Annotated in this window: 43 protein-coding genes and 1 tRNA gene (1 of these 44 running past the window's edge); 24 read left to right on the forward strand and 20 right to left on the reverse strand. The window is 68.6% G+C overall.

All coding sequences use genetic code 11. The features are described 5' to 3' along the window. The 8 genes from ACTWQN_RS34350 to ACTWQN_RS34385 all read left to right on the forward strand — a co-directional run. Positions 1 to 1,559, forward strand: a 1,559-nt coding sequence (locus ACTWQN_RS34350) for a SaeA-related protein (RefSeq protein ID WP_443207826.1), incomplete at its 5' end; no start/stop codon positions are given. Then, positions 1,559 to 2,749 carry a TRAFAC clade GTPase domain-containing protein gene (locus ACTWQN_RS34355; RefSeq protein ID WP_443207827.1) on the forward strand — a complete coding sequence of 397 codons (1,191 nt, stop codon included), beginning with the start codon at positions 1,559 to 1,561 and terminating at the stop codon, positions 2,747 to 2,749. The genes ACTWQN_RS34350 and ACTWQN_RS34355, both read left to right, overlap by 1 nt. Next, positions 2,746 to 5,151, forward strand: a complete 2,406-nt coding sequence (locus tag ACTWQN_RS34360) for a GTPase-associated protein 1-related protein (RefSeq protein WP_443207828.1) — start codon at positions 2,746 to 2,748, stop codon at positions 5,149 to 5,151. Before ACTWQN_RS34355 ends, ACTWQN_RS34360 begins: the two co-directional genes overlap by 4 nt. Then, positions 5,151 to 6,734, forward strand: coding sequence for a TRAFAC clade GTPase domain-containing protein (locus tag ACTWQN_RS34365; protein WP_443207829.1), 1,584 nt, complete (start codon positions 5,151 to 5,153; stop codon positions 6,732 to 6,734). Before ACTWQN_RS34360 ends, ACTWQN_RS34365 begins: the two co-directional genes overlap by 1 nt. Continuing rightward, entirely contained in the window at positions 6,731 to 6,871 is a 141-nt protein-coding gene (locus ACTWQN_RS34370; RefSeq protein WP_443207830.1) for a hypothetical protein, read from the forward strand. The genes ACTWQN_RS34365 and ACTWQN_RS34370 overlap by 4 nt, the downstream gene beginning before the upstream one ends. Then, entirely contained in the window at positions 6,864 to 8,426 is a 1,563-nt protein-coding gene (locus ACTWQN_RS34375; RefSeq protein WP_443207831.1) for an Hsp70 family protein, read from the forward strand. The genes ACTWQN_RS34370 and ACTWQN_RS34375 overlap by 8 nt, the downstream gene beginning before the upstream one ends. Positions 8,427 to 8,438: 12 nt before the next feature. Then, positions 8,439 to 9,059: a VWA domain-containing protein gene (locus ACTWQN_RS34380; protein WP_443207832.1), complete on the forward strand. Its 621-nt coding sequence runs from the start codon at positions 8,439 to 8,441 to the stop codon at positions 9,057 to 9,059. Positions 9,060 to 9,296: 237 nt separating this feature from the next. After that, positions 9,297 to 9,911: an Rv1733c family protein gene (locus tag ACTWQN_RS34385; RefSeq protein ID WP_443207833.1), complete on the forward strand. Its 615-nt coding sequence runs from the start codon at positions 9,297 to 9,299 to the stop codon at positions 9,909 to 9,911. A gap of 159 nt (positions 9,912 to 10,070) precedes the next feature. On the opposite strand, the gene ACTWQN_RS34390 is transcribed toward ACTWQN_RS34385, so the two are convergent. Continuing rightward, positions 10,071 to 10,739, reverse strand: coding sequence for an RES family NAD+ phosphorylase (locus ACTWQN_RS34390; RefSeq protein ID WP_443207834.1), 669 nt, complete (start codon positions 10,737 to 10,739; stop codon positions 10,071 to 10,073). A 2-nt stretch (positions 10,740 to 10,741) separates the two neighbouring features. Further along, positions 10,742 to 11,380: a hypothetical protein gene (locus ACTWQN_RS34395; RefSeq protein ID WP_443207835.1), complete on the reverse strand. Its 639-nt coding sequence runs from the start codon at positions 11,378 to 11,380 to the stop codon at positions 10,742 to 10,744. A gap of 140 nt (positions 11,381 to 11,520) precedes the next feature. Between ACTWQN_RS34395 and ACTWQN_RS34400 the strand changes: the two genes are divergently transcribed. Next, the gene (locus ACTWQN_RS34400) at positions 11,521 to 12,306 is read left to right on the forward strand and encodes a serine hydrolase (protein WP_443207836.1); all 786 of its coding nucleotides are present in this window, start codon (positions 11,521 to 11,523) and stop codon (positions 12,304 to 12,306) included. Between the two features lie 21 nt (positions 12,307 to 12,327). Here ACTWQN_RS34400 and ACTWQN_RS34405 read toward each other — a convergent pair whose 3' ends face one another. Both ACTWQN_RS34405 and ACTWQN_RS34410 read right to left on the reverse strand, forming a co-directional pair. Further along, positions 12,328 to 13,926: an Hsp70 family protein gene (locus ACTWQN_RS34405; protein ID WP_443207837.1), complete on the reverse strand. Its 1,599-nt coding sequence runs from the start codon at positions 13,924 to 13,926 to the stop codon at positions 12,328 to 12,330. Positions 13,927 to 14,153: 227 nt separating this feature from the next. After that, the gene (locus ACTWQN_RS34410) at positions 14,154 to 17,936 is read right to left on the reverse strand and encodes a CHAT domain-containing protein (protein ID WP_443207838.1); all 3,783 of its coding nucleotides are present in this window, start codon (positions 17,934 to 17,936) and stop codon (positions 14,154 to 14,156) included. A 242-nt stretch (positions 17,937 to 18,178) separates the two neighbouring features. Between ACTWQN_RS34410 and ACTWQN_RS34415 the strand changes: the two genes are divergently transcribed. Next, positions 18,179 to 19,477, forward strand: a complete 1,299-nt coding sequence (locus tag ACTWQN_RS34415) for a hypothetical protein (RefSeq protein WP_443207839.1) — start codon at positions 18,179 to 18,181, stop codon at positions 19,475 to 19,477. Between the two features lie 1,114 nt (positions 19,478 to 20,591). On the opposite strand, the gene ACTWQN_RS34420 is transcribed toward ACTWQN_RS34415, so the two are convergent. Beyond that, positions 20,592 to 20,921: a hypothetical protein gene (locus tag ACTWQN_RS34420; RefSeq protein ID WP_443207840.1), complete on the reverse strand. Its 330-nt coding sequence runs from the start codon at positions 20,919 to 20,921 to the stop codon at positions 20,592 to 20,594. 248 nt (positions 20,922 to 21,169) lie between these two features. Here ACTWQN_RS34420 and ACTWQN_RS34425 point away from each other — a divergent pair, with 248 nt between their 5' ends. Next, positions 21,170 to 22,033, forward strand: a complete 864-nt coding sequence (locus tag ACTWQN_RS34425) for a helix-turn-helix domain-containing protein (RefSeq protein ID WP_443207841.1) — start codon at positions 21,170 to 21,172, stop codon at positions 22,031 to 22,033. A 41-nt stretch (positions 22,034 to 22,074) separates the two neighbouring features. Further along, entirely contained in the window at positions 22,075 to 22,272 is a 198-nt protein-coding gene (locus ACTWQN_RS34430; RefSeq protein ID WP_443207842.1) for a DUF397 domain-containing protein, read from the forward strand. Positions 22,273 to 22,955: 683 nt separating this feature from the next. On the opposite strand, the gene ACTWQN_RS34435 is transcribed toward ACTWQN_RS34430, so the two are convergent. The 7 genes from ACTWQN_RS34435 to ACTWQN_RS34465 all read right to left on the reverse strand — a co-directional run bounded on the left by ACTWQN_RS34435 (position 22,956) and on the right by ACTWQN_RS34465 (position 31,658). After that, on the reverse strand, positions 22,956 to 24,320 hold the full coding sequence (locus ACTWQN_RS34435; RefSeq protein ID WP_443207843.1) for an HNH endonuclease signature motif containing protein: 1,365 nt from the start codon (positions 24,318 to 24,320) through the stop codon (positions 22,956 to 22,958). 677 nt (positions 24,321 to 24,997) lie between these two features. Beyond that, positions 24,998 to 25,429 carry a hypothetical protein gene (locus ACTWQN_RS34440; protein ID WP_443207844.1) on the reverse strand — a complete coding sequence of 144 codons (432 nt, stop codon included), beginning with the start codon at positions 25,427 to 25,429 and terminating at the stop codon, positions 24,998 to 25,000. Further along, entirely contained in the window at positions 25,426 to 26,625 is a 1,200-nt protein-coding gene (locus tag ACTWQN_RS34445) for an RAMP superfamily CRISPR-associated protein (protein WP_443207845.1), read from the reverse strand. Before ACTWQN_RS34445 ends, ACTWQN_RS34440 begins: the two co-directional genes overlap by 4 nt. Further along, positions 26,622 to 27,842, reverse strand: a complete 1,221-nt coding sequence (locus ACTWQN_RS34450) for a type III-B CRISPR module-associated Cmr3 family protein (RefSeq protein WP_443207846.1) — start codon at positions 27,840 to 27,842, stop codon at positions 26,622 to 26,624. Before ACTWQN_RS34450 ends, ACTWQN_RS34445 begins: the two co-directional genes overlap by 4 nt. After that, entirely contained in the window at positions 27,839 to 28,381 is a 543-nt protein-coding gene (locus ACTWQN_RS34455; RefSeq protein ID WP_443207847.1) for an RAMP superfamily CRISPR-associated protein, read from the reverse strand. Before ACTWQN_RS34455 ends, ACTWQN_RS34450 begins: the two co-directional genes overlap by 4 nt. Further along, positions 28,378 to 29,727 carry a Cas10/Cmr2 second palm domain-containing protein gene (locus ACTWQN_RS34460; RefSeq protein ID WP_443207848.1) on the reverse strand — a complete coding sequence of 450 codons (1,350 nt, stop codon included), beginning with the start codon at positions 29,725 to 29,727 and terminating at the stop codon, positions 28,378 to 28,380. The genes ACTWQN_RS34455 and ACTWQN_RS34460 overlap by 4 nt, the downstream gene beginning before the upstream one ends. Further along, on the reverse strand, positions 29,724 to 31,658 hold the full coding sequence (locus ACTWQN_RS34465) for a TIGR03986 family type III CRISPR-associated RAMP protein (protein WP_443207849.1): 1,935 nt from the start codon (positions 31,656 to 31,658) through the stop codon (positions 29,724 to 29,726). Before ACTWQN_RS34465 ends, ACTWQN_RS34460 begins: the two co-directional genes overlap by 4 nt. 105 nt (positions 31,659 to 31,763) lie before the next feature. Here ACTWQN_RS34465 and ACTWQN_RS34470 point away from each other — a divergent pair, with 105 nt between their 5' ends. The 3 genes from ACTWQN_RS34470 (at position 31,764) to ACTWQN_RS34480 (ending at position 34,486) form a co-directional block, all read left to right on the forward strand. Beyond that, positions 31,764 to 32,849 (forward strand): hypothetical protein, encoded by a 1,086-nt coding sequence (locus tag ACTWQN_RS34470; protein ID WP_443207850.1) that lies wholly within the window; start codon positions 31,764 to 31,766, stop codon positions 32,847 to 32,849. 5 nt (positions 32,850 to 32,854) lie between these two features. Beyond that, positions 32,855 to 33,550, forward strand: a complete 696-nt coding sequence (gene csb2 / locus ACTWQN_RS34475) for a type I-G CRISPR-associated protein Csb2 (RefSeq protein ID WP_443207885.1) — start codon at positions 32,855 to 32,857, stop codon at positions 33,548 to 33,550. A gap of 330 nt (positions 33,551 to 33,880) precedes the next feature. Continuing rightward, complete coding sequence (locus tag ACTWQN_RS34480) at positions 33,881 to 34,486, forward strand: hypothetical protein (protein ID WP_443207851.1); 606 nt, start codon at positions 33,881 to 33,883, stop codon at positions 34,484 to 34,486. 912 nt (positions 34,487 to 35,398) lie between these two features. Here ACTWQN_RS34480 and ACTWQN_RS34485 read toward each other — a convergent pair. The 5 genes from ACTWQN_RS34485 to ACTWQN_RS34505 all read right to left on the reverse strand — a co-directional run bounded on the left by ACTWQN_RS34485 (position 35,399) and on the right by ACTWQN_RS34505 (position 40,888). Next, entirely contained in the window at positions 35,399 to 36,325 is a 927-nt protein-coding gene (locus ACTWQN_RS34485; protein WP_443207852.1) for a LysR substrate-binding domain-containing protein, read from the reverse strand. 21 nt (positions 36,326 to 36,346) lie between these two features. Then, the gene (locus tag ACTWQN_RS34490; RefSeq protein ID WP_443207853.1) at positions 36,347 to 37,138 is read right to left on the reverse strand and encodes an HpcH/HpaI aldolase/citrate lyase family protein; all 792 of its coding nucleotides are present in this window, start codon (positions 37,136 to 37,138) and stop codon (positions 36,347 to 36,349) included. Then, positions 37,138 to 38,313, reverse strand: coding sequence for a CaiB/BaiF CoA transferase family protein (locus ACTWQN_RS34495; protein ID WP_443207854.1), 1,176 nt, complete (start codon positions 38,311 to 38,313; stop codon positions 37,138 to 37,140). Before ACTWQN_RS34495 ends, ACTWQN_RS34490 begins: the two co-directional genes overlap by 1 nt. Positions 38,314 to 38,327: 14 nt before the next feature. Further along, positions 38,328 to 39,656, reverse strand: a complete 1,329-nt coding sequence (locus tag ACTWQN_RS34500) for a 2-hydroxycarboxylate transporter family protein (protein WP_443207855.1) — start codon at positions 39,654 to 39,656, stop codon at positions 38,328 to 38,330. A gap of 227 nt (positions 39,657 to 39,883) precedes the next feature. Further along, positions 39,884 to 40,888 (reverse strand): iron-siderophore ABC transporter substrate-binding protein, encoded by a 1,005-nt coding sequence (locus ACTWQN_RS34505; protein WP_443207856.1) that lies wholly within the window; start codon positions 40,886 to 40,888, stop codon positions 39,884 to 39,886. Between the two features lie 524 nt (positions 40,889 to 41,412). Between ACTWQN_RS34505 and ACTWQN_RS34510 the strand changes: the two genes are divergently transcribed. Then, on the forward strand, positions 41,413 to 41,781 hold the full coding sequence (locus ACTWQN_RS34510) for a hypothetical protein (protein WP_443207857.1): 369 nt from the start codon (positions 41,413 to 41,415) through the stop codon (positions 41,779 to 41,781). Between the two features lie 155 nt (positions 41,782 to 41,936). Here ACTWQN_RS34510 and ACTWQN_RS34515 read toward each other — a convergent pair. Next, positions 41,937 to 42,010: transfer RNA gene (locus ACTWQN_RS34515), tRNA-Arg, on the reverse strand. A gap of 133 nt (positions 42,011 to 42,143) precedes the next feature. After that, a complete protein-coding gene (locus ACTWQN_RS34520) occupies positions 42,144 to 42,716 on the reverse strand; it encodes a DUF3558 family protein (RefSeq protein WP_443207858.1) in 573 nt (190 codons plus the stop codon). 204 nt (positions 42,717 to 42,920) lie between these two features. Between ACTWQN_RS34520 and ACTWQN_RS34525 the strand changes: the two genes are divergently transcribed. The 7 genes from ACTWQN_RS34525 to ACTWQN_RS34555 all read left to right on the forward strand — a co-directional run bounded on the left by ACTWQN_RS34525 (position 42,921) and on the right by ACTWQN_RS34555 (position 56,440). Further along, positions 42,921 to 44,951, forward strand: a complete 2,031-nt coding sequence (locus tag ACTWQN_RS34525; RefSeq protein WP_443207859.1) for a bifunctional copper resistance protein CopD/cytochrome c oxidase assembly protein — start codon at positions 42,921 to 42,923, stop codon at positions 44,949 to 44,951. Positions 44,952 to 45,120: 169 nt separating this feature from the next. Next, positions 45,121 to 45,531, forward strand: coding sequence for a single-stranded DNA-binding protein (gene ssb, locus ACTWQN_RS34530; RefSeq protein WP_443207860.1), 411 nt, complete (start codon positions 45,121 to 45,123; stop codon positions 45,529 to 45,531). Positions 45,532 to 45,672: 141 nt separating this feature from the next. Further along, positions 45,673 to 47,349: an energy-dependent translational throttle protein EttA gene (gene ettA / locus ACTWQN_RS34535; protein ID WP_443207861.1), complete on the forward strand. Its 1,677-nt coding sequence runs from the start codon at positions 45,673 to 45,675 to the stop codon at positions 47,347 to 47,349. An 11-nt stretch (positions 47,350 to 47,360) separates the two neighbouring features. Then, on the forward strand, positions 47,361 to 50,012 hold the full coding sequence (locus ACTWQN_RS34540; protein WP_443207862.1) for a hypothetical protein: 2,652 nt from the start codon (positions 47,361 to 47,363) through the stop codon (positions 50,010 to 50,012). 322 nt (positions 50,013 to 50,334) lie between these two features. Further along, positions 50,335 to 55,302 (forward strand): NAD-glutamate dehydrogenase, encoded by a 4,968-nt coding sequence (locus tag ACTWQN_RS34545; RefSeq protein ID WP_443207863.1) that lies wholly within the window; start codon positions 50,335 to 50,337, stop codon positions 55,300 to 55,302. A gap of 72 nt (positions 55,303 to 55,374) precedes the next feature. Beyond that, on the forward strand, positions 55,375 to 55,806 hold the full coding sequence (locus ACTWQN_RS34550; RefSeq protein ID WP_443207864.1) for an acyl-CoA thioesterase: 432 nt from the start codon (positions 55,375 to 55,377) through the stop codon (positions 55,804 to 55,806). Then, positions 55,799 to 56,440 carry a DUF8010 domain-containing protein gene (locus ACTWQN_RS34555; RefSeq protein ID WP_443207865.1) on the forward strand — a complete coding sequence of 214 codons (642 nt, stop codon included), beginning with the start codon at positions 55,799 to 55,801 and terminating at the stop codon, positions 56,438 to 56,440. The genes ACTWQN_RS34550 and ACTWQN_RS34555 overlap by 8 nt, the downstream gene beginning before the upstream one ends. A gap of 125 nt (positions 56,441 to 56,565) precedes the next feature. Here ACTWQN_RS34555 and ACTWQN_RS34560 read toward each other — a convergent pair whose 3' ends face one another. Then, positions 56,566 to 56,907, reverse strand: a complete 342-nt coding sequence (locus ACTWQN_RS34560; RefSeq protein WP_443207866.1) for an ArsR/SmtB family transcription factor — start codon at positions 56,905 to 56,907, stop codon at positions 56,566 to 56,568. 84 nt (positions 56,908 to 56,991) lie between these two features. Between ACTWQN_RS34560 and ACTWQN_RS34565 the strand changes: the two genes are divergently transcribed. Next, positions 56,992 to 57,671, forward strand: partial view of an SDR family NAD(P)-dependent oxidoreductase gene (locus ACTWQN_RS34565; protein WP_443207867.1) — the 5' portion only. Its footprint extends 181 nt past the window's final position; the window shows 680 of its 861 coding nt (coding positions 1-680); its start codon is at positions 56,992 to 56,994; its stop codon lies off the right edge, out of view.

Genomic DNA, 57,671 nt, shown 5'->3' on the forward strand with positions numbered 1-57,671 from the left:
TCCGCCGACTCCGCGAGAACGGGGCACCGGCCAGCGCGCTGCTGCGGGTGCTCGGCCGAACCGGGCTGGACGCGGCCGAAGCCCGGCTGGCCGTGGTGAGCGTGCTCAGCGAAGCCGGTGCCACCGCCCCGGCGGTCACCGGCCTGCCGAAGGTCACCGAACTGCTTGCCGCGGGGGAACTGATCGCGGCCCAACAGGCCCTGGCCGCGATCACCGACGCCGAGGAAGCGGCAGCCGGGAAAGCGGCCGTTGACCGGCATGCGGCGCGGGTGCGCGAACTGCGCGAGGCCGCGCACCGCGCGCTGCGCGGCGGGGCCGACGGCGAAGCCCGGCGGCAGCTGGGCGAAGCCGCCCGGCTGGCCGTCGACGACGAGGCGATAGCGGCGGAGCTGCGGCGGATCCCGCTCAGCCCGGTCGACGCCGTGACGGCGCAGCCGGCAGGCCTCGGCGTGCGGGTGTCGTGGCGGGCGCAGCCCGACCACGGCGACGGCACCCGGTACCGGGTGGTGCGCCGACCCGGGCGGACGCCCGCCGACGCCGACGACGGCGATGTGGTCGCCGAAGGCGGGGACACGGCGGTGCTGGACAGCGGCGCGGCTGCCGGAAGCGCCGTCGGGTACGCGGTTTTCGCCGCCGGGGCGGGCGGTGCCTGGTCGCGGCCGGTCGGTGCGACGACCGAGGTGCTGCCGCCGGTGCACGGCGTGCGGCTGGCGGTGCGCGGCGGCGCGATCGAGGGGAGCTGGGAGATCCACCGGGACGCCGTCGGGGTGGACGTCCTGCGGCGCCGCGACGGCGAATCCACCGAAGTCGCCGTGCCGACCACCGGTGGCACCTCGTTCCGGGACTCCGCGGTGGACGTCGACGGCGACTGCACCTATCTGCTGACCGCGCGCTACCGCCGCCCGGACGGCACCGAGGTCGCGGCCGAAGCCGTGCCGGTGCGGCACACCTCGCGGGTCGTGGCGACGCTGCCGCCGGTCACCTCGCTCGACGGGCGGCGCTTCGGCGGCGAGCTGGTGCTGTCCTGGGTGTGGCCCGATGAGGTCCGGATGGCCGAGGTGTCCTGGACGAACCCGTCGGCAGGTGCGGAAACCGGGCGGCTGCGGCTGACCCGCCAGCAGTACCAGGCCGACGGCGGCTGTCGGCTCGACGTCGGGCCGGGCGCGGTGCGCGTGCAGGTGGCGGCGATCGCGACCGCCGACGGCGGCGAAAGCCGGTCCCTGCCGGGCGAGCTGGAAGTCCCCGGTGCGCTGCCGCAGGTCAGCTACCAGGTCGAACGGCAGAACCGGCTGTTCGGCGCGAGCACCGCGCGCATCGTGCTCACCGCCGACCAGCCGGTGCCGGACTGCACGGTGCTGGTGGTCGTCGCGCCCGGCCGCGTCATGCCGCTCGAACCCGGCGACGGGCAGATCGTGCACCGCGATGTCCACGAACTGGGCGGGCCGCTGGAGCTCACCGTCGAGCTGCCCCGGCGAAAACCGTTCTGGCTGCGATGTTTCGTGCAGACCACCGGTGTCCAGTTGATCGACCCACCGATCTCGCAGCTGAAGGTGTCCTGATGCCCAAGGTCGCTTGCCCGTACTGCTACCACCGGTTCCCCACCAGCGGCCTGCGGTTCCAGTGCACCGGTCGGCCCGCGCCCGGCCGGGACAGGTGCCGCAAGGCCGTCGATCCGGAGCGGCAGCGGCTCACCGGGTTCGCCACCGCCTCCTGGCCGACGTTCGCGCCGCCGTCCTCGCGGCTGGGCCGCACCCCGCGCAAGGCACCCTGCCCGGACTGCGGCACGGTCAGCGGCATCCGCGCCTGCCCGGTCTGCCACACCCCGCTGCCGGCCAACTTCGCGGACAGCCACAGCCCGCTGATCGGCGTGGTGGGCGGCAAGAACGCCGGGAAAACCGTTTACACCACGGTGCTGGTGCACGAGCTGCGGCACAACATCCGGCGCCGCTTCGACGCCGACATCTCCTTCGCCGGGGAGCAGGCCGGGGTCGGCACCGCGCAGTGGCTGGAGCGCTACGAGCAGGCGCTGTTCGGCGACCGAGCGCTGTTCGAGTCCACCGCGAGCTCCGCGGACGGCATCCGGATTCCGCTGGTCATGCAGTGGCGCCAGCCGCGCATCCAGCTCGGCCGGGAGGTGCACAACACCACCACCCTGTCGTTCTACGACGCCGCCGGTGAGGACATGACGACCCAGGAGTTCGTCAACAGCCAGGCCTACCTGACCGCGGCCGACGGGTTGATCGTGCTGCTCGACCCGTTCCAGCTGCCCGGCGCGGCGGACCGGGTCGCGGTGCCGGACGCCAGCCGCCGCGACACCGAACCGCCGATCAACGTGCTCACCCGGGTCACCGAACTGCTGCGCGCCAGCGTCGGGCTCAGCGACCGCAAGAAGGTCGCCATCCCGATCGCCGTGGTGTTCTCCAAGATCGACGCGTTCTTCGCGATGCTCGGCGACAACCACCCGCTGCTGCGCCCACCGCCCACCGGCCCGCAGTACGACGAGGCCAGCGGGCAGGACACCGACGAACACCTGCGAGCGCTGCTGGCCGAACTCGGCGCCGACGACATCGACGGGCACCTGCGCGCGCACTACCAGACGTTCCGCTACTTCGCGGTGTCCTCGCTCGGGGCGGAGCCGGACTACGGGCGCAAGCAGATCGATCCGGCCGGGGTGCGGCCGTTCCGCGTTGACGAACCACTGCTGTGGCTGCTCAGCCACTTCAGGATCATCGAACGGAGCCGGGTATGAGCGCGCGGGAGTTCCATTCCCTGTACTACACCGATTGCCGTCCGGGGCAGGGGTTGCGGGGTGGCGCGGGGTTCCAGTTCCAGGCGGTCTCGCCGGGCACCACGGACGAGATGATGAGCGCGGTGCAGCGCTCGGCGCTCTACGAGGCCCCGGTGGACTGGATGCGCGAGAAGCGCCCGGTTTCGCAGTACCCGCCGTCGCTGGTCCACGTGCACGACGGGGTTTTTGCGACGGCGCGCGGGATCTACCTCGGGGCGGAGGCCGGTGGGGTCCGGGAGGGCAACCAGTTCACCCACGCGCTGGTCACCACCGATCCGCAGTTGTACGGCCCGATCCGGCCCGCGCAGCTGTGGGATGCGCCGTGGTGGGTCGAGCAGCCCGCGGCGAGCACCGAGTGCGCGGCGGTGTCGGCCGAGCCGGAAGCGGGCCCGTTCGGCGTCGCGGCCGTGCGGGAATGGGTGCTCGGCCAGCCGGATGGCGAATCCTGGCTGCTCGCGGTGCATTCCGCGGTCGACCGGGTGCACGACGAGGCCGCGCCGCGCGTGGTGTTCGTCAGCGAGGACGCGGCGATCGCGGTGCGCTGGATCGCGGCCGCGACGCTGTTGCTGCCGCAGGAACGGGCACTCCGGGTGGGTTTCCGGGTGTTCGCCACCAATCCGCAGTACAGCCGCCACGAGGTGCTGGCGGTGCATCCGGACTGGGCCGGGTCGCTGGCCGACCCGGACCGCAACCCCGACTCCGTGGTGTTCAACCTGGTCAGCGGCAAGCACCGGGAGGTCGAGCCGACCGACGCGGCACGGCACTGGGTCCCGCGCTTCCTCAGCGCCGACCCCTACGACGTGGTCGACGCGATCGAGCTGGTGCACCAGTTCGCCCGGAATCGGGATGCGCGGCGCCCGGTGCGGGCGGATCGGCTGGCCGCCGGGGTGCTGATGCTCGACGAGGCCGTGACCGGGCCGGATCATGCGATGGCGCTGGCCGAATGGCTCGCCGCCCCGCCCCCGGTGTCCACCACGGACGTGGTCGAACCGGTGCTGGCGGCGGTGCTGGCCAGCTCTCCCGGCCTGCCGGTGCTGGCGAAACTAGCCGAGGCGGACACCGAGCAAGCCGGTCGGATCCGGATCACGTTGCTGCGCGCGGAGATCGACGAGATCGTGCGCGGCACCCCGGCCGATGCGCGCGCCCCGCTGCCGCCACGGCAGTGGAGCCCGGACGAAGCAGAGGAAGCCTGCATCGTGGTCGAGGCGGCGGCCGGTGCCGTCGCCCCCGAACGGATGGATCTGCTGCTGCGCACCGCGACCAGGTTCGGCGTGCAGCCGAGGGTGGGCCGATTCGCCGAGGCAGCGGGGCGGTTCGTCGAATGGTGGGCGCAACACCCGCACGCCGGGGCCGATCCGGCGCGCTGGACGTGCGGTCCGGAAATGCTCGACCTGCTGCGCGACGTGCTGGCCCGCCGGTTGGCCGGACCGCACGCGGCCGAGGTCGTGGATGCGATCAACGCCCGCTGGTGGCGGCTGCTCAGCTCGACGATCAGCGATCCCTTCATGCCGCTGGACGCGGCGGTCGCCGCCGCGGCGGTGGCCGCCGGTGACCCGGCAGTCCGGCAGCGGACCATCGCCGCGTTCCGCGAACACCTGCGCGCACCCGACCAGCCCGGGGTCGGCGAAGCCGTGTGGGAGGCGCTGTTCCGGACCGCCGCGCCCACCATGCCGGAGCTGACGGATTTCGTCACGGTGCTGCCGTCCACCGCGCTGTCGGAATCGTTGGCGCAGCGCGCCTTCACCGCGCTGGAGAAGTCCAAGGTGTCCGCGCGATACCTGGACGTGCTGCGGGTGTTGGGGCACCACATCGGCGACCGGAAGAACCTGCACAAGCTGTGGGAGGACGACGGCCGACTGCGGTCCTGGCTGGGCGGTTTCACCCGCAGGGGAGCCGAAGCCGGTGCCGAGGTGTTGAAAGACGTCTCCGAATCGGTGTTCACCGCCCGCGCCGACGAGATCATCGCGGTGCTGCTGCGCACCGCCCCGCAAACCGCGCTGGCCGCGGCCGTGCAGGGCGGGAACCAGTTGCAGCAGATGCTGGTGCACGAGCTGCCCGCGGTGTGGAACGACGAGCAGGCCCCGCCCGAACGACAGGACCAGGCGGTGGTGCTGGCGTTCCTGACGGGCTGGCAGGACACCGCCTCGGAGCAGGTGCGCACGGCCTTCGACAAGGCGTTGGAACGCTGGGCGGGCAAGCACGACCAGTCCGACTTCCGGCGGATCAGCAAGCTGCTGCGCGGCGTCGACGCCGACTACGCCGCCGCCTGGCACGAGTGGTTGAAGGAGTACTCCCAGCAGAAGCCGAAACCGACCCGCGCCCGAGAAGTCGCGCGGCGGTTGTTCGGCAGACGGGAGAAGTGATGCCCTACCTCGTCGCGGGCGCCCTGCTGCTGTGCTTCGGCATCTGGTTGGCCATCGTGGTGATCACCATCGTCGCCTGGTTGTTCCCGTTCCTCATGATGTTCGGCAGCGGCTGGGCGTTCGTGGCGGCGTGCCTGGTGCTGGCCGGTCGCGGGTCCCCGGCGGCGGTGCTGGTGACGCCCAACGACGTGGCGGGCGGCACGGCGGGCCTGCGCGAGCAGCGCGGCCCGTTCGCGCGCGACTGGGCCTGGCCGAGCTACCTCGCCGCCCAGTGGCGCCGCGACCTGCTCGGGGCCTGGCGCACCGGCTTGGGCTTCATCGTGCGCGGCTGGCGGTGGGGCCTCAACTACGGCTACGCCAGCAGGTTCCGCTGGGTGAGCATCGGCCTGACCGTGCTGGTTTGGTCCGGTGTCTCGCTGGGCGCGATGTTGGGCGCCGTGCAGGTGGTGGTCCTCGGCGCGATCGCGCTGGGCCTCGGCTGGCTCGGCTGGGGCGTGTTGGTCGGGTGCCTGCGCGGGTACGACCACGTGGTGCGGCGGCTGCGGAAGGCCAGCGGGAGCTGCCCGGTCTGCTACCACGTGATGGCCGTCCCGGCCTACCGGTGCAGCGGGTGCCAGGTGGTGCACCACGACATCCGGCCCGGTGTGCTGGGTGCGATGTCGCGGATCTGCGGGTGCGGGGCGAAGTTGCCGACGACCGTGCTGCGGGCGTCGCGGCGGCTGGAGGCGCTGTGCCAGCGGTGCGACCTGCCGCTGCGCGGCGACTCGGGCGCGGTGACCGACATCCGGGTGCCGGTGTTCGGCCCCGTGTCGGCGGGCAAGACCCGGCTCGTGCACGCGGGTCTGGTCGCGTTGCGGGACCGGGCAGCCGCCGAAGGGGTCGTGCTGGACTTCGTCGACGACGCCAGCAGGCAGGCGTTCGCGCACGGCGAGCAGCTGATCACCAGCGGCGGTGACACCGCGAAGACCCCGGCCGGGCAGCCGCCCCCGGCGATCACGGCCCGGTTCACCCGCGGTGGTTCGGCGAAGGCCCGGGGTCAGGCGCTGGTGCACCTCTTCGACGCGGCAGGCGAGTACTACTCGGATCGGGACGACAACAGCGAGCTGGAATTCCTCGACCACGCGGGCGGATTGGTGTTCGTGGTCGACCCGTTCGCCATCGGCTGGGTGCGCGACCAGCTCGGCGGGTCGCTGGAATCCCTCCTCGCACAAGCACATCCGGCCAGCGGCGATCCCGATCAGGTCTACCAGGTGACGGCGCGGCGGCTGCGCGACTACGGCGTGCAGACCAACCGGCGGGCCCTGGCGATCACGGTGGTCAAGGCGGACCTGCTGACCGATCTGCCGTGGGCGGCCGACCTGTGCGCCGGGGCGGTGCGCGACTGGCTGGAAACCGCGGGCCTGGACAACCTCGTGCGGGGCGCCGAGCGGGACTTCGGCGAGGTGCGCTACTTCGTGGTCTCGTCGGTCACCGGAATCCGGCCCGGCCAACGCCTCACCCCGGCCGCGCCGTTCCGGTGGCTGCTGGGCCGCGGCGGATTCGCGTTGGGACGCGACGAGAAGCAGACCACGGAGCGAGTATGAGCATTCGTCCGCCCGCCAACTACCGGGTGTCCCGCTGGCTGCTGCTGGCGTTCTTCGCGCTCGCCATGCTGGCCAGCATCCTGGTGTTCGCGACGAGCTGCACGGACATCCTGATCGGGGTGCTGGGCGATGGGTGACGATCTGGTGCTCGGCATCGACCTCGGCACCACCTACTCCGCAGTGGCCACTGTGGACGATTCCACTGTAGACGGCAGCGCTGTGGACGACAGCGCTGTGGAGGTGGTCCGCAACCGGCTCGGCGAGCTGACCACGCCGTCGGTGGTGCACTTCGCGTCCGCCGACACCGCCGTGGTCGGCGCGGCGGCCCGGGACAGCCTGGATCCGGACAACACCGTCGCGCTGGTCAAACGCCAGATGGGCACCGAGTTCGAGATGCTGTTCCACGGCGTGCGGCACACCCCGGAGTCGGTGTCGGCGCTGATCCTGCGCAGCCTCGTCGACGACGCCACCGCCCGGTGCGGTCCACATCGGAGGGTCCGCGCGGTGATCACCGTCCCGGCCTACTTCGGGATCCGGGAACGCGAAGCCACGCTGCAAGCCGCGCGGCTGGCCGGGATCGACGTGCTGGAGGTGCTCAGCGAACCGGTCGCCGCCGCCCTGCACTACGCGGCTCAGGCCACCTCCGGGGCGGCGCCCCAGACCACCTCCCGCGCGGCGCTCGTCTACGACCTCGGTGGCGGCACCTTCGACACGACCGTGCTGCGGATGGCGGCCGACGGGGTGCAGGTGGTGGCCACCGACGGTGACAGCCGACTGGGCGGAGCCGACTGGAACGAGCGCATCGCCGAACACCTGGCGGCGGCGTTCGCCCGCGAGCACCCCGCCGCCGATCCGGACGACGAGGCGTTCCGCCAACAGCTCCAGGACGTCACCGAGCAGCTCAAACGCCAGCTGAGCACGGTCACCGGCCGAAAGGTGACGCTGCGCTGCGGCGCCGACGTGGCGAGCTTCGACGTCGACCGGGCGACGCTGGACGAACTCGGCGCCGACCTGGTGGACCGCAGCCTGCGGATCGTCGACCGGGTGCTGGCCGCCACCGCGGCGAAGGGCGTGCCCCGCATCGACGAAGTGCTGCTGGTCGGCGGCGCCACCAAAGTCCCGACGATTCGTGCTGCGCTGCAAGCACATCTCGACCTCGTCCCGAAGATCGTCGACCCCGATCTGGCGGTCGTCTCCGGCGCCGCCGTGCGCGCGCACCGGCTCGCCGCGTCGACCGGGACCGCCCGGACGACGGCCGCGGTGGTGCCGCGCAGCTTCGGCGTGCTGGTCGAGGACAGCCGCGACGAGGGCCTGCGCAGCTTCGTCGAGCACCTCGTGCACCGCAACGATCCGCTGCCCGCCGCGGCGACGGCCCGCTTCGCCACCATCCTGAACCGGCAGCGCTCGGTCCGGATCCAGGTGTTCGAGCAGTCCGGGGACGTGCCCTCGGCCGAGGTCGCGCACAACCGGCGGGTGCTGGACGGCGAGTTCGCCGGTCTGCCGCCGCTGCCCGCCGGATCGGTGATCGAACTGACGTTGCGGGTCAGCGCGGACGGCCTGCTCGCGGTGACCGCGCGCGAGCCGCTCAGCGGCGCGGCGCTGGACCTGGAGGCCTATGTGGACGGTGTGGTCGACGGCGCGGCGGTCGAGCAGCTCGCCGAGACCATCGCCGGACTCACCGTGCGCTGCTGAACGGGGGATCGAATGAGTTCGTGGATTCGCCGGGACTTCGACGGGATCGGCCTGACGCAGTCCCCGCCCGGCGCGTACCTGCCGAAGTTGCAGCAGCGGTACGCCGGACACGTCCTGTTGTGCATCGATGTGAGCTATTCGATGGCGGGACAACGCCTGGCGCAGGCCATCGCCGGTGGCGAGCGGTTCCTCGCCGAGGCGGCGGCCGCGCACTACGAGAGCGGGCTGATCCTCTGGTCCGGTGCGGTGCAGCGGTACGTGCCGCCGGAGACCCCGCTCGACGAGGTGGTTGCCGCGCTGCGGGCGGCGCGGACCGACGGCAGCGGCACCAGGCTCTCGAACGCGCTCGTGCTGGGCATCGACGTGCTGCCGAACTATCCGGGCGACCGCGTGCTGTGCATCTTCAGCGACGGCGCGTTGGCGGACCACGCGCGATCTCGTGACCTGGCGCGGAAGGCCTGCGCGCTGGGGATCCGCATCATCGTCCGCGGTCTCGGGGCCCGGTCGGCCGCCTCGCTCGCCGATCTCGCCTGCCCCGGCGTGCCGGACGACAACCAGCAGATCGACGATGCGGCGGATGTCGCATCGGGCATCGCGTCGATGGCCACCGGCCTCTCGATCCGCCGCAGCTAACCGCGCACGACGATCTGCGCGCGCCAGTTGTTCCGGTCCGTGCGAATACGGCGTGTTAATAACGACAATCGACTACACCGATGGTGTATGACTGGTCACGTTGCGATAACGATACGGTGGCGGCGGAGGATAATCAGGTCGGAAGCTGCCGCGCACAACCGTCGGGGGCACAACCGGACGGCGGTCGGTCGCGGCATCGAACGATCCTGGAAATCTGGGCACCGTCTGGAGGTCGGCATGGTCGCGGCGCTGAAAGCGCACGCAGCGTGGTTGGTCAACGCACTGGCTGTGAACCGGAACCCGTTGCGCAGGCCGATCGATCGGCTGGCGGCCTGCATCACGCTGCTGCTGTTGATGGTGGCGTTGATCGCGGTCCCGGCATCCGGTCTGTTCGGCTCGGCACTGCACACCGACCTCACGCAGCGAGCAGCGGTATCGGCGGCGATCACCCATCCGGTGAATGCGGTGCTGCTCACCACTCCCGCGGTGAACACACCGCTCTCGGAGGCCTACACCCAGGACACCATCAGCTCGACCGCGGTCGTCGAGTGGCGCACCGGGCTGGAGCAGCAGCCGCACACCGCGACCATCCAGGTCCCGGCGGGCAGCAGGGTGGGCGACAACCTGGCGGTGTGGGTGGACCAGGCGGGCAACCGAGTTCCGCCGCCGCCCAGCGCGAGTTCGATCACCACGTCGGCGATCTTCGCCGCGCTGCTCGTGCTGCTGACGGTCGAACTCGCCTGCATCGGCCTGATCGCCGGAACCCAACACCTCGCCCGCCTGGTGTCCATGCGTGCCTGGGAACGCGAATGGGCCTTCCTCCAACACGGCGGCACCTGGTCCCAACGCTGACTGACCTGTCCCCGGTGGCGAATCTGACGATTTCGCGCGAAATCGCCACCCGCACCCCATGGGATACGGCGATTTCGCGCGAAATCGCCCGCCCTACCCGTGGCGGTGCGAGTCGAGTCCCACACCGCAAGCGGCCACGCGCCGCTTGTAAAACAGACGCTAGCGCTGCTCCACCTGGGGGGCCACTGCCGCGCGGTAGGGCCGGAGCATCCTGTTCAGCCAGGCTTCGCCGATCGCGGTGTCCAGGTCGATCTGCATCTCCGGTTCGTCGCCGTCCAAGCCCGCCTCGCCGCAGCGGTCGCCGAAGAGCACCAGCGCCGATTTCCCGGTATCCCGCTTCGACAGCCAGATCAACCCGTCCGCCCAGTCCGCCTGCGTCCGGATCCAGGCCGCCCACCGCTGCGTCTTGGGGTAGGCGTCCGGGCCTTCGGCGTTGATCAGCCAGGAATCCTGTCCGACGGCGGCGAGGTCCGGGCCCGTCAGCAGGCTCACCAGGTTCAGGTCCCGGGCGGTGCGCACCGCGCTGAACCGCCGCCCGGCGATCTGCGCCCGGCGGATCAGCCGTTGCCCGTCAACACCGAACCCGAGGTTGCGCAGCAGCGTCTCCGCCAACGCCGTCTGCATCTCCAACCCGGCGTAGTAGCTGGCGAACGGATCCGCCTCGGTCCCGTCGAACCGGCCACCCGACGAGCCGGTGCCCAGCTGCGCGGGTTTGAACTCGGCCGCATGCCGCTTGCGTTCGTGCACCCGGTACAGCGTGGTGTCCGCGGGCAGCACGTAGCGGTTCGGGGTGGCGTCGAACTGCGGCGGCGAGCTGGCCTCCGGCATGCTCACACCTCCGCCGAGTCGGCGCGGGCGGCTTCGACCAGCACCGCGTCGTCGACGCGGCCGATCAGTTCGGCGGGCACCCCGCCCAACCAGTCGTTCGGCCCCAGCCACCAGTCCGCCGCACCCCAGGGGTCCTCGGCGGCGTGCAGCTGTCGGTTCACGGCGCGCACCAGCTCGCGCGGCGCACCGGCGGCGTCGAACTGGAACGCCGGGAAGCGGTCGGGTCCGGTGTCCGATGGCAGCCGGATCAGGTCCGGATCGGCCGGGTCGCCATCGGCCGCCTCGACCTGCTGCGCGTCCAACGAATCCGCGGCGCGCAACCGGTCCAGGTCGGCGCTCGGCGCGGAACCGGTCAGCCGGTCGCGCAGGTCGGTGCTCACCCGCTGCCAGTCCACCTCCGGGCGCCGCAACCGCGACTCGGGTTCGGCCAGCGCGCGCCGGACCGGGTGCGTCACCGGCAGCACGTCAGCGAGCAGCGATGCGATGTCCTCGGCGATCAGCGCGGAGGTCTCCGAATCCGGGGCGTCCTGCAGTTCGGCGACCAGCGCGACCAACCTGGTGAACGTCTCGGGATCGAGCTGGTCGGCCACTTCGTCCCACTCGGCCGTGAGTGCGTCCAACATCCGCTGTTGCCCCAACACCGACCTCCCGAACTAGTGGGCCGTGATCCTGGTTTCCCGCGTGTGCGGCCGAAATCAGCGACCTGCACTGCTAGAGGTTTGTAGCAGAACCATGACATGATCAAGGTGTCGCACCGATAACGCGTCGCGAGGCTGGCACCATGACCCAGCAACAGAACGAGTGGCCGCGTGGACGGCGTTCCCGGCGCGGGACCCGTTGGCTCGCGACCGTCACCGTGCTGCTCGCGGTCTTGGCCACCGTTTTCGTGCTGGTCCGCAGGTCCGACGGCAGCGAGCCCGGCGCGGTGGTCTTCGACCGGGTGGAGAACGAGACGCTGCACGCCGAGAACGCCGACCGGCAGTTCCGGTCGGCTTCCCTGGTCAAACTGCTGATCGGGATCGACCTGGTGGATCGCGGCGCGGTTACCCCGGCGCGGCCCAGCCCGAGGCTGACCAGGATGCTCGCCACCAGTGACGACGAGATCGCCAACCAGCTGTGGATCTCCGGCGGTGGACAGCAGATCGTCACCCGCGTCGCGGCCGCGGTTGGGCTGTCGGACACCGAACCGCCCGACGATCCGGGCCGCTGGGGTGACACGTTGATCACCGCCGACGACATGGTCAAGTTGTACCAGCACATCCTGGCGATGCCGACGGCGGAGCGCGCGCTGCTGCTCGACCCGCTGCGCGACGCCGCCCGCACCGCCACCGACGGAACCGACCAGTACTTCGGCATCCCCGATGCGCTGTCCGACCAGCCGTGGGCGATCAAACAGGGCTGGGCCGACGGGCGCGGCGGCGTCGACGCGCACACCAGCGGCCTGGTCGGCGGCGACGACCGATACATCGTCGTGGTGCTCACGCATCATCCGGAGGGTTTTTCGCTGCCGACCGCGCAACGCCGCGTCACCGCCGAGGTGGCGGAACTGGCCGAACTCCTGGACTGAGCCGAGATCGAAGCCAGCCCCCTACCCGCTGACCTGGTGCCCGGCGATGTCGGTGCGGGCCTCGGCCACCGCCTTGTGGTCCATGCCGCCGATGGCGAGTTCGAAGCGCACGTCGTTGCCGCTCTCCAACTCCCTGGCGTGCACGGTCAGCGCGCCTGTTTCGGACATGTAGAAGGTGATTTCGATCCGGCAACCGGCCGGTCGGGCCGGGATTCCGGTGAGCATGCCGTGCCCGACCTTGGTGTTGTCGGCCAACTCCTCGGACGCGGTCGGCCCGGCCTGCTCCCACACCTCGATCTCGGCCATCCGCTGGTTGTCGATCGCCGTCTGGAACGGGTACGGGCCGGTGTCGGCCGGTAGCTCGGTGTTGGCCTGCAACAGGTGCGCGACCATCTGCCGTGCCCGCAACGGATCGGTGAGCGCCAGCGGATCCCTCGGATCCAGCGCCTTGACCCCGAACGCGCGCGGCACCACGGTGGCGACCCGCTTGTTGGCCATCGCATCCACATCCGCCGCGCTGATCCCCAACTGCCGTGCATCGGCGCGAACGTTCTTGGCCTGCCGGATGAGCGCGAACAGCGCCGCGCCCTTGGCGACCGCGAGGTCCGGTTCCGACAGCCGGGCGTCGAGCCCGAACCGCTGCTTGAGTCCGGTGGCCACCGCGGGCATTCGGGTCATCCCGCCCGCCAACAGCACCTCGTCGAAGTGCTCGACGCCTTTTCGCCCGGCGGTTTCGATGCTGCGCTCGGTGATCGCCATGGTGCGGTCGAGCAGGTCGGCGGTCAGTTCCTCGAACTGCTGCCGGGTGAACGGCACCGTGACAGCGGCGCCCCCGAACCGCAGCGCGACGTTGCGGGACATGGTCGCGCTCAACGCCTTCTTGACCTCTTCGGCGCGATCGGCGAACGACTGCATGGCCTGCTCGTCGGCGCTGGGATCGAGCTTCGGGTGCGCGTCCCGGAACGCGGTCAGCAGGTGGTCCACGATCCGCTCGTCCCAGTTCGCGCCGCCGAGCGCACCGTCCCCGTCGGTGCACACCACCTGGATGTCGTCACCGGCCACCCGGATCACGGTGGTGTCGAAGGTGCCGCCGCCCAGGTCGTAGACCAGCACGTGCCGCGGCTGCGGCGAGTTGTCCAGCGCGTGGTGGTGCAGCGCGGCGGCCACCGGTTCGTCCAGCACGTCGAGCACGTTCAACCCGGCGATCTCCCCGGCCTTGCGGGTGGCGTCGCGTTCGGCGATGCCGAAGTAGGCGGGCACGGTGATCACCACGTCCCGCACGGTGTGCCCGGTGTTCTCCTCGGCCGCGCGGGCGAGTTCGCGCAGGATCAGCGCGGAGATCTTCTCCGGCGTGTAGCGGTGCCCGTGGTAGGTGTACTCGGCGTTCTTGCGCCCCATGTCGCGTTTCACCAGCTGCGCCACCAGATGCGGCGCGAGCAGCGCGGAGTTCTTCGCCGCGGTGCCGACCAGCGCGACACCGGGCCGCTCGAAGTACACCACCGAGGGCGTGGTGTCCTCACCTACCGCGCTCTTGGCGATCACCGGGCGAGCGGCCCCGTCGATGTGCGCGATGCAGGAGTGCGTGGTGCCCAGGTCGATGCCGAACGTGACTGGCGCCATGGGTTTCCTTACGGTTGTTGATGTCCGGAGTTCGAATGCCCCGCATGCCCAGGGCGATGGGGTTGGCTGCTGGTGTTTCTGCCGTGGATGCTTGGAAGGAATGACGGCCCGTCGTTCTGCACGCTCTGATCACTGATTCAGAGCTGGCGCGGACCGTCCAACCGACAGCGCCACCGACCGTTGTCCAAGCGTCTTCACACGATCATTCAGCTTCCTTCCGATCGGGTTCACCGGCCCTGGTAGGTGAATGCTGCCCAGTGCACGGGTGCGGCGGGGTCGATTTCGGCGAAGAACGCGGCGAGTTCTTCCGGGATGTCGGGTAGCGGGCGGCGACGCGGGTCGAGCATCCAGAGTTGCGCGGCCCGCAACGCGTTCGCCGGGTCCTGGTAGCCGGTGTTGAGGTAGTGGTGGAACACGATCATGAACATCGCGGTGGGCAGGTCGAGGACTTCCCAACGGGTGCCCACCACGGCGGCGGCGCCCGCGGCGAGGAACGCGGTGGACAGCGTCAGCACCTCGTCGTACTGCCGGTCGGTGAGGTCGCTGGCGCAGGCGGCGAGCACGACCAGCGCACCGGCTGCGTCGCGCGGCCGGTCCCGCGCCTGCCGCAGGATGTCCTGCACCGGCAGCACTTCCCCGGAACCGAGCAGCAGCGCCGATTCGGTCGGCAGTTCCGCCGGGGTGGCGTGGCAGGCCAGGTGCAGCAGCGAGGCGGTGGGCAGCTGCGCGAGCACCTCCGCCGGTTTCGGCAGCGGCTCACGACGCCGGGTGCGGCGCTTGGGATCTGGCGGTTTGCCCAGGTAGGAGCCGTTGCGGTAGTACGCGTCGTGGATGTAGCCCATCTCGTGGCGGCTCCAGTGCAGCTCCGGCATCCGCACCAGCACCGGTTCGCTGTCCCACGAACGCGTCTCGCGCCGCCCGGCTTCGACGAACTGCCGGGCCGACGCGGCGTAGCAGATGATCGCGTCCTGGCAGACGTACCGCACTCCGCCGCCGGGCACCCGCCGCCGCGCGGCGTGCCACGGCACGGTGCCCAGCTTTCCCACCGGCACCAACACGATCCGCAGCGGGCGTTCGCGGGAACCGGCGGCGACCAGGTCCAGCACCGGGTTCAGCACCGCCGTCCACGCCCAGTCGCACACGCCTTCCAGCGCGGGCCGCCACTGCTCGTCGACGGCATCGCCGCGGCGGGCTCGTTCGCGCTGCAGCCGGTCGAACCCGGCGACCGGGCCGTCTTCGGTGAGCTGCGGCGACTCCACCCGCTCGACCCGCCCGTCGGCGGTGACCAGCACCGCCACACCGGGCAGCAGGTAGACCAGGGCCTGGGTCCGCGCGGCGCGCAACCCGGCGGCGATGTCCGCGACGGGCGGCGGCGACAGCAGTTGCGCCTCGGCGACGGTGCCTTCGAACGCTTCGAGCACCCGGTACCGCAGGTCGCTGGGCAGCGCGGCATCCGCCACGCGCACCGCCGCATCGCCACCGACGTCCCACGGTTGTTGTTGCCCCACCTCGGATTCCCACCGGTCGGCCAGTTCGGCGCGGCCGTTGTCCCGCAGCAGGGTCGGGATGTTCGCCTCGACCGTGGCGGCGTGCAGCACCATGCCGCGCCCCAACTCCAGCGCCTGCACCGCGGCCTCCGGCTGCCCGGCGGCGAGGCACCAGCGGCTCACCTCGGCGGCCTCGCCGGTCGCCGTGGTCGCGGTCTCCAAGGCGCGGTGCGCACTGGATTGCAGCAGCACGTTGCGGGCCCGCTCGCGCAACGACTCAAGCCCCGTCGTCACCGCGCGCTGCTGGTCCCGGCGCACGCTGTCGCCACGGGTGAAGTAGCAGTCGGCCAGCGAGTTCAACAGGTTCGCGGTCTCGAACGCACCGGGCTCCAGGTCGAATTCGCGGAGCACCTGCTCGAACCGGTCGATGGCGTTGCTGAGATCGCGCGGGGCGCGGGTGAACTCGTAGCGGGTCCGCAGCGCCGTCGCCAAGGCGTCCAGCGCACCTCGCCGTTCCCTCGGATACAGGTCCGGTTTGCCGCAGACCTCGACCATCATGGCGATGCCCTTGTTGAGCAGTGTGAGATCCCTGGTCGCCAGCGCCTGGCCGACGCAGGCGATCGCGGCACCGAGGACCTCGTTCGGTTGGTCGATGTGGTGGTCGGGCATCTGGTGCACGGCGTCGAGGACGGCGGCGGTCGCACTGCGGGCCTCGTCGTGGTCGACCCCGTCCAGGCTGAACTCGTTGCCGCTCAGCATGCTGCGCAGCAGCCGAAACGAGCCCAGGGTGCTGGCCACCCGGGGCCGCAGCACGTCGGTCGGCGACATTTCGGCCAGCATGTCTGCCAGGTCGGCGATTGCCTGGTCCACCGTGCTGGAGTCGTACTGGTGCGGGGAAATCCGGCTCACCGCCGCGGTGAAGCGCGCGACGAAGTCGTGGGCATCGGAACCCGCCGCGTAGTACCGGGCCGCATCCAGGTCTTCCTGGCCGCCGTAGGCCATGAACCGCTGGGTGAGCATGGTGCTCAGCCACGGCATCAGCAGCGGCCGCAGGTTGTGGTCGGCGGGCAACAGCTCGTCCGCGCGCCGCACGTGCGTCATCGAGGAGTCCAACAGGTCCTTGGCGCGGTCGGTGATCGCCTGGAAGCCGGCTGCGACCCCGAGCAGGAAGTGGTTGATCCCGGTGTTGACCGGGTCGGCGGAGCCGCGCCGAATGGCCTGCTCGGTGAGTTCCCGGATCCTGGCCAGGGATTCCGGCGACTGCGCGCGGTCGCCCGCGACCGACGCCAGCAGCGCCGACGCCAACGGCGTGAGCACCGCGGCCCGGTCCGGATCGTCGTCCGGGAAGTACTCCAACGCCTGCTCAAGCCGTCGGACGACGGAGGTCTGCTGGACCGGGTCGAGATCCGACAGCTTCTTGCCCGGCATCACCGACGTGTTGCGCAGGCCGCTGAGCAGCAGCGAGCGCACCGGGTGGTCGGATGGCAACGCGGCGGCGGCAGCGGCGATCTGGGTGGTCGCGGCGTCGGCGTCTGCCGAGCTGCCGGTGATCTCAGCGATCTTGGCGGCGAAACTCGCTTGCAGCGCGGCGATTTCCGGCTTCCCCGGGGTGTCCTCGGGCCAGTCGCGGGCCGCGTCGTCGAGCTCGCTGATCGCGGTTTCCCAGTCCTCGCGGGTCGAGTCCTCGATGTTGCCCGCGGCTTGGAAGAGGACCTTGAGCGTGGTCATCGCACCGCTGTCGGCGCTCGCCGGTGACAGCGCGTCGAGGTGGCCGCGTACTTCGGCGAGCTCGTCGGTGGGCAGTGTCAGCGACGTCCGGTCGACGACTCCGGCATCGATGCGACCGTGCCGCAGCTCGGCGGGAAACCCCTTGGTCAGCAGCAGGAAAGCGAGACCGATGTGGCAGGCGTCAGCGGTTTGCCCCTCCGGCAGTTCGTCGAGTGCTTCGCCGAGATCGACCGTGGCGGTCCGGTGGTCGACTTCATCGCCACTCGCCGACAGGTAGCGGGTGAGGTGCATCAGCCCGCGCGTGAACCGGACCTGGCTGCGAAGCTGCGATTCCGGCAGCACCCCCAAGGCCGTGTTCAGATCGGCCAGGGCGTCGTCGACGTGCTCGAATGCGTCCAGGTTGATCACCAGTTGGGCGGTGATCAGGCCGATGCGCGCCACGATCTCCGCCACTTCGGGCGCGCTGTCGTCGAGCAGCGGACGCAGTTGCCGCAGGTAGCCGACAGCGGTGCGGAATTCCGCCGTCGAGCCGCGCTCACCGAGCAGTGCGTGGGCAAGGCCGAGCTGGTACAGCGGCGCGGCACGAGCGGGGGAGTCGTCGGCGAGGGCGTCCAGCAGACCTCCGGCGACTTCGATCACTTCGTCGACATCCGCGCCGGTGGTCTGGGCGCGGTGCAGCAGCAGGTCGGCCAGCTCGACCAGGACCTGGTAGGCGGTTTCGTCGTCGAGCTCATCGGCGAGCTGCGCGTACCGCTGTGCGATGGCTTCGTCGAGCTCGGTGGGATCGGTCGGCATCGCACCCCCTGTCCACGCGGCGTTCGATCGTGATCAACGAACCGGTCCAGCTTAATCCCGCCGTGCAGCGGGAATTGCCTGATCGGCGAACGCGGTGCACGCCTGCCGCACGGCGGTGCGCCTATGGCTGCCAGCCGTCAAAGAGGTGAAATCAACGTGGTGCGAACCGGTTTTCGGGAGAATTTCGGAGTTGTCCGAGTAGCCTCCCGATGTTCGCCGCTCCCGACGCGAAGGAGACCCTGGTGCGCAGACGAAACCTGGTGGCCGCGGCGATATCGGCGGCCTTGGTGACGACGCTGGCGGCACTACCGGTCTTGGCGGCCTCGGCGGCCCCGGCGGATGCCCCGAACCTCGCCGACTTCGTGCTGAACAACACCAGCGGCGACCTGCAGTCGCGGGTCGATCAGCTGGACGGGCAACTGCCGAAGCTCGGGGTGCAGAACATCCTGGAGCAGGCCAACCGCCAGGGCAGCACCGGAGCCGCCTGCACCTCCCCGGCGCTGGACACGATGCGGGGACCGGCGCTGCGCAAGTTCTGCTTCAACGACCAGGACACCGGCACCGTCGGCGGCAACGTGGAGTGGATGCCCCAGGGCGTCACCACGGTCGCCGACGCGCAGGAAGACCAGCAGTGGGGCAGCAAGCAGGCGTTCCTGGTCAGCTGGTACGACCGGGGAACCGCGCCGGTGAAGGGCGTCCGGGTGTCGTTCCTGGACCCGGCGACCAGCAGGTACCAGCACGTGCTGCTGGTCTACCCGTACATCAACAGCAACGGCAACCCGTCGTACGAGCCGGTCACCACGCCGCAGGCCGGGACCGGTGACAGCGTCCACGCGGGCGGAATCGTCTGGTACGGCAACTACCTGTACGTGGTGGACACGGCCCGCGGCATCCGGGTGTTCGACATGCGCTACATCTACGACCTGGCGTCGGCGAGCAACGGCAACACGACGGACCAGAACCAGGTGGGCCGCCAGAACAACGTGTACTACGGCTTCGGCTACCGCTACGTGATGCCCCAGGTAGCGGGCTGGTCGAACCCAGAGGGAGTGATCGACCACCCCGGCGACTACCAGTGCACCGCCGGAGGCCGCCAGCGCTACTCGTACGTGTCCCTAGACCGCAGCACGACCCCGGACACGCTGCTGACGGGCGAGTACTGCGCGGACCAGGGCGATGCGAACCTGAACGGCCGGGTGGCGCGCTGGAACCTCGATGGCGCGACTGGGCTGCCCAGCCCGGACGCTGATGGGGTGTGGCGAGCGAAGTCGGCGTACCGCCTGCCGAAACCCCGTGTCCAAGGAGCGACGGCAACGGAAGGCCGCTGGTACCTCAGCACCAGCAACGGCGAAAACAACGCGGGCAACATGCAAGCAGCCGTCCCGGACAACCCGACCGGCGCAGGAGTGCTCACAGCGGACGGCCCGAACCGAGCGGTAGCGATCGGCGTGGAGGACCTGTCGTACTGGCCGGGCCGAAACGAACTCTGGACGGTAACGGAACACCCGGGCAAACGCGTGCTATACGCCGTGCCGCGATAACCGAAAAATCGATGGGCTCGGATACCACGGTGTCCGGGCCCGATTGCTCTGTGGGAACCGACGCCGAGAGCCGGTGACACGGTTGGCGATTGGACGCCTCGGCCAGTGGATGGTGTGCCGATTTCGCGCGAAATTGCCACCCGCTCTCCACGAAGAGCGCCGGTTTCGCGAGAAATCGCCCAACTCCCACGCCCGCTGAATCTGACCAGAGCACCAAACGGGCAGAACGCCAACGGCGCCAAGATCGGCTTCGCGCCGGACGCACTGGTAGCCGGAACACGAAACAGAGCACGGACACCTGACCTTCAGCAACGACGACTTGACGCTCGCCACATTCGTGTGCCGAGTCCGGGACGGCGCTCTGCACCCGACCGAACCGACGTAAAAGCGGCATGGACCATCAGCCCACGCCGCTTTCACGTCGAACCGCAGGCCCCAGTACTGACGCGAAGAGCGGCGACAGCTTGTTGGAGACGTCACCGCCCGCCGATCCCGGTGCCGCGATGGGAACCAGCTCGGAAAGCCGGTGACAGGAGTTGGATCGTAGCTACGGCTTCGTACATCCGATTCTGCCGCGATGGGGACCGGCTCGGGGAGCCGGTGACAGAGGTGGGCGATGGGCTCGACGTCGCGCTGTCGTCCTGCCGCAATGGGGACCGGCTTGGGGAGCCGGTGACAGACCAACAGGAAAGACCAGGAGGTAATTATGGGCTCCGTGCCGCAATGGGGACCGGCTTGGGGAGCCGGTGACAGGGCTCGGTGGATTTGGGTGTTTTGACCTGCGGTTTCAAAGATCATCGAGAGCGGTCCTGGTTGGAGATCGCTCCCGAGGCGTCCGCCGATCTTACACAGCTGCAACTGTGACCGTGACCTGCGGTTATGTACTGCGAGCGGTTCGTGCCTAGCGGTGTTGGTACCGAACCGTTCGCAGCTGCGCGGCCGACCGCGCAGCAGCGCAGCCGACTACAGCCGCTTGTGCGCAGCCTCCGGCCGCTGCGCGAAGCTGCCCGGACACGTCGGTGCGGGGCCGGGAGGTGCCACGTGATTTGCTCCCGGCCCCGCTGTGTCGCCGCGCGCCGCATGGGAGGGGTGGCGTCGCGTCGGGGCGACAGCTTCAGTCCGCTGCTTCCGCGAGTTCCACGATGGACAGATCGGTGGGCAGCAGGATTCGGCAGTACTCGCCAAATTTGACCGGCACCATTGGCAGGCGGCCGATGGTTGACGTGTCGTGCGGCATCACGCGGCCCACGAGCTGCTCGCCGTGGATGCGGGCCTCGACCAGGGTGCCAGGCGGAATTCGGTGTGGTGGACGGGAAGTGGGAGGGTGGCGGCCGTCGGTGGGGGCCGGGAGCTCGGCCGCCACCTCTCCCGCCCGAGGACGCGGCACGCGCCGGGGGAAGGCGGCCGTCCTTCCTCGGGAGATCGGTGTAATCGTTGCGGTCATAGTCGAATCCGTTCTATGCGGTGAAGTTCGAAGCGGGCCCGGCGGACGAGGGGTCGGGGGCATGCACGCCCACCGAGCCCGCAGCACCCAACGGCTGCACGGGGTCACCGAAATCTAGATGGGATCCCGCTGATTCATTGCAATCCCGTTAGGTACAGATCAAGCTACCGTTGGGATCCCATCGAAGCTAGATCACCATCGAGTGATCTCGTTCTTCGAGGCATCGCGCACGTGAAAGGCTGATCGCCATGCCGACACCTACAGTTCGCCGACTACTGCTGGGGCACGAACTTCGGCACCTTCGGGAAGAGGCCGAGTGCAGCCTGGAAGAAGCCGCCGAGGCGATCCGCCGCACGGACAGCACGATCTCCAGGGTCGAGCTGGGCCAGACTGGGCTGACCAAGCGCGATCTTCATGCGCTCGTCAGCTTCTACGCGTCGCAGAACAATCGCCGCACGGTCGATGTCGACTGGTACATGGACCAAGCCAAAGGCAGTCAGCAGCGGGGGCGCTGGAGCGGGTACAGGTCTGTTTACGCCAAGTTCTTCCGCATGGCAGTAGATCTTGAGGAAGACGCGGCAGGGATCAACAACTACGCCACCGAGATCCTTCCGGGGCTCTTGCAGATCGAGGACTACATCCGCGCGCTGTTCACAACCCAGCGGGTTAGGACCGTCGATCAGTCTATTGAGGACGCTGTACGAGCGAGATTGGATCGGCAGCGTGTTGTGAAGAAGAGGGACGCGCCCCAGCTGGGCTTCGTTCTCTCCGAATCAGCGGTTCGCAGGACCATTGGCGACGAGCAGATCATGAGGTTGCAACTGGAGCACCTGGCGGACGTTGCGGCGCTGCCGAACGTTCAACTCCAAGTCCTGCCCTTTGACGCCCGTACGCCAGCCCAGGTCAACTTCAACTTCACGACCTACCGAGTCGACTCGCCCGGCAACTCAGGTCCTCTGGAGTTCGTGTACATCGAGGAATTCCACGACGGCAAGTACGTGGACGATCAACGTGTGGTGAACGACTACTACGAGCTGTGGACCGCTCTCGTCGGTGCGGCTCTCGACCCCGTGGAATCTCGCGCATTCCTTTCAGAACTGGCCAAGAGCTAGGATCGGTTCGGTGTAAGGCGCGAGAAAGAGGGCACCTGGAGATGATCCACTTCACCGGTTGGCGCAAGGCCGCGCGCAGCTCGCAGGCACAGGGCAACTGCGTTGAGGTCGGGTTCGCACCGGGTCACATCGGTATCCGGGATACCAAGCTCGGCGCGGACAGCCCGGTTCTGAGCATCGAAGCGAAGGCGTTCGCGACCTTCTTGACCCGAGTGCAAGACGGCAGGTTCGACATCTGATCTGACGGATACGAACAGTGGGGCGGGCCACCAGCCACGGGTGGCCCGCCCCACTGTTTGGGCAACGCTGCCTGGTCGCCGGTGGAAGCGGTAATGCTGGCCAAGCAGCGGTCATATTCGTTCAGCCTCGGCGGGCACCGGCTGTGGGAGCCGGTGACAGGTGTGGACCTGGATCGGGCGAGTGCTGCGGGCGCCTAGCCGCAATGAGGACCGGCTTTGGGAGCCGGTGACAGCAGCATCAAGCGCGGCAAGGACTTCGAGGGTTGGGGGCCGCAATGGGGACCGGCTTTGGGAGCCGGTGACAGCGGCAAACGCACCTTCAACCAGGTCCGCACACGCGCTGGCCGCAATGGGGACCGGCTCTGGGAGCCGGTGACAGGTCGGACCGGGGAGTCAGGCAGCACATCGACTTCGATGCCGCAATGGGGACCGGCTCTGGGAGTCGGTGACAGGGCTCGGCGAATTTGGTGTCCTTGACCTGGGGTTTCAAAGATCGTTGCGAGCGGTTCCGTTTGGAGATCGCTTGCGTGCTGTTCATCGATCTTACACCTGTGCCATATGCCTTCTGACCTGCTGTTTTGGATTGCGAGCGGTTCGTGCCTGGAGGTGTTCGCACTGGACCGCTCGCGGTACGAGCGCGGGTGGTGCTGGTGCGGGCACGGACGCGGTTCTGCCGCGCCAGCCTATGGGCGTGCGGGGGTGGCCTCCGGTTGGCGTGGTGGTGGGATCGTCTGGCGGAGGATGGTGTGGTGCTCTTGGTGGCGTGGTCGGCCGCCTGGTCGTGGTTTTCGGGTTGGGTCTACTGAGGACGGTGGGATGAAGATCGGGCGGTTTTGCTCGATCTTGATCTGCCAGTGCTGGTTGTGGATTGCTCGGTGGTGGTGGCCGCAGAGCATGACCATGTTGTTCAGGTTGGTGGGGCCTCCGTCGATCCACGAGACGATGTGGTGAGCGTCGGGCGTGCCGGGCGGGCGGTCGCAGCTGGGGAAGGCGCAAGTGTCGTCTCGTTGCAGCAGCGCCGCTCGGATGTGCGCGGGCGCGGTGCGCTCGGCGCGTCCGACGTCCAGCGGTGCCCCGTCGCTGCCCAGCAGCACCGGAAGGATCTCGGCGTCGCACGCCAGGCGACGGGCGTTGTCGGCCGTGATGGGTTGGTCGGTCGTGGTGATGGTGCCGGGCAGGCCGTCGCGGCCGGGGGAGACCAGGCCGCGTTTGAGGTCGTCGAAGTCGATGGTGATCGCCAGGTGCGGGCGTTGGCCTCCCGCGCGGGGCAGGCGGTCGGAGCGCAGCGTGATGTCCAGCATCGCGTCGAATGCATCGGCATTGCGCTGGGCGGCGGTTCGCGGGTCAGGTGTCCCGTCTTCCGCGGGGCGCGGGGTGGCGAGGGGTTCGATCGCGGCCTTGAACTTCGCGCCGGTTTCGCGGTCCAGCCGCGCCTTGATGAACAGCATGCCGTCGGCCGCCGAGCCGTAGTGCAGTTCGCGGATCTTGTGCTGGGTTTCTTCCTCGCGGAATGCGCCGTCCTGGTCGAAGTGGTAGCGCAGCCGCTCGGCGAGCCTGGCGAGGTGGTGCGGCGGGAATTCGGTGGCGTACCCGGCGAGCATCGCTTCGGCCTGCTCTTCCTGATCGAACGTGCAGATCGGCGCCAACCGGGCCATGCCGTCGATGATGACGCGGGCGTGCTGCACCGTGATCGCACCGGCCTGGATCGCCTCGGCAGTGGCGGGCAGATCAGCAGGCAGCGTCTCGCCATACAGCGTGGCCTGCGGCGTGGCCCGGCGAGCGACCAACGTACGGCTGCGCGCTTCGCCGGGCGCGATGTTCAACATCTCCTGCAACCACACCTCGGTCTTGCGAGCAGCGCTGTCCGCGTACAGGCTGCGGCGCTCGGCCTCGGCGATCGCCTGCACCTGCGTTGCCAGAGCAGCACGCATCGCCGCCTCGGTCTCACGGATAACCGCACGAATCTCGGCATCCGAACACGCTGCCATCGTCGACTGTGGACTCATGTCCTCCACAGTCGACGATGGCAGCAGCGTGATCGGTTCCATACCAACAACTATCCCACTGATCGAACAAAAATTCGATCGCTAGATAGAGTGATCAAGAGAGGACCAAGCCAGGACTCGGAGCCCGGAAAGCGAGCCGCTTAAAAGGAATATCTGGTCATGGTCAAGCTGCAACAAGGACCGGCTCCGGGAGCCGGTGACAGCCGGACGGCACATTCACGACTTCTTCGTGCTGTCCCGGGCCGCAATAGGGACCGGCTCTGGGAGCCGGTGACAGGAGTGGATCACGGTCTTGGGTCTCCAAGGAGGAGAAGCCGCAATGGGGACCGGCTCTGGGAGTCGGTGACAGCCCCAGAGCGGCAGCTTTCCGTGCGCGCAACAAGAAGCCGCAATGGGGACCGGCTCTGGGAGCCGGTGACAGGCTGTTGCAGATGTCGAGACCGTCCCGAACATCGACGCCGCAATGGGGACCGGCTCTGGGAGCCGGTGACAGGGCTTGGTGAATCCGGGTGTTCTGGCCTGGGGTTTCAAAGATCCTCGCGAGCAGTCCCATCTGGAGATCGCTCACGTTGCGGTAGTCGATGTTACACCGCCGTCGTTGCGGCTCTGACCTGCCGTTACGGGTTGCGAGCGGTTCGTGCCTGGGGGAGTGCTCGCTGAACCGCTCGCAGACCGGTCGGCATGAGTGCAGTGGCTGCTGCGGAGACGTTGTGTCCGGATCAAGAGTGTCTGCCGATGAACGCTGCGGTGGTTTGGCGTAGTGGGACGAGTTGGAAGAAGTCGTCGCGGTCCAGGATCTCGGTGTTGCCCCGGAACTGCCGCGCCTGCCGGTCGCTGCCCAGGTGCCAGTGCCGGATGTCTGCGGTTGTCGGCTCCGGCACCTTTTCCTGTTCCGTCCACGGCTCGCCAACAACCGAATCACCGCTGCTCAACAATGCTGCCCACCAGTAAGCACCGTCGATTCTGACGCGTAGCCAACGGTTCTGCGACCACGCCCACAGGTGCGTGGTGACCGGCCGTTGCGCGGGCATCGGTTCCAGGTGGAAACCCGCCACATCCGCCCAACTCGCCTCCCAACCGGCCGCGAACGACTGGAGCATCGACCACTCGGAGGCCGTTCGCTGGCCGGTGCCGTGCAGGAACCAGGTCATGCAGCTTCCTTCCGGAGCAGATCGGCCAGGTCGGTCAGCACCGGACGCCGCCAGTCCGGATCAAGAACCCGAACCGTCCCGTAGCCGCCCATCGTGTTCTCGCCGATGCCGATCAGACCGTCGTGCAGGTCGGTGACAACCGCTTGCAGCAACGCCACATCGCGTTCTTCCAGCTTCCCGATCCGGTCCACTCGTAGCCGGAACCGCCCGGCGACCACGACTTCGTCGGTGTAGAGCGCGCCGTACTTGTAGCCGCCGGTGAACCGGTCGATTGCCACATGGGGTCGGTCCTGGAACTCGGCGTCCTCGATGACAGCGGTGGACACCACCACCGCGCCACGAGCGCCGCGGAAACCGAAGATTCGGCACGGTCGGCATCTGCCGCAGTCCTGCTCGGTGCAGGCGTCGGTCCCCACTACGCGGCAGACGTACTCCGCGCGGGAACGAAGGACCCCCTTGAGCGTCGAGCCGGGAATCGCGTGCGGCCCGTCCTTGTACAACCGGTAAACGCGCCGCGGCTCCTTCTCCGGCTTCTCCGCGTCGTCGACGCCGCAGTGCAGTCCGTCCACAATGGCCATCTCGATGTTGAACACTTCACTTGATGGCTCGTCGTCCGCCGGTAGCGTCGGCTTCGGGTACGAGTCGAGGCCGGTGTGCCGGATCCAGTCGAGCAACCCGTCCGGCGTGTCCAGGTCGTAGTCGGCGGCACCCCACCCGATGAGCTTGCACTTGCCGGAGCCGTGGCTGACACCGCGCCCCAGCCGGGGGTGCCAGGATTTGAGTTCACGCAGGAAAGCCTCGCGCCGTGCGGGTTCCGGGTTGTTCCAGCGCAGCATGATTTCGAACTCGGTCCCCGCCCGCAGTTGCTCGACCACGTGGTAGGTGTTCGTCCTGGCGGCACCGCGTTTGCGGTCGATTGCCGTCCGAGCGTGCGGGACCGGCTCTCCTGCTTCGTGGTACACCGTGCCGAGTACCTGGATCGGTGAAGCCTTCGATTCCGCGCCGAACAGGTCCGCCAGTTCCGGCCCGCAGTGCGCGCGCAGACTCCCGGCGACAGTCGTTCCGGGCAGGTGAACGGTTCCGTCCGGGGCGAGGCGCAGTTTCAGCGTGCTGCCCTCGGCCGTCACGACCTCGGTGCCCGCGACACCTCCCGCGGTTTCCATGCGAAGCCGCAGCGTGAACAGGGTGACCTTCACTTCCCGGCCTCCAAGTCGTCCAGCAGATCGCTGACGAGCCCAGGATCGGTGATGCTCAACAGCTCCCGCAGCGCGGTGGCATACCGGTCGCCCACTTCGAGTCGTTCCTGGTACGGCGCGTCATCACGGATGCCATTGCGTAACGCGGCGACACGGGCGCGAAGCAGCGGAAGTTGTGCTTGGAATGTCTTCCAATCACCCCGCATCGGGGCCAGCAGTCCCTTCCACCGGTGGCGCGTGAACGGCTCTTGGGGCAGGTAGAGCGCGCCGAAGCCTTCCCGCCGTCGCAAGCCGACACCGCGCGCCATCAGCGCTCGCCGCGCATCCTCGGCCGGTGCTTCGGCGCAGCGGATCTGGTAGACCGACCCGGCCTGCACCGCGCGCTCGGTCGATTTCGGCAGGCCACTGGCCTGGTGCCAGCCGCCGACACTGGTCCAGCGCACTCGTTTCCGCGTCACTTCCAGTGCTTTGACGCCCAATACCCCTGATAGCTCACAAAGATCCGGCTCGTCGCTCGGCAACCCGAACGCATCGACGAAAACGCCCGGAGCAGCGAGGTACAAGATCACAGTGTCGCCGTCGACCTTGACCGGCTCGGGTTCGGCGGCGAAGTCGACCGCGATCTCAGCGCGCCCCTGCACGCTCTGCTTTCCTCCGAAGATCAACGTGTCGACGAGCGCGCCATCGATGGTCAGCGCGCGAACCGCCGGACCGGACAGCCAGCCCGCGAACACGTTGCCCGCGGCGATGCTGTTCTGCCTGTACAGGCTTCCGTCCACCGCCACGCCTTCCTCGTCGAGAGCTACGTGTGTCCGCTGGCTGCGCTGAACCTGCCCTGTCGGATCGCCCTTGCTGAATTCGAGCTTTTGCTTGCAGCTCGGGCAGAAATCGTCTTTCGAGCCCGTTGCGGTGTCCCACCAGAGTTGGGTACAAGTGGCACCTGGGCGGTATTTGTGCACCTTGACGCTGAGCGGGACCGGCAGGCTGTTGTGCGAATGCAGCGGTCCGAACGTACCGTCGCTCTCGAAGATTTCGAGGAAAGTCACGTCGTCCTGCTTTGGCGGCCTGTGGTGCCGGATCCACGTCGCGGCCAGCGCACCCCGCACGACAGTGCCGGGGATGTGGTCGTAGGATTCCTGGCGGTAGTCGTTGCGGAGGTCGCGAACTGCCGCAACCGGCTCGGCGAGGGTGGCGGTTACCAGTGCGGTATCGGTCATGGCCTCAACTGGAGGAATCGGCGGACGGTGGCTTCGTCGGTTTCGTGGCTGGTGCACCGGATGCCCACCCAGCCAAGCCCGCGCCGCCGCAGCGCCCCCAGCGATCGGGTGGCCTGCGCGGCGACGACGAGAACTGCCTGGTGCGCGGCAAGATCCGTGACGTGGCCGAACTGGGTCACGTTGAACGTGGCGGTGGCCGCACCGGTCTGCTCGGTGATGGAGAGCATGTCGTCGCGGGCGGTGTGCGTGTCGGGGTCGATGTTCACGCGGGCCGTTGGCTGCGCCGGGTACCAACGTTCTTGCGGTGTCGCGGAACTCCAGCGCCATGGGGACGGCGCGTAGTCGGAGCCGAAGACCTCCGCGACCACCGGGTTTTCCTTGCCCAACAGGAGTTTCGCCGTCGCCCGCATGACACCCTTGATTCCGTGGGAGGGCAGCGGGTCGTCCCTGCTGACGGTGTCGTGCACTCCGGCAGAACCTTCCCCCAGCGCGACCCGGAATGGGGTGTGGAAGGTGATCTCGAAGTCGAGCTTGGTCATCGCCACCACCGCACCATCCCAAGCGCATCCAGTAGTTCGATCGGCCCGTCGCGGAATGGCGAGACGACTTCGCCGAGGCCGAGCCGTTGGAGGTGGGTCTGCAGCGGCTCGGACTCCACGCCGTTCACCCGGATAAGCTCGGCTAGGCGTTGCTGCGCCGAGTTGCCGCGTTCGGCGAGTCTGCTCAAGTCGGCCTGCTTCGCCAGCAGATCAGCGAGCCGCACGGGATCACGATCGGTCGGAGTCTGCCCGTCACGGGTCACGTCCTGCCACGCGATTGCCGCCTCGTTGCCTTGAACGGACTCCTTCGCACGTCGCAACAATGTTTTGGCGAGATCGCACATCACATGCAACGGCCTGGCGTAGTGGTGGAAAACAACCCCCGCTGACAGCGTCGGAAGCTGCGCACCAGCGCCGCTGGCCTGTGCCGCGATCCGCTCGGCGAAGGTCGATTGCAGCGTCATCACGAATCGCCAAGCGCGGCGAGCGGGCACGCTGACCAGCACGTCATCGCCGCCCACCAGGTGCGGAACGACTGGTAGGAGGTGGTCGTCAGCATCCGAGATCGCCTCGACTGCCTTCACCAGCGCGGTCCAGGTGGCTTCGTCGATCTCCTTGGCAACCCTTTGCAGCAGCTTGCGCCCCCGCTTGTTGCCCACCCTGTGAAGGTCGCTGATGAACCTGCCGACGGCATTGCCGTCGGCGTAGACCAACGCGAGCGACCGCTCCTCCTCCAGAGCGGCGAGGTCTTTGAACTCGTCCGGCACCTTCTTGCCCGGTGGCGGGGCCAGCCTGATGAGAAGCTCTTTCTCCTGGCGGGGCACTCGCGTGCCGCTTTTCGCCCAACCAGCCGCTTCACGCCGCATCACGCATTCGCGGCAGAGTCGCTTCCGCTCGCGATCCTGCTGGACCGGATCCGCGGGCTGAACGTGGCACCATTCGCAAGGTCGTCCAACCGGCCAGTCGGCAACCGCGGCTGGCCAATGCTCATCGTCCGGTTCGGAGGTCTGCAGCTGCGCGTCGGCGTAGTTCTTGCCGCTGGTCTTCCGAACAACCAGCGAAGCGGTGGGCAACTTCGCGCGCAGGTGCGCAACGACGGCGTTCTTCACCTGCTTCGCCGCATCCGGTTCGGGAGTCAGCAGTTGGAGGGCGACCACGCCGTCCACGTCGCCGACTTCGTCGTTCCGCTTGACCAGGTCCGAATGTGGCACGAGCAGCTTGTCGACGACATCGGGCGCGGTGGCGGCCGAGATCATGGTGGAGGCACCGCGTCGGCCCTGAAGTTGCGGTGTGCGAGTCAGCCACGACTGGATCTGCACGACGCTGACGTCGAGGTAGTCGGTCACGACCGGCCCTTTCCCTCGGGCTTGTCCTTCTTACTGGCGATCTCCATTTCATGGTTGGACGATCTGGTCAGATGCGGCAGCGACTTGAGCGGGTACCCGCCCTGCTGACCGGTGGGTTTGCCATCCTTGCCCCGGCGTTCGGCCCCGCCTTGGCCCGAGGTCTGCTTCCAGAACTCGAAACCCTCGTCGAACTGCTCCGTGCCCTTCGCAGCCCACGGCTCGCCCGGCGGGTACCAGACCTTCGAAGCGTCCACGGTGTTCGGGTGCAGGATGTCCGCGATCTGCGACCACAGCGTGCGGGGTAGATCTCCCAGCGATGCGCGAAACTCGTCGATCAACAGTGTCAGCTGGTCGAGGGCCAACGATGCCGAGCCGTTGCCGTAACGCGCACCGGACGACTGGATCTCGGCCGCAACCACGGTGATCCGGCAACTTCCGAAACCCAACGGTCGACCGCCGCCGATGTGCTGCAACAGCCCGTCCCGCTGCAGCGCCCGCCCCGGTCGAAGCGCGGCGAGCAACCCACCGAGCTGCACCCGGTCGATGTCGGTGAAGGTGATGTCAGCGGTGAGGCGGGTGTTTGCGGGGAACGTTGCGGCTTTGGAGCTCATTTCCCCGTCGAGCTGGTGCTTGCGGGCCTTCTCGCGGCCGTTCGGTTCCGGTGTGTGCCAGTAGTACTTCCGGCCCCGCAGCTGTCGACTCCCGCGTCCTTTCTGGAGATCTGCTTCCGAACCCCACTCGCGCAGCGGCGGGTTCCCCTTGCTCGCGATGGTTCCGTCAACGCTGGTGTTGTCCAGGTAGAACTGCCCGGCGCCAGGTCGCGGTGCACCCATTGGTGGGAGCGTGACGTGCTCGGACGTCACCGGACCGTTCGTCAGAGCGTCCCCGAATCGCACGTGTCCCTGGTAGGAACGCTGCGCTGCGGCGTCCTTCGGACCGGACAGATCTGCGGACCCGAACAGGCGGCAGCTCGGGCACAACTCGTGGTTCGACGTGCATGGCTTGAACTTGCCAGCGCGTTCTCCGGCGGAAGTCGCGCCGAAGTGCCGCCAAGCCATGGCAAGGCCCAGTTCGGTTATGCCGTACCTGTTGCGCTTTACCCACACCGGCTGGCCTTGGCGCAGGTCAGGACTGGCTCGATAGCGGTGCCCGACTTCGAAGATCTGCTCGGGACCGTTCTTGGCCTTGCGTCTGATCGTCACTGGCGCGGTGACCTCGTCGCCGCGCTCTTCGCGCTGCTTGGTGCGTTGGTCATCCGTGCCCTGCACCAGCGCTTTGAAACGGTCCCAGACCTCCACTGGGATCGCGCCGGTTTCCCCGGTGAGCTTGCGGATGTGGGCGCGGTAGGTCTGCTCGTCCTCCCGCGAATCGCGGATGAAGACCACCCACTCGCCATCTTTGGCGCGCTCGACGTCGATCGGGCGGCCGTGCGAACCCCGCTCTTTCACGTTCAGCCGCGCTCCGGATATCAGCGGGTCCGCGCTGTTCAGGTCGTGCAGCAGCTCCTGGTCGAGGCGATCGTTGCGCATATCGCCGGGCGCGCAGAAGCGCACTTCTGGTGGTCGTCCATCCTGCGGCGGTACTTCGACCACAGCAAGCAGACGATCTACCCCGGATTCCACCTGGTCCCGGTACGACGGGACGAAATCCTCGTCGAGCACGCGCAGACAACTGCCGGTCAGGGTTTCGTGCAACGCCCGGGTGGCACCCTTGAGCGACGAGCCCGGTATGAACGCGGTGCCGTCCGGGCGCCTGGGCAGAGCGGATTCGCCGAACCCACGGATGAGCAGCCGGGTTACCGCTTCGATGGTGATGGTCAGTTTCCCGGACAGCAGTTCGGGTTTGCCCAGGTGACCATGTGGCTCGCCGCGTTTTGGCGGATGCGCCGGTAGCGGCACGAACGTGTAGGGGTTGACGAACGTTTCGTCCAAGTGCGGCCTCCTGGGTGACCCTGGCCCTTGAGGTTGCAAACACTGAGCGTGACCGGTCGGAGGCACGGTAGGTTACACGCCGTCCCCTGATCGACGTGGAGCGGCATGCGGATCTTCTCGGTTTTGACTCGCGGCAACGTCTCGAAACGCGTCCGAGTGGTCTCGCTGGTAGCGGTCATCTTCGGTGCGGTGTCCACCGCGATGCTGTCGCTGTTCCTGGAAGACCTGCTCCCGAAGACGGACCTGAACGCGCGGGTGGTGCTGATGCGCGTTGCCGTCCTGGTCGTCGCATTGATCGTGGTCGGCTTCGCGGTGTGGCTGCGCTACGGGGTTCGCCAGACCTCGGGGACGCTGTTCAGCGTGCAGGTCCTCGACGAGGGGATGCGGGACCGAACGCAGGAGCAAGGCGGTAATTCCCGTGCCATCGCGGCGAAGCGGCACATGTCGATACGCGTGGTGCACAGGTGGATCGACTTCGACACCAACACCGTCGATGGGGTCATCGACCTGCAAGAGCAGTGCCATGAGGTCGGCGCGCAGCTGCAGAACCTCGTCAGCACGACACACGATGACGGTAGGCATTCCGTCGCACCCGTCATGCTGTGGCCCATCGCGATGGCAGTTGGCGGCTACCTCCCGGCGCGCACGCACGATTTCCGGCTCGTGGAACTCCCTACCCGGACAGGTAAATCGGCCGAGGAGTTCAACCTGGAGTACGTGGCGGAGGCGGACATTCCGACGCTGACCGCACGTACCGAGACCGTCGAAGGTGCGCTGGGCAAGCGCATCGGGGTGCACATCGGATTGACGAAGACAGCGCAGCTCGTCCACCACCGCAGATTCGAGCGTTTCCGCGAGCTCGGGGTCCGGACCTTGTACACCATCAGCGAATCCGAAGATGTGTTGACGGGCGAGGACGAACCGCACCTGAAGGGGGCAGACCTGGAGCGGTGCGCTCGGCTGGTCGCAGGCCAGTTGGCCGGGATCAAAAAACAACACCCGGATACCGAACTGGTCGTGATCGCCCAGATGCCGAAGACCGTCGCTTTCGCGGTGGGCTGGCAGTTGGTGCAGTACAGGTGTGCCTTCTACCGACACACCTACCTGATGCACTTCGACCAGCCGACCGACGCGTTCATCCCCATGCGGGTTCGTCCCGCGCAGCCATCGACCGCTATTCGTTCGGAGTGACCAGGATGTTGGTGCAGGCGCCGACCACGATGTTGACGTTCGGTCTCCCGCCCGGTGTCCGCGTGGCAGGCCGCCAGTCCGGTGCCTTGGCAGCGTGCTTGCGGAAGGCCGTCATGAGCAGAGTGCCGAATCCGCTGCCTCCGGAGGTCAGCGGGCATAGCGCGGACAACCGCCCGCACCTGGCCTACCTGCCGCTGCTCGATGCCGGGCATCCGGAGGCACGCACCGAGGTGCTCGGTGTCGGCTTGCTGTTCCCTGTCGAGCGGCCGGATCTCGTCGACAAGGTCACCGCAGCGCTCGGGGATTCTTTCGAACTCCACCTGGCGGGTGTTCGCCTTCCTCTGCGGCGCGGCGAAGGCAGCGGACCGCTGAACCCGCAGTGGTGGACCAGGCCGTCCAGGTGTTGGGCGACGGTGACTCCGATGGTGCTCGACAGGTTCTCGGGGACCGGCAAGGAAGAGGTGGAAATCCGACGCGCATGCGTGCACAAGGGACTGCCTGGTCCGGCCGCGGTGACGATCTCCCGCGATCCGTTGGTCTCCGGAGGCGCGCACCTGGGCCGCGGCGACCTCGCGCGCCGGGAGCGGACGCCACGGCCATTCACCCATGCGAGGTTGGAGTTCCCAGACCCGGTGGCGGGACCGGTCCTGCTTGGCGCCCAGCGCTATCTGGGTATGGGGCTTTGCGTTCCGGCGCAGTGATCTGACCGGGCAGGACCCGCGGAGCAAGCGCTCAGCAGCTGCGCCCGCACAACAGCTGGGGGTTTATTGGCCAAAACAGGGAGGGGTCCCGGATCGAGGCGGGATACTCACCTGGCGATTCGGTTTTCGTTGGCGGCGACCTGCAAGAGGAGGACGTTCGTGCTCGGTGTCGCTTATACCCCGCCCGGCCGACGCCGGGTTGGTTCTCCCGTTCCGTCAGATGGGGGCTCTCGCACGGCGTCCACCGGTGCCCGGCGCGGGTGGATATGGTGCCTGGTGGGCGTGGCTGTCGCGGTTGTTTTGACTGGGTGTGGTTCGTCGTCGACCAGCGTGTCGGAACTGTTCCGGGAGTACATGGAGTCGACCGACGTCGAGGGGGACGTGTTCCGCGGGGCGACGAGCGAGGATCGGCTTGCCCAGTTCGCCGCCGAGGGCTCCCCGAGCCAGGTCCTGGCCGAGATGTTGGCCGCCTACTCGTGCGGCGACGGCCTCGAAGGAGCCAGGATCGGTTGTGAGCTGGACGGAGCGGTCAGCAAGGCGGTGGAGGACTTCGCCGGACCCGCTGCGGAGGTCTACGAACGCGACATCCTGGTCAAGCACGGGAGCGGGCAGCTTGAGCTGATGACGTTGTGGGTGGCGCGCAAACCCGACGGCGCCAGCGAGTTGGTCGACTCCGAGGGCAACCGCTACAGCGCGGGCTTGGACGACTTCCGCCAGCACAACGAACTGCTCGGCGCTGACGACCAGATCCTCGCCCCGCGCAACATCACCGCCGTGCCGGGCGAAGGCGAGATTGTCGCGGTGTCCGGGCACATGACACCGCGGTGGGTGTGGATCGTCGGCGGGATCGGCATCGTGGTCGTCGTCGGTGGCGCCGCGTTCCTCCTCCTGCGCCTCCGCCGCGATCGCGCCTTCTCCAAGTCCCTCGGCGACTAGCAGGACCCATGCCCGCCACCGACTGGGCGAGCCGACGCGAATCGGTCCTTGGCATCGAGGCGGTCACGCGGGGCTGGACCGGTGGCTATTTGGCGCTAAATCGCCACCTGCTCCTCACGGGAAGCGCCGATTTCGCGCGAAATCGGCAACACCACCACCCACTCCGACACGTGCGATCGAGGCAGGCGCTCAGAGGCGGATTGTGCTCGTCGGGTGTCGGCGTTGGTCGGTGACGTGGCGATTGGCGTGCTCGATGGCGCCGCAGGCCAGCGAAGTCACGCATGCCGCGAGCCTGCTCGACTTCGCCGCTGCGCACGTCTGCCGGAGGGATTGGTGCGTTACAGGAGCCAGGTGACGGCTCCCAGCGCCACCGCTACGCCAAGGAGGATCAGTCCGACGACCAGTGTCCAGCGCCGAGGCCGCAGCGGTTCTTCGGCCCATGCATCCGGTTGTTGCTGGAGAGGCGGCACGGGCCAAGGGGCTGGCTGCTGGCCTGCTGGCTGACCTTCGTAGCCGTCGGATCCCCATGTGGGACCGGCTGGAAGGTGCTCCGGAGAGGGCACCCAGTCCGCGCGGTGCGGGACTTCCAACCGCTCGGGCTCCGGTTCTGGCGGCGGTTCCGGATGCGGCACTACCGGCGGAGCAGGTGGCGGGAGATCAGGTGTAGGCGGAGCTGATGCAGGGGGAGCAGGAAATGGCGGAGCGGGTGTCGACGGAGACGCCGCGCGGCGTTGCAGCCGCAGGCCGTAGGCGGTCAGCACCAACCCGATCAGTCCGATCAGGGCCGACAGCACCGAGCCCAGCTTGTCCGCGATCTCCAGCACCCGAACAGATTGCCAGAACCGCGCCGGGAAATGCCTTCGCTCCTGTCGTTCTTGACACGTCGGCCGACCGCGAGGTCAGCGCAGGTGCTCAGACCAGCCGGATTCCCGGCCAGTCGCCGTCTTCGGCCATCTGCCTCGTCACCGCCACGATGCCCTGCTGCACGGCCGCGACCGCGTCCCGGGACTGGTAGTACTCGACGGTGTTGCACACCGCCACGCTCCGCTCGATCACCGGGTGGTGGATTCGGCGCACCCCGAGCACGCGATGGTCCTCCTGGTCCGCGACGCTCGACAGGGGCAGGATCGTGCACGCCTCGCCGCTGGCCGCGATGCGGATCATCGCGCCCAGCGAGTCCACGTCCGCGACGATCGACGGCACCAAGCCCTGCGCGGCGAAGGCGCGGTCGATGAGTGCCCGCAGGTTGCTGCGCCCACCCGGCACGACCAGCGGCGTGTTCTGCAGGTCCACCAACCCGATCCGGTCCGCGTCTACGGCGGGTGGTTTCGGTTGGCCGATGAGGAAAAGATCCTCCGAGTACAGCAGCGTCTCGGTAGGGCGGGCGGTTTCGTCGTCCCGGTACAGCACGGCCAGGTCGAGGCGGCCGAGGGTGAGCAATTCCTGGATGTAGCCGCTCATCGACTCGAAGAGCTGGAGGTGGATGCCGGGGTGGTGCACCTTCGTCCAGGAGAACAGCGCCGGAGCCAACCGCACGGACACGGTGGTCGGCAGGCCGACGGCGACCGGGCCGTGGATGCGGTCACCGCTGAGCACATCGCCCGCGATCCGGTCGAACTGCCGCACGAGCTGTTGCGCGTCGCGGTAGAGGGCGCGTCCGGCCGCGGTGGGGGTGACGCCGCGGGGACCGCGTTCGAGCAGCCGGACCCCGAGTTCGCCTTCCAGGTGGGCGATGCGTTGGCTGAGGGCGGGTTGCGAGATGTAGAGCTGGGCGGCGGCGCGGGTCAGGCTGCCGGAGTCGACGACGGTGATGAAGTCGCGCAGGTGGGCGATGTCCACGTCGACTCCGTTCCGCCAGGGCTAGTCCGCTGCCCGCAGCAGGCGTCGGGCGCGTTCGACCACGGGCCGGTCAATCATCGCACCGTCCACCGAAACCGCAGCTCCGTGCGCTTGCTCGGCCGCTTCGACCACTCGCCGCGCCCACCTGAGTTCCGCGTCGCCGGGCCGCATCGCGCCCCGAACGACCGGTAGCTGCGCGGGATGGATGCACAGCTTTCCGCCGAAGCCCCACTCCTTGGCGCGGCGCGTTTCGCGGTCGATGGTCTCGGTGTCGTTGATCGACGGCGTGACGCCGTCGACCGGTGCGGGCAGTCCGCTGGCCGCGGACCACCGCACCAGGTCGCTGCGCGAGGTGTCCAGCGCCGCGTCGGCGGTGACGCCGAGGTCCAGCGCGAGGTCGATGCTGCCGAACATCAGCCTGACCAGCCCCGCTGCAGCGCAGATCTCGCCGAGGTTGACGAATCCGCGCGCCGATTCGATGAGACCGAGCACCTGGCAACCGGTGCCCTCGGCCGCCGCCGTCACGTCCGCCGCGCTCTCGGTCTTCGGCAGGACGACCGCGGCCGGGCCGATTTCCCGGCAGAGCGCGACATCGTCGTCGAATTCCGCGGTGCCGGGCGCATTGATGCGCACCGCGACCTTCGGCCCGATCGGCCACGCAGCGCGCAGATTCTCCCGTGCCGCTGCTTTGGCAGCCGCTGGCACGGCGTCCTCCAGGTCGACGATGACGACGTCCGCGCCCGCCGCGATGGCCTTGGCGAACCGGTCGGGACGTGACCCGGGTACGAAGAGCCAGGTGACGGCGGTCCGCATCACACCACCCCGTCCTGGCTCAGCTGGTCCACTTCGGACTCCGAGAACCCGAGTTCGGCGAGGATCTTCCTGGTGTGCTCGCCGATGTCGGGGATCGGATCCATCCGCGGCTCGGGGCTGGTCGGACCCGGCGGTGCCAGCGCGGGTATCGGACCGGCCGGGGTCTGCACCTCGTGCCATCTGCCGCGGGCTGCCAGCTGCGGGTGTTTCCACACGTCGGCAAGGGTGTTGACGTGCGCGCAGGCGATCGGGACGGCGGTCAGCAGCGCGGTCGCCTCGTCGCCGGTCAGGGTTGCGAAGCGGTCGGCGATGATCCGCCCCAGCTTCTCGCGGTTGGCGTTGCGGTTGGCGTTCCCGGCGTAGTCGGGGTGGTCGGCGAGTTCGGGTTGGCCGAGGAATTCATCGCAGAAAGCGCGCCATTCCCGCTCGTTCTGGATGCTCATCATGATGACCTTGTCGTCGCCCGCGGTGAACGGACCGTACGGGTAGATCGTCGCGTGCGCGGCACCGGCTCGGGGTGGCGGCTCGGCGCCGCGGTAGGAGTAGTAGAGCGGGAAGCCCATCCATTCGACGGTGGCCTCCAGCATCGAGACGTCGATGTGCGCGCCCTTGCCGGTGTTCGCGCGTTCCAGCAGTGCCGCGAGGATCGAGCTGTAGGCGTACATCCCGGCGGCGATGTCGGAGACCGAGATGCCGACCTTGGCCATGTCGTCCCCGGATCCGGTGACCGACAGCAGACCCGCCTCGCTCTGCACCATCAGGTCGTAGGCCTTCATCGACTCGTACGGACCGCCTTGGCCGTAGCCGGAGATGTCGCAGACGATCAAACCGGGATTGTCGGCCTGCAACTCCTCGGCGCCGAGTCCCATGCGGGCCGCCGCGCCTGGCGCGAGGTTCTGGATGAACACGTCCGCGGTGCGCAGCAGCTGACGCAGTGCGGCCATCCCGCGCGGGTCCTTGACGTCCAGGGCCAGGGATTGCTTGCTGCGGTTGACCCACACGAAGTGCGAGCTCAGCCCCGCCACCCGGGTGTCGTAGTGGCGCGCGAAATCACCGACGCCCGGCCGCTCGACCTTGATCACCCGCGCGCCGAGGTCGGCGAGCTGACGACTGGCGTAGGGCGCGGCGATGGCCTGTTCGAGCGCCACCACGGTCACACCACGAAGCGGTTGCACGTGTTCCTCCTTGCTCAGTACAGGTTCGCGAAGACGATGAGCGCGATGGTCACCGTGACCGCACCACCGATGCGCGTGGCGATCTGGGCGAAGGGCATCAGGGCCATGCGCCGGGTGGCGCTGAGGATGGCCACGTCACCGGTGCCGCCCAGGCCGGTGTGGGTGCCCACCACGATCGCCGTGTCGACCGGGAACATGCCGATCCAGCGGCCGACCAGGAACGCCGTGGCCATCATGCTGACCACGGTGGCGATGATGGTGACCACGGTGCCGACGGTGAACGCTTCGAGCAGTTCGTTCCACGGCGTGGACGACACCCCGATGGCGAACAGCAGCGGGTAGGTCACGGCCGTCGACATGAAGTCGTAGACCAGGCCCGAGTGGTGTTCCAGGCTGCGCGGCAGCCAGCGGGTCAGCTTCAGGGCGATGGCGGCCACCAGCATCACGATCGGCGCGGGCCAGCCGAACAGCGCGTTGGTGGCCTCGCCGAGCAGGTACAGCGCGATGGCCATGAATCCGGCGGCGGCCAACTGCCGGATGTCGAATCCGCTGCGCTCGCGGTCGGTGAGGTCGAGTTCGTCCTCGCCCGCTGGCTGGATCTTGCCGAATCCGGTGGTTCGCGGGTACCGGTGGCCGATCAGGGCCAGCACGCTGGAGAACACGATCGCGCAGACGTTGGCGAGCAGCACCACCGGAAGCACCTGCGCCAGCAGCGTTTCCGCCGGTCCCGCCCCGGACTGCGAGTATCCGAGCGTCAACGGGATCGCGCCTTCGCCGAGACCACCGCCCATCACCGGCACCACGATGAAGAACACCGTGCGCCGCAGGTCGCCGGTGATCGCCCAGCCGACCAGCGAGCCGACCACCAGCGCGGCCAGCGAACCGGCGATCAGCGGGACGAAGATCTTGAGGAATCCCCTGATCAGCACGGTGCGGTTCATGCTGAGGATGGAGCCGACGATGATCCCGGCGATGAAGACGTACAGGAAGTTGGTGGACTTGTAGAACGTCGAGATGTGCTTCGCCAGGTCGGCGGGAATCCACCCGGCGGCGACCAGGAACGCGGGCAGGAAGGTCACCAGGATGACCGGTCCGCCGATGGAGCGGAACCCCGGGATGCGTCGGCCGATCTCGTAGCAGGTGTAGCTGCACACGCCCAGCAGCGCGGCCATCGTCGGGATGTCCGACGCCAGGTCGTCCTGCCAGGCGAGCACCGCGAGCACGACGACGAGCAGCGCGTAGAACGGTAGTGGGATGACACCGATGCGCGCGGACCAGATCGAGCGGGACTTCCCTTCGGATGTCGCGTGTTCCGGCGGCGCGGTGCTCGGGGGCGATGTCATCTCACTACCTCCTCGTAGGGACAACAAGCATCAAACCCCCGCGTTCCACCGCCGAGTAGGCGTTGATTCACGATGCGGGCATAAGCCGGGCTTATGGCGGCGCAACCGGGTTCGCGCGGCTCTGCTCGCTGATGCCGTAACGCGCGGTGCCTGGCGCCGCTTGGTGCCGATCAGGCCGCTCCACGGTCAGTCCAAATAGGACTCGCGGCGCGGGACGGAACGTCGGGTCACTTCGCCAGGGCCTGCGCGATCAGCGGGACGACCTGATCCACCGCGTGCGACAGGCCAAGCGCGGTTCCGCTGGAGAAGGCCTGCGAGATCTCCTCGTCGGACAGCACGACCGCGTGCCCGTCGCGGACCGCGGGCACCGATTGGAACAACGGGTCGCGCGTGATCTCATCGGCGCCCAGCCCGATCGGGAAGATCACCACCAAGTCCGAGTTGAACAGATCCATCCGCTCCCGCGAGATGGTGACCGAGAATCCGGACCCGCCAAGCGCCTGCACTTGCGGCGACTGCACGAAACCCAGCCGCCGCATGCAGTCCAGGCGAGAATCGCCGTCTACGTAGGCGCCGTAGGAGCCGACCGTCCTGGACCCGACCACCACCGTCTTCCCCGCGAATTCGGGATGTGCGGCAGCGGCCGAGCGGAACTTCGCGTCCACGTCCCCGCGGACCGCGGCGGCCTCGGCGGTCTTGCCCAGCGCCTTGCCGATCATGTCGAGCTGCTGCTCCCAGGTGGTCGAATATTGCTCGCCGCCCGGCGGGATGCTCACCACCGGCACACCCAACCTGGACAGCAGCGCGTAGCGATCCCGCTCGCCGCTGGCGCGGGTGTCCAGGATCAGGTCCGGGTTGAGCGCGGCCACGTTTTCCATGTCGACGTCCATGGTCCCGAGCATCACCGGCGGCGCGGTGTACCTCTTGTCCGCTGGCAGCCACGCGGGAACCCCGTCACCGCCCACCGGCAACCAGTCGGCCGCGCCCACCGGCTGCACCCCCAGCGTCAAAGCGACTTCCGCGTCGCCCCACCCGAGCGCGACCACCCGCTGCGGCCGGTGGGGCACCGCGACATCACCGAACGCGGTCTGGATGGTCACCGGGAACTGCCCGTCGGGCGCCGCACCGCCCGGTGTCCCGCGCTCCGGCTCCGGCGCCCCACAACCGGCCAGGGCCATCCCCAGCAGGACCGTCATGATCACGCCCAGCGCCCGCAATCCGGAGAAACGCATCCCACACTCCCACGATGAGTTAAGTACGCCTTACCTAACTACATCGTTCGAGCCGGGTCCAGTCCGGGTGACGGTCGTCATCGACCAACGCGGCCACGTCGTGGCCCGACGGAGCTCGCAACCGAAGGCGAATTTCAAGAAGGCCGATTCGCGGCACTGCCAGGTTGATTTGTCGATAACCGCCGAAACTATTTTCGTGTTCGGTTCGACAATGGTGATCTTCGGAAATTGATCATTTTCCCAATCGTGTTGGCGGAATGGGCGAAGTGTCGTCGTGTTCGTTTTGATCATGCCCATGCTGGAGTCCGTCGATCAGTGGTCCGACTTTCGGGAAAATTGTGTCACCGCATGAGGTGAGCTGCTGGATTCCGTGTTGCAGGTGGTCTTGGCTGCCGGGATATCGTGTTGTCGACGCGAGATCGGGTCGACAAAAACGTGAGCACGAAAGCGATTCATCGCTCCGGATAATCGGCACGAGATTCTCGTCGCTATTTAAGTCCCTCTTGCAGAAAGGTTCCGCTCGGATGCGTACCCCGAAGCGTGTGATGGTTGCCGCTGCTCTCAGCTTCCCGATGATGCTGGGGGCAACCTCGATCGCGATGGCCGACGAAAACGGCGATTCCCCGACTCAGACCCAGAACCAGGATCAGATCCAGGCAGCGGAGCAGGAGAACAAGAACGAATCGCCCGCGGTCTTCTTCTTGTTCGGCAAGCACCCGACCGCTGTCGTCGCACCGGTTCTGGTCAACCAACTCCACCAGGACCAGGTCGGCGACTGGGACGAAAACGAGCAGGACCAGTCCGTCAAGGACAAGGACAAGCACAAGGACAAGGACAAGGACAAGCACGAGGAGAAGCACCACTCCGGCATGGACCAGAACAGGCCCAACTGATCCCACCGCATTGATGCGGAGGTGATCACGCATGAACGCCGCCTTCCCCGAACCAGGGAGAAGGCGGCGTTCATGTCCGCGCCCGCCCCGTTGCGGGGCCGGATCGTCACCTGACCTTGGTCGCAGCAACAGGCCACGTCCCCGATCAGGGTTTGTGCCCCCAGCAGGACTCGAACCTGCGACCTAAGGATTAGAAGTCCTTTGCTCTATCCAGCTGAGCTATGGGGGCCGTTCGGTCGACAGCTTGACTGAGCTGCAAACAAGCAGGGTAGCGGTAGCGGCACCCAGGTGTGGGACTGACGCCGCACCGTTGCCGAGCCGGTACCGAACGGCAAGCTGATCGACAACCAGCCTAGTCCTGTTCAGGCTGGCGGCAGCTTGTGCAGTGCCGCAGTGGTGAGCTGGAACAGCTGGTCAGAGGTATCGGCCGCCGAGGCGTCCTGCACCGACAGCATGGTCAGCAGCGAGCGGTCCGACCGGATCGCGGTCGTCGCGGTGCAGGTCTGGTGGGTGTCGACGAGCTCGCAGTACAACCAGGTCGAATACCCCTCGACGTCCACCGGCACGCCGCGCGGCTGGCGGCTGGCCGCGATCTCGTACGAGTCGTAGAACCCGGCCGCCGCGGTGTTCTCCTGGCCGCTGGCCAGCAGGTGGGCGCAGGCACCGGCGATCGGGTTGTCCGGGTGCGGCGGCCCAACCGGTCCGCCGACCACCGCCAGGTCAGCCGGTGTCAACAGGCCGCACGAGTCGATGCCGTCGGCGTTGCGCGGAACCGGGATGCGCGCCTGCGCCGCGACCGTCGAGCGCGGTTGCGTCCCGTTCTCGTGGAATCCCGCCGCCGGGATCGGCTCGCCCGGAACCCGTGCGGCGCAACCGGTCACCGCGCACAACAGCATCATGGGCAGCACGAGCACACAGCGACGGTCAGTGGTCACGGCGCAACCGTAGCGGTCCACGCGCACGGCAGACCACGCTCTCGGCCGTCAGCCGGTGCGTTGCCGCTGCGATCGGTCGAGCGAGCTTGCGCAATACGGCACAAGTCGTTGATCGAGCGCGCGGGTGCCCGTCGCACGCCGGAGCGGCGGCGCTGGCGTGGCGGTGCGGGGAGTGCCTGCGAGCGAGGCGGTTACGCTCGGTTTGTGCCATCCGAGACCACCCCTGACGCAGCACCGCGGCGGCGCGGCACGGCGAGCACGGTGGGCGTGCTGGTCGTCACCGCCGGGGTGCTGGCGGCGCTGATCGCCGCCGCCCTGACCACGCTTTCCGCCGGTGCCCCCTACGCCCTGCTCGGCCTGCCGGATCCCGGGCCGATCACGCAGTACGGGCTGCCGGTCGTTCGGGTGGTGGCCGAAACCGGCGCGGTGGTGTGCATCGGCTCGCTGCTGCTGGCCGCGTTCGGGATCCCGGCGAAGCGGTCGGGCGCGCTGGCCGCCGACGGTTACGCCGCGGTGCGGACTGCCGGTTGGGCAGCCGCGGTCTGGTGCGTGGGCGCGGCGCTGATGGTGCCGTTCATCGCCGCCGACGCCACCGGACGTCCGGTTTCGGACGTGCTCAGCGCGGACGTGCTCTTCGGTCTGGTGGACGCGTTGGAGGAAGCCAAGGCGTGGGCGCTGACCGCGTTGATCGCCTTCGTCGTGGCGTTGGCCTGCCGGGTGGTGCTGTCCTGGGGCTGGACCGTGGTGGCCTTCGGGGCGGGGCTGCTCGGGCTGTTCCCGGTGATCGCCACCGGCCACTCCGCCAGCGGCGGCGCGCACGACATCGCCACCAACAGCCTGCTTTTCCACCTGTTCGGCGCGGTCCTGTGGGTCGGTGGCCTGATCGCACTGCTGGCGCACGCCGCTCGACGCGGCGACCACCTCCCACTGGTGACCCACCGGTTCTCGCGGATCGCCTTGGTGTGCTGGGTGGCGATGGCGTTGTCCGGCGTGATCAACGCGCTGGTGCGGGTGACACCGGGGCAGCTGTTCACCTCGACCTACGGCTTGCTGCTGGTGTTCAAGATCGTCGGCCTGGTCGTACTCGGGGTGTTCGGGTACCTCCAGCGCCGCAGCGTGGTTCGACGCCTGGACGACGGAACCGGTCGGGCCGCCGCGCTGCTGCGGCTGGGCGCGGTCGAAGTGCTGGTCATGTTCGCCACGATCGGCGTCGCCGTCGCGCTCGGGCGCACACCACCACCGCCTCGGAACACGCCGGTGCCGAACCGGACGGAGCTGCTGATCGGGTACCCGCTGGACGCGCCGCCGACGCTGTTCCGGCTGCTGTTCGACTTCCGGTTCGACCTGGTCTACGGCACTCTCGCGCTGGTCCTGGCCGCCTCGTACTTGTGGGGCGTGCACCGCCTGCGGCAGCGCGGCGACCGCTGGCCGATCGGTCGGACCACGGCCTGGCTGCTCGGTTGCGCGACGATCCTGGTGGCCACCTCGTCCGGAATCGGCAAGTACGCGCCCGCGGTGTTCAGCGCGCACATGGGCCAGCACATGCTGCTGTCCATGTTGGCGCCGGTCTTCCTGGTGCTGGCCGGTCCGGCCGCGCTGGCGCTGCGCGTCTTCAAGCCCGCCGGGAAGGGCCAGCCGCCGGGGCCGCGCGAATGGTTGCTGGCGTTCTTGCATTCACCGGTGACCCGGGTGCTGACCAACCCGATCGTCGCGTTCGCCCTGTTCGTCGGGTCCTTCTACGCGCTGTACTTCTCCGGCCTGTTCGACGTGGCGCTGACCCAGCACTGGGCACACCTGGCGATGAACGCGCACTTCCTGCTGGTGGGCTACGTCTTCTACTGGCCGGTGATCGGCATCGATCCGGCGCCGCGCCCGCTGCCGCCGATCGGCAAGGTCGGCCTGGTCTTCGCCTCCATGCCGTTCCACGCGTTCTTCGGGATCGCGTTGATGATGTCGCAGAAACCGATCGGCGGGGACTTCTACCGCGGCCTCGACCTGCCCTGGCTCACCGACCTGCTCTCCGACCAGCAGCTCGGCGGCGGGCTGGCGTGGGCCTCCGGGGAGGTGCCGCTGGTCGTGGTGATGCTGGCGCTGCTGATCCAGTGGTCGCGCGCGGATCACCGGGCGGCGCGGCGCATCGACCGGAAGGCCGACGCGGACGGCGACGCGGATCTGGTGGCCTACAACAACATGCTCAAGCAACTCGCCGAGCAGGACACCCCGCGCAAGGGGTGAATCGGTCGATCGGCAGGGTCGTGCTGGCCGATCGGCCGAGCTGAGCTGGCCGATCGGCCGGAATGTCCACGCAACGTAATAAATCTGTCGCACTGCGTGACGATCTTCGGGCACTCTTGACCGGTGCGAGCCGGAGGGCGGCCGCGCAGGACCGAGAGGAGCGGCAGAGATGTTCGAGACCCAGGTGACCGTGGTGGGCTATGTCATCACCGAACCGGTCGTGCGGGAGACGTCGGGTGGAAACCGGGTGGCCAATTTCCGGGTGGCGGCCACGTCGCGACGGGTCGACCGGGCCACCGGGGAATGGGTCGATGGCGACCGGTTCTACGCCACGGTGAATTGTTGGAAGCGGCTGGCCGAAGGGGTCGCCACGGCGTTGGGCAAGGGCGATCCGGTGGTGGTGACCGGGCGATTGCGCACCCGCGACTACGAGTCGGGCGGGCAGTGGCGCACCGTCGTCGAACTGGAGGCCAACGCGGTCGGGCTGGACCTTGCGCGCGGCGCCCCGCCGGGCCCGTCCGGTCTGGCGGCACCGAGTCCGGCCACCGCCCGCGAGTTCGCCGCGCTGCCCGGCGGCTGATCGCGATCTTGCCTGCTGACCAGTCCGAACGTTGTCCTGACGGAGGTGATAGGTGCCACTGCGCGGCCAGTGGCCGCCGACGGTGTGGTGCTGGGGGACCGCGTGCGCGGTCCGACACGGGGCGCAACTACGATTCGTGTCATGGCCGAGTTCATTTACACCATGAAGAACGTGCGCAAGACGCATGGTGACAAGGTCATCCTCGACAACGCGACCATCCAGTTCTACCCCGGCGCCAAGATCGGCGTCGTCGGTCCGAACGGGGCTGGCAAATCGACCGTGCTGCGCATCATGGCAGGACTCGACCAGCCGAACAACGGTGAAGCGTTCCTCACGCCGGGCTACACCGTCGGCATCCAGCAGCAGGAGCCTCAGCTCAACGAGGAGAAGACGGTCCTCGGCAATGTCGAAGAGGGCGTCGGGGAGATCAAGCAAAAGCTCAATCGCTTCAACGAGATCACCGAGTTGCTCGCCACCGACTTCTCGGATGACCTCATAGAGGAGATGGGCAGACTCCAAGAGGACTTGGACCACGCCGAGGCGTGGGAACTGGACTCCCAGTTGGAGCAGGCGATGGACGCCCTGCGTTGTCCGCCACCGGATGCGGAGGTCAAGACCCTCTCCGGTGGTGAGCGGCGCCGGGTCGCCCTGTGCAAGCTGCTGTTGAGCAAGCCCGACCTGTTGCTGCTGGACGAGCCGACCAACCACCTGGACGCCGAAAGCGTGCTGTGGTTGGAACAGCACCTGGCCACCTATCCGGGCGCCGTGCTCGCCGTCACCCACGACCGGTACTTCCTGGACAACGTCGCCGGCTGGATCCTGGAGCTGGACCGCGGCCGCACCTTCCCGTACGAGGGCAACTACTCGACCTATCTGGAGAAGAAGGCCGAGCGGCTGGCCGTGCAGGGCAAGCGGGACGCGAAACTGCAGAAACGGCTCAAGGACGAGTTGGATTGGGTTCGCTCCAACGCCAAGGCCCGCCAGACCAAGTCGCGTTCCCGGCTGGGGCGCTACGAGGAGATGGCCGCGGAGGCGGAGAAGACCCGCAAGCTCGACTTCGAGGAGATCCAGATCCCGCCGGGGCCGCGCCTGGGCAACGTCGTGGTCGAGGTGGAGAACCTGAAGAAGGGCTTCGGCGACAACCTGCTCATCGACGGGCTGTCGTTCACCTTGCCGCGCAACGGCATCGTGGGCGTGATCGGTCCGAACGGGGTCGGCAAGACGACGCTGTTCAAGACCATCGTGGGCTTGGAGGAGCCGGACTCCGGCGCGGTCCGGGTCGGCGACACCGTCAAGCTGTCCTATGTGGACCAGAATCGCTCGAACATCGACCCGGACAAGAACGTTTGGCAGGTCGTCTCCGACGGGCTGGACTACATCCAGGTCGGTCAGGTCGAAATGCCCTCGCGCGCGTACGTCAGCGCCTTCGGGTTCAAGGGGCCGGACCAGCAGAAGCCGGCCGGCGTGCTCTCCGGCGGTGAGCGCAACCGGCTGAACCTGGCGTTGACGCTCAAGCGGGGCGGCAACCTGATCCTGCTGGACGAGCCGACCAACGACCTCGACGTGGAAACGCTGAGCTCGCTGGAGAACGCGCTCGAACAGTTCCCCGGCTGCGCCGTGGTGATCTCCCACGACCGCTGGTTCCTGGACCGCGTCGCCACCCACATCCTCGCGTGGGAGGGGGACGACGAGGACCCGGCGAAGTGGTTCTGGTTCGAGGGCAACTTCGAAGGCTACGAGCAGAACAAGATCGAGAGACTCGGTGCGGAAGCGGCCCGCCCGCACCGCGTGACGCATCGAAAACTGACCCGCGGCTGAACGGAGGCGCCTTGGCGAGCGTGTCCGGTTCACCGCACACCGACTCCGCGCAAGGACTGCTCGAACCCGCACAGCAGATGCGGTGGCGAGTGCCGGAGTTGGCGTTGGTGCTCAGTGATCGCGCGGTTGCGCTCGCCAGGCGCACCGGTGACCAGGCGGCACGGCTGCGCGCCGAGGCGCTCGCCGTGTTCGCCTCGAACCGGTTGGGTCGCGGCGTCCCGGCCACCGGCCGGGCGCTTGCGGCAGTTCGCGATGCGGAGTCGGCGGGCGACGCCGACATCGTCGCGGAACTGCGGGTCGAATTGGCCTGGTGCGCCTGCAGCGCGGGCAGCACCGAGATCGCGAACCGGGTCCTATGTCCGGTGCTGGCGCGGGAGCGGATCGAACCGGCGGTGCGGGCCCACGCGCTGTTGGCGCTGGCCGCATCGCTGCCCGCACACCGGCAGGACGGGGAGCGCGTCGAGGCGCTCGACGAGGCGGAGCGGCTGTACGAGGTGTGCGGGCTCGGTCGGGACACCGTTCGGCTGCTGAAGGCTCGGGTCAGCGCCGCGCGCGCGGGTCACCACCGCAGGCTCGGCGAGTTCAGCGAGGCCATCGCGGCGGCCGACGCCGGGCTGGCGCTGCTCCAGCAGCTCGGCGATCCGGACACCGACAGCGGGGAGATGCACACCCGGCTGGTGCTGGAGCGGGTGCAGTCGCTGCTGGAGCTGGGCCGCAGCCAGGAGGCCGCCCAGGCGACCGAAACCGTGCTGGCGCAGCCGGTTCGCGCTGCGGCGGCGGGACCGGTCGGCTGGTTAGGGCTCGCGCTGGCCACCCGAGTGCACCTGCCGGACGGGAACCAGTGGGCAGCGGTGCGGGTGCTCAACGACACCGCGGCCCTCTCCGAGCGGCACAAGCTGGACGGTCTGCTCGCCGAGACCCTCAACGCCCTGTCCCAGGTGCACGAGCGGGGGGCGGAGTTCACCGAAGCGCTGCGGGCCCTGCGAGGCGCGTATTCGGCCGATCGCCGCTGGCGCGCGGCCGTGCACAACGCGCGGCTGCGGCTGCTGGCGGAGTTCCCGGTGCTCACCGACGACGTCGAAGTGCCTCGTCGACGGTCAGGCGGACCGTCCGAACCCGCACCGCCCGAACCGGTGCCGCCGGAACCCGAGCCATCCGGACTGCGGTCACCCGAACCCCAGGCATCCGAACCGTACGCGTCCGAGGCCCAGCGGCCCGAACCCGAACGGCTTGAACCCGAACGGCTTGAACCCCAACGGCTTGAACCCCATACGCCCGAATCCCATACGCCTGGACGGCAGGCGTTCGAGCCCCAACGGCCCGAGCCCCAGCAAGCTGTGCTCCGGGTATCGGAACCCGAGCCGCCCGAGCCGGAGGTGCCGCGGTCCAGGCGTCGATCGGAGTACGAAGAGGCGCACGATGCCGCACGCCGACTGATGGAAACGCTCACCAACCGGGCCGCCGAGCTGCGCGAGGGGCGCCGTCGGCAGGCAGCGCCCGACGAGGAGCCTTCGACGACCGCGCCGTTCGGCTCCGCGGCCGTCGAATCCCCTGTCGAGTCCTGGCAGCCGGGTCGGCGGTCCGCCGCCGAACCCGTGGATGCGCCGGTCGGACGGATCACCTCCGTCGATCACGATGCGCCAGCCCGGGAATCGCCCGCTGACGAAGGCGCCGAACCGAGCGCCGCGCGGGCCGACTGGTGGCCGTCGGAGTCCTGGGACCAGCCCTCTCGTGCCGAAAGCACGATTCCGGAGGTGCCCGTACCGGCCGGGCCCGAATCGTCCGCGCCCCGGCGGGCCGAGGCGTACTCCGGTGCGGATGCGCTGGCCGCGGCGGCGGAAAGACTTCGCCGGTCGACAGCTGCGGCCGATGCGGGCTCGGATGCCGATGCCACGACGGTCATGCCGACGTTCGCGGCGCCGAACGAGCTCGATTCGATCTTAGCCGACTGGCCGGGGATCAGATCGGCAACAGATCGGCAGTCCGGCCCGGCACCGGCCGCAGCTCAGCCCATCGGCGAACCGCCGGACACCTACCAGATCGGCGATGCGCTACCGGACGAACCGGCCTACGGCAGCCGCGAAACCGCCCCGGCAGAAGACCCGGCAGGCGTGCCGGAGCTGCCCGAAGGCGGGCGCCGATCGCGCGGCCGGTCGCTGGCCGAGATCCGCGCCAGCCTGCAGCTCTCGAACGAGCCTCGGCGCGCGCGGCGCCGCGCCAGGCACGCCGAACCGGAGGAACCAGTCGCCGCATCGCCCACTCCAGCCGCAGAGGTGCTCGCCCGCCACCTGGAGGACTGGGCGACCGAACCGAACCTCCCGGTTCCAGAACCGGAGCCCGCCGCGCCGGTTCCCGATTTCCGGGTACCGGCCGCCCCCCAGCCGGTGGAGCTGCCCGCCGACGATGCGCGGCCGGTCGAGAAGATCGGGCTGGCCGAACTGCTCACCGAGGCGCTGATGGCCTACGAGACGGGTAAACGTGATCTGGCCCAAGCCGAGGAGATCGCCCCGTCCGGTCGGCACAGCGACCGGCGGGTGCCGGGAATCACCAGCCATCCCCCCATTTCGCGCACCGCGTCCACATCGGACGATGGGGAGGCGGGGTTCGCGGCGCGGCACCGTCGCCCGGGGATGGACTCCGCGACGGCCGATCCGCTGCTCTGACCCCCCGCCTCCGAACCGGCCGGTCACCCCGCACGCCACCTCGTCCGAGTTCTCGGGTGCCGTCCAGGATTGGTTCACCGGGCGGCCCCACGCCATGCCTTCGGGAATCGGCGCAGCACAACGACGCCTGAGCCCGCGCTACCCGCGCTGCTGGGCAGGACAGGTTCGCGCATTGGTTCTGAAACGTCAAAGAAATCGATCATTGTGCGGCTTTTCACGTGTTCGATCGCGTTACCGCCCTCCGCCGACCGCCGGAACTGGCAGTCTTAAGGTGGAACCTGTTGGTACAAAGATGTGCCGCCAAGCGTGGAGCTGCCTGAAGATGACCTCGAATCCCGGACAGTTGAAGACCGGATCACGACCGCGGACCAATGGAGAAGACGCGGCCGGGGAACGGTCCGAGAACCCCGAACTGGCGAAGCGTCGACTGCTCGACGCAGCGGTGGAGTTCGCCCCGGAACTCGCCGAACTGCTGCGCGCCTACTACCGGCACGTGCCCGCCGAGGAGCTCGTCGACGACGAGCCCGTTGACCTGGTCGGGGCGCTGCGGTCGCACCACCAGCTGGCCGCGACCCGGGTTGTCGGGCGCCCGCTGGTGCACATCTTCAACCCGAACCGGGCCGACGACGGCTGGCAGAGCCCGGCCACGGTCGTGCAAATCGTCACTGACGACATGCCCTACCTGGTGGATTCGGTGATCGCCGAACTGGGCCGCGACGGCGCCGAGGTGCAGCGCATCATCCACCCCATCATCGCGGTGCGCCGCGACGTTGCCGGCGAGTTGCAGGAGGTGCTGCCGGGTGCGGATCCGGCCGATCCGCCGGTCGACGCGATGTCGGAAAGCTGGATGTTCGTAGAGGTGGACCAGGTCGTCGACGAGGAGCGGTTGACCGTCCTCAAGCAGGGCCTGATCGACGTGCTCAACGACGTGCGCGAGGTGGTCGAGGACACCGAGCGGATGCACAACACCGTCCGCGCGCTGGCCGACGAGCTGGACCGCTCTCCGCTGCCGCTGCCCGGTGAAGACGTCCATGACGCGGCGGAGCTGCTGCGCTGGCTGACCGACGGTCACTTCACCTTCCTCGGCTACCGGCACCACGAACTGGTCGAGGACGGCGACGAACCCGCGCTGCAGTCGGTGCTGGCTTCCGGGCTGGGCGTGCTGCGCAGCGACAGCGTCGCGGCCCGCAGCCTGACCGCCGCGCCGGATGGCCGCAGCGCGCTGTCCAAGGACCTGCTGGTGCTGACCCAGGCCAGCGCGCCGTCCACAGTGCACCGTCCGGTGCACCCGTTCTACGTGGGCGTCAAGACATTCGACGCGGTCGGACAGGCCAACGGAGAACACCGCCTGCTGGGGTTGTTCACCACCACCGCGTTGCACGAGAACGTGCTCGACATCCCGTTCATCGAGCGCCGGGTGCGCGAGGTCATCCACCGCGCCGGATTCCCGCTGGAGTCCTACTCCGGTCAGCGAATGCTGGAGGAGATCCAGAACTACCCGCGCACCGAGCTGTTCTCCACCGACCCGGACACGCTGCAGGACACCATCACCGGCGTGCTGGCGCTGGCCGAACGGCGCAAGCTCAAGCCGTTCCTGCGCCGCGACCCCTACGGCCGCTTCTACTCCTGCCTGGTGTACCTGCCGAGGGACCGCTACACGACCAGTTCGCGGCTGGCGATGCAGGAGGTGCTGCTGGAGGAACTCGGCGGCACCAGCGTGGAATACAGCACGCGGGTCGGCGAATCCATCCTGGCCCGGGTGCACTTCGTGGTGCACACCGATCCGGCGCACCAGGTGGAGCCGGATCTGCCGCGCATCCAGCGGCGGCTCAGCGACGCCATCCACACCTGGGACGACCAGATGATCGAGGAGGTCGACGCCGAGCAGTCCGAGGGCGGCGTCGACGGGCACGCGGCCCGCAGCCTCTCGGAGGCGATCAGCCAGATCGGCCAGCGCTGCGCGGCGAGCTTCCCGGAGTCCTACAAGGAGGACTTCAGCGCCCGCGAGGGGCTGGTGGACCTCCGGCAGCTGGAGTCGCTGACGGGCTCCCGGGACCTGAAGATGTCGTTCTACACCCCGCGCGACGCCAGCGCGGGTCAGCGCCGCTTCAAGATCTACGTCTGCGGCCGGGTCACCCTGTCGCGGGTGCTGCCGGTGCTGCAGAGCATGGGTGTCGAGGTCGTCGACGAGCGGCCCTACCAGGTCGTGATCGACGACACCGACCAGCAGTACTGGCTCTACGACTTCGGGCTGCGGCTGGAGGCGGGCCTGCTCGACGGCGCCGAGGCCGACCGGCTGGACACGCTGCGGGAGCGCTTCGAGGATGCCTTCCGGGCCGCCTGGCTCGGCGATGCCGAAGTAGACCGGTTCAACGCGCTGGTGCTGCGCGCCGGACTGACCTGGCGGCAGGCCGCGGTGCTGCGCGCCTACGCCAAGTACCTGCGGCAGGTCGGCGTCGCCTACAGCCAGGACTACATCGAGGACGCCATACTGGCGCACCGCACCACCACGACGGCGCTGGTCAAGCTGTTCGAAACCCGCTTCGACCCGGCGTTGGACGCGGACGACCGCGTCTCCCGCGAAACGGATCTCAGCGACGAGGTCACCAAGCTGATCGACGAGGTCACCAGCCTGGACGCGGACCGCATCCTGCGCAGCTACCTCAGCCTCATCAGGGCCACGCTGCGCACCAACTTCTTCGTCATCGACCCCGACCGGGAACGCAGCTACCTGGCGTTCAAGCTGGAGCCCAGGGAGATCCCGGGGCTGCCGGAGCCGCGCCCGCAGTTCGAGATCTTCGTGTACTCGCCGTGGGTGGAGGGCGTGCACCTGCGGTTCGGTTCGGTGGCCCGCGGCGGTCTGCGCTGGTCGGACCGGCGGGAGGACTTCCGCACCGAGATCCTGGGCCTGGCCAAGGCGCAGGCCGTGAAGAACGCGGTGATCGTGCCGGTCGGCGCGAAGGGCGGCTTCGTGGTGAAGCGGCCACCGGCGCCCACCGGTGACCCGGCGGTGGACCGCAAGGCCGCCCTCGACGAGGGCGTCACCTGCTACCGGATGTTCATGTCCGGGCTGCTGGACCTGACCGACAACCTCGTCGGCGGTTCGGTGGCCCCGCCGCGCGGCGTGGTGCGCCACGACGGCGACGACACCTACCTGGTGGTGGCCGCGGACAAGGGCACCGCGACGTTCTCCGACATCGCCAACGACGTGGCCAAGTCCTACGGATTCTGGCTCGGTGACGCGTTCGCCTCCGGTGGTTCGGTGGGCTACGACCACAAGGCGATGGGCATCACCGCGAAGGGCGCGTGGGAGAGCGTCAAGCGGCACTTCCGCGAACTGGACGTGGACACCCAGACCCAGGACTTCACCGTGGTCGGTGTCGGCGACATGGCCGGGGACGTCTTCGGCAACGGCATGCTGCTGTCCGAGCACATCAAGCTGGTGGCCGCGTTCAACCACATGCACGTGTTCATCGACCCCGACCCGGATCCGGCGATGTCCTTCGCCGAGCGCCGCAGGCTGTTCGACCTGCCCCGCTCGACGTGGGACGACTACGATCGCACCAAGATCAGCGCCGGTGGTGGCGTGTGGTCCCGGTCGCTGAAGTCCATCCCGCTGAACCCGCAGATCCGGCAGGCGCTGGGCATCGAAGAATCGGTGCGGCAGCTCGCCCCGGCGGAGCTGGTCAAGAAGATCCTGCTGGCACCGGTCGATCTGCTGTGGAACGGCGGCATCGGCACCTACGTCAAGGCCACCAGCGAGACGCACGCCGACGTCGGCGACAAGGCCAACGACTCGGTCCGGGTCAACGGCGCGGAACTGCGCGTCAAGGTCGTTGGCGAGGGCGGCAACCTGGGCCTGACCTCGTTGGGGCGCATCGAGTTCGCCCGCGCGGGAGGCAAGGTCAACACCGACGCGCTGGACAACTCCGCCGGGGTGGACTGCTCCGACCACGAGGTCAACATCAAGATCCTGCTCGACCACCTGGTCGCCGACGGTCGGTTGACCGGTGAGCAGCGCAACGAACTGCTCGCGGACATGACCGATGAGGTCGGCGCGCTGGTGCTGGCCGACAACCACCGGCAGAACGCGGTGCTCGGCATCTCGCGGGCGCACGCGGCCCCGATGATGTCGGTGCACGCCCGCCAGGTCGCCGCGCTGGAGAAGACCGCTGGCCTGGACCGCGAGTTGGAGGCGCTGCCGACGCCGAAGGAGTTCCGCGATCGGGAGAAGGCTGGTGAAGGGCTCAGCTCGCCGGAGCTGGCGACCCTGATGGCGCACGTCAAGCTGTCGCTGAAGCGCGATGTGCTCAGCAGCGGCCTGCCGGACACCGAGGCCTTCAGCAGTCGGCTCCCGGAGTACTTCCCGAAGCCGCTGCGGGAACGCTACGGCGACGCGGTAGCCGCGCACCCGCTGCGTCGGGAGATCATCACCACCCTGCTGGTCAACGAGATGGTCGACGGTGCGGGCGTCTCCTACGCCTATCGGCTTTCCGAGGAGATCAGCGCCTCGACGACCGACGCGGTGCGCGCGTTCGCGGTGGTCACCAACGTCTACGACCTGTCCGACCTGTGGCGGCAGATCGACGCGCTGGGCGGCGCGGTGCCGAGTTCGGTGGCTGATGAGCTGGTGCTGGAAAGCCGCCGACTGCTGGACCGGGCCGCGCGCTGGATGCTGACCAACCGGCCGCAGCCGCTGGCGATCGGCGCCGAGATCAGCCGCTTCCGCCCGGTGGTCGCCGAGCTGTCCGGTTCGGTCCGCGGGCTGCTGCGCGGCCGGGCGGCTGAGGGGGCTACCGAGCAGATCGACCGCTGGGTGGCGGCCGGGGTTCCGGAGGAACTGGCGGCGCGGGTCGGTGTGCTGCTGGATTCCTTCGCGCTGCTGGACATCCGGGAGGTCGCCGAGCTCGCGGAACGCGACGCCGGGGTGTCCGCCGAGCGCAGCCCGCGGGAGAGCGCGGAGCTGTACTACACGCTCGCCGAGCACCTCGACGTGGAGCGGATGCTGCTGGCGGTCAACGAGCTGGAGCGCGGAAACCGGTGGCACTCGCTGGCCCGGTTGGCGTTGCGGGATGATTTCTACGCGTCGCTGCGCGCGATCACCATCGACGTCCTGCGGACCAGCGACCCGGAGGACGCCCCGGAGGAGAAGATCGCGCATTGGGAGTCGACCAACGAGTCGCGGCTGGCCCGGGCCAACTCGTCGCTGGAGCAGATCAAGAACTCCGGCCGACTGGACCTGGCCACGCTGTCGGTGGCGGCCCGCCAGCTGCGCAGCATGGTCCGGTGACGGCATGATCGGGTGAATGGCGGGTCGCTCGCGGACCGCGAGCCACCCGAACGGCAGAAAGGAAGCTCGCCAGTGGGCGCGTTCGTAGCCGAGGTGGCCCTGCGCTGGTCCGACATGGACGCGTTCGGCCACGTCAACCACGCCAGGACGATCACGTTGCTGGAGGAGGCGCGCGCTGAGCTGCTGTTCACCGAGGCGGAACGGCAGGGCCTGCTCGGCATGGCCGAGGGCATGGTGGTGGCCCGCGTCGTGATCGACTACCACAGCCCGCTGCTGTACGCGGCGGGGTCGGTGCAGGTCCACATGTCGGTCCGCGAGCTGAAGGCGGCGTCGTTCATCATCGACTACACCGCCTACGCGCAGGAAGCGGTGGCCACCGCGGAAACCCTGATGGTGCCCTACGACCTGCGGGCCGGGCGGCCGCGGCGGTTGAACGCCGACGAGCGCGACTTCCTCGCGGAGTGGCAGCTCGAAGAGGCGAAGTCGGGGCTCGGTCGTGCCTGAGCTGCGAATGCCCGATCCGGTCGAGCGCGAGGACCTCGGCGCGTTCGTCGCCCGCGCGGTGCGGCTGGACGGTCAGGCGCTGGTGCGGCTGCGCAACCGGCCGGGCTCGGGACGGATCGACGCGTGGTCGGCGACGCCGTTCGACGCGCTGTGCACCCGGTCGGTCGAAGGCGAAGTGGAACCGGCGGATGTCGCGGTGTCCGGCAACGAGCTGCTGGCGACGCTGACCGTGGCGGGTGCGGAAGTGATGGATCCCGGCCCGCCGAGGGACCTGATGTGGCGGTCCGAGCTGCCGCCGGTCAGCGGCTGGCGGCGGGTCGACGACCTACCGGCGAGGCTCGTCGGCGAGGTCGCGGAGCGCGGCATCGGCGTGGCCAAGGACAACGTGGGTCCAAAGGGGACACCTCCGGCGTCCTTGTTGGACCAGGAGGTCTTCACGGTCAGCGGTTCCGGGTTCCAGGTCAAGGTTCCGCTGCGCTGCCTGTTCGTGCTGTCGGGCATGGGATTCCTGGTCACCGAACCGGCGGAGTCCGAAATCGTCCGGGTGAGCGCAACGGACGCTTGGCTGCGCCTGGACTCCCGCTACGGAGCGGTGGTCCGCCGCCGCCACGCCCTGCTACCCCTGCTGGTCTGAAGGTCGTTCGGGTGAGAGGTGAGGGGCACCCGTGACCAAGTAAGTGGGTAACGGGTGCCCCTCACCCCGTTCCTCATCACCTTGTAGCGCGGCTAGGTGCGGTTCGTTCCAGTGCTTTTCCGCACTCATGACGAGTGCGTGCGTTCCGCCAGTACCAGTGCCAGCAGTCCGGGGAATCGCGCGTCGAACTCGGCTCGTCGGAGCCGGTTGAACCGGCGCGGCCCGCGGTCCACCTGTTCCAGCAGGCCCGAAGCGCGCAGCACGGCGAAGTGGTGGCTGGCGGTGGCCTTGGACACCGGCAGGTCGAATGTGCCGCAGGCGCGGGTGAAGTCGGGTTCGTCCGCGAGTTCGCGCAGGATCGAGCGGCGCACCGGATCGGCGAGCGCGTCGAGCGCTTGCTGCAGCGTCACTTCGGCCGGGTCGGCGTGGACCAGGTTCCGGGCACGACGCCCGATTGGCTCGGCCATGCCACCCTCCAACTCGGATTGTTCGACAGCGATCGTACACTGGGCGCTGTTCGATTTTCATCTAACACCATTTGGAGGCCAGCCGTGACGACAGGCAGCGGCGGCCCGACTCCGGTAGCCGTGGTCACCGGTGCCAGTCGGGGAGCGGGCAAGGGCATCGCCATCGCGCTCGGTGAATCCGGTGCGACGGTCTACGTGACCGGACGCAGCCAGCAGCCGACCGACTCGCCGCACGGCGGGACGATCGCGGAGACGGCGGCGCTCATCGACGAAGCTGGCGGCAAGGGCATTCCCGTCGCGGTCGACCACGGCGACGACGAAGCGGTAGCCGAGCTGTTCGACCAGGTGCGACGTGATCACGGTCGGCTCGACGTCCTGGTCAACAACGCCGCCAAGGTGAGCCCGGTGCTGCCCGGCGGGTTCTGGGAGAAGCCCCTCGAAGCAGCCGACCTGATCAACGTCGGTCTGCGCTCGCACTACGTCGCCAGCTTCCACGCCGCGCCACTGCTGATCGCGAATGGTCGCGGGTTGATCGTCAACACCGGGCACTACGGCGCGGTTGCCTACTTCCACAGCCCCGCCTACGGGGCGCAGAAGGCAGGAGCGGACAAGCTGGCGGCCGACATGGCGAAGGAGCTGCGGCCGCACAACGTCGCTGCCGTCTCCATCTGGATGGGCGGGCTCGACACCGAGCGCGCGCGTGCGTACATCGATTCCCTGCCACCCGAATCCAGGCCGACGGCCCGGCGGGAATCTCCGCAGTT

Origin of the sequence: Saccharopolyspora antiqui (assembly GCF_052246905.1) — a bacterium.
Taxonomy (GTDB): domain Bacteria; phylum Actinomycetota; class Actinomycetes; order Mycobacteriales; family Pseudonocardiaceae; genus Saccharopolyspora.

Bases quoted from the DNA above. Each gene is read 5' to 3' on its own strand.
- ACTWQN_RS34355 (WP_443207827.1), top strand. From the start codon at position 1,559: ATGCCCAAGGTCGCTTGCCCGTACTGCTACCACCGGTTCCCCACCAGC.
- ACTWQN_RS34360 (WP_443207828.1), top strand. From the start codon at position 2,746: ATGAGCGCGCGGGAGTTCCATTCCCTGTACTACACCGATTGCCGTCCG.
- ACTWQN_RS34365 (WP_443207829.1), top strand. From the start codon at position 5,151: ATGCCCTACCTCGTCGCGGGCGCCCTGCTGCTGTGCTTCGGCATCTGG.
- ACTWQN_RS34370 (WP_443207830.1), top strand. From the start codon at position 6,731: ATGAGCATTCGTCCGCCCGCCAACTACCGGGTGTCCCGCTGGCTGCTG.
- ACTWQN_RS34375 (WP_443207831.1), top strand. From the start codon at position 6,864: ATGGGTGACGATCTGGTGCTCGGCATCGACCTCGGCACCACCTACTCC.
- ACTWQN_RS34380 (WP_443207832.1), top strand. From the start codon at position 8,439: ATGAGTTCGTGGATTCGCCGGGACTTCGACGGGATCGGCCTGACGCAG.
- ACTWQN_RS34385 (WP_443207833.1), top strand. From the start codon at position 9,297: ATGGTCGCGGCGCTGAAAGCGCACGCAGCGTGGTTGGTCAACGCACTG.
- ACTWQN_RS34390 (WP_443207834.1), bottom strand. From the start codon at position 10,739: ATGCCGGAGGCCAGCTCGCCGCCGCAGTTCGACGCCACCCCGAACCGC.
- ACTWQN_RS34400 (WP_443207836.1), top strand. From the start codon at position 11,521: ATGACCCAGCAACAGAACGAGTGGCCGCGTGGACGGCGTTCCCGGCGC.
- ACTWQN_RS34405 (WP_443207837.1), bottom strand. From the start codon at position 13,926: ATGGCGCCAGTCACGTTCGGCATCGACCTGGGCACCACGCACTCCTGC.
- ACTWQN_RS34410 (WP_443207838.1), bottom strand. From the start codon at position 17,936: ATGCCGACCGATCCCACCGAGCTCGACGAAGCCATCGCACAGCGGTAC.
- ACTWQN_RS34420 (WP_443207840.1), bottom strand. From the start codon at position 20,921: ATGACCGCAACGATTACACCGATCTCCCGAGGAAGGACGGCCGCCTTC.
- ACTWQN_RS34425 (WP_443207841.1), top strand. From the start codon at position 21,170: ATGCCGACACCTACAGTTCGCCGACTACTGCTGGGGCACGAACTTCGG.
- ACTWQN_RS34430 (WP_443207842.1), top strand. From the start codon at position 22,075: ATGATCCACTTCACCGGTTGGCGCAAGGCCGCGCGCAGCTCGCAGGCA.
- ACTWQN_RS34435 (WP_443207843.1), bottom strand. From the start codon at position 24,320: ATGGAACCGATCACGCTGCTGCCATCGTCGACTGTGGAGGACATGAGT.
- ACTWQN_RS34440 (WP_443207844.1), bottom strand. From the start codon at position 25,429: ATGACCTGGTTCCTGCACGGCACCGGCCAGCGAACGGCCTCCGAGTGG.
- ACTWQN_RS34450 (WP_443207846.1), bottom strand. From the start codon at position 27,842: ATGACCGATACCGCACTGGTAACCGCCACCCTCGCCGAGCCGGTTGCG.
- ACTWQN_RS34455 (WP_443207847.1), bottom strand. From the start codon at position 28,381: ATGACCAAGCTCGACTTCGAGATCACCTTCCACACCCCATTCCGGGTC.
- ACTWQN_RS34470 (WP_443207850.1), top strand. From the start codon at position 31,764: ATGCGGATCTTCTCGGTTTTGACTCGCGGCAACGTCTCGAAACGCGTC.
- csb2 (WP_443207885.1), top strand. From the start codon at position 32,855: ATGTTGGTGCAGGCGCCGACCACGATGTTGACGTTCGGTCTCCCGCCC.
- ACTWQN_RS34490 (WP_443207853.1), bottom strand. From the start codon at position 37,138: ATGCGGACCGCCGTCACCTGGCTCTTCGTACCCGGGTCACGTCCCGAC.
- ACTWQN_RS34500 (WP_443207855.1), bottom strand. From the start codon at position 39,656: ATGACATCGCCCCCGAGCACCGCGCCGCCGGAACACGCGACATCCGAA.
- ACTWQN_RS34505 (WP_443207856.1), bottom strand. From the start codon at position 40,888: ATGCGTTTCTCCGGATTGCGGGCGCTGGGCGTGATCATGACGGTCCTG.
- ACTWQN_RS34510 (WP_443207857.1), top strand. From the start codon at position 41,413: ATGCGTACCCCGAAGCGTGTGATGGTTGCCGCTGCTCTCAGCTTCCCG.
- ssb (WP_443207860.1), top strand. From the start codon at position 45,121: ATGTTCGAGACCCAGGTGACCGTGGTGGGCTATGTCATCACCGAACCG.
- ettA (WP_443207861.1), top strand. From the start codon at position 45,673: ATGGCCGAGTTCATTTACACCATGAAGAACGTGCGCAAGACGCATGGT.
- ACTWQN_RS34545 (WP_443207863.1), top strand. From the start codon at position 50,335: ATGACCTCGAATCCCGGACAGTTGAAGACCGGATCACGACCGCGGACC.
- ACTWQN_RS34560 (WP_443207866.1), bottom strand. From the start codon at position 56,907: ATGGCCGAGCCAATCGGGCGTCGTGCCCGGAACCTGGTCCACGCCGAC.